The 57,671-nt window shown below is 37.8% G+C and carries 48 protein-coding genes (2 of these 48 only partly in view); 23 read left to right on the forward strand and 25 right to left on the reverse strand.

Going from position 1 to position 57,671, the window contains the following annotated elements; translation table 11 throughout:
* From ACULEU_RS10260 to ACULEU_RS10270, 3 genes are all read right to left on the reverse strand, one after another.
* A protein-coding gene (locus ACULEU_RS10260; RefSeq protein WP_445452494.1) for a sialate O-acetylesterase crosses the window boundary here: on the reverse strand, positions 1 to 404 show its start. 970 nt of this gene lie to the left of the window's left edge; the window shows 404 of its 1,374 coding nt (coding positions 1-404); the start codon lies at positions 402 to 404; its stop codon lies beyond the left edge, outside the window.
* A complete protein-coding gene (locus ACULEU_RS10265) occupies positions 394 to 1,500 on the reverse strand; it encodes a GDSL-type esterase/lipase family protein (protein WP_445452495.1) in 1,107 nt (368 codons plus the stop codon). Before ACULEU_RS10265 ends, ACULEU_RS10260 begins: the two co-directional genes overlap by 11 nt.
* Before the next feature lie 360 nt (positions 1,501 to 1,860).
* Positions 1,861 to 2,043, reverse strand: coding sequence for a hypothetical protein (locus tag ACULEU_RS10270; protein WP_445452496.1), 183 nt, complete (start codon positions 2,041 to 2,043; stop codon positions 1,861 to 1,863).
* 831 nt (positions 2,044 to 2,874) lie between these two features.
* Between ACULEU_RS10270 and ACULEU_RS10275 the strand changes: the two genes are divergently transcribed.
* Entirely contained in the window at positions 2,875 to 3,423 is a 549-nt protein-coding gene (locus ACULEU_RS10275) for a sigma-70 family RNA polymerase sigma factor (RefSeq protein WP_445452497.1), read from the forward strand.
* Positions 3,424 to 3,639: 216 nt separating this feature from the next.
* Here ACULEU_RS10275 and ACULEU_RS10280 read toward each other — a convergent pair whose 3' ends face one another.
* The 7 genes from ACULEU_RS10280 to ACULEU_RS10310 form a co-directional block, all read right to left on the reverse strand.
* Positions 3,640 to 4,065 (reverse strand): DUF3995 domain-containing protein, encoded by a 426-nt coding sequence (locus ACULEU_RS10280; protein ID WP_445452498.1) that lies wholly within the window; start codon positions 4,063 to 4,065, stop codon positions 3,640 to 3,642.
* Positions 4,066 to 4,077: 12 nt separating this feature from the next.
* Positions 4,078 to 4,566: a hypothetical protein gene (locus tag ACULEU_RS10285; protein ID WP_445452499.1), complete on the reverse strand. Its 489-nt coding sequence runs from the start codon at positions 4,564 to 4,566 to the stop codon at positions 4,078 to 4,080.
* 9 nt (positions 4,567 to 4,575) lie between these two features.
* Positions 4,576 to 5,868, reverse strand: coding sequence for a serine hydrolase domain-containing protein (locus tag ACULEU_RS10290; RefSeq protein ID WP_445452500.1), 1,293 nt, complete (start codon positions 5,866 to 5,868; stop codon positions 4,576 to 4,578).
* A gap of 65 nt (positions 5,869 to 5,933) precedes the next feature.
* Positions 5,934 to 6,311 carry a VOC family protein gene (locus tag ACULEU_RS10295; RefSeq protein ID WP_445452501.1) on the reverse strand — a complete coding sequence of 126 codons (378 nt, stop codon included), beginning with the start codon at positions 6,309 to 6,311 and terminating at the stop codon, positions 5,934 to 5,936.
* 7 nt (positions 6,312 to 6,318) lie between these two features.
* Entirely contained in the window at positions 6,319 to 6,840 is a 522-nt protein-coding gene (locus tag ACULEU_RS10300; protein ID WP_445452502.1) for a hypothetical protein, read from the reverse strand.
* A 134-nt stretch (positions 6,841 to 6,974) separates the two neighbouring features.
* Complete coding sequence (locus ACULEU_RS10305) at positions 6,975 to 7,559, reverse strand: Crp/Fnr family transcriptional regulator (protein ID WP_445452503.1); 585 nt, start codon at positions 7,557 to 7,559, stop codon at positions 6,975 to 6,977.
* A 261-nt stretch (positions 7,560 to 7,820) separates the two neighbouring features.
* A complete protein-coding gene (locus ACULEU_RS10310) occupies positions 7,821 to 8,024 on the reverse strand; it encodes a hypothetical protein (protein ID WP_445452504.1) in 204 nt (67 codons plus the stop codon).
* Between the two features lie 338 nt (positions 8,025 to 8,362).
* On the opposite strand from ACULEU_RS10310, the gene ACULEU_RS10315 reads away from it, so the two are divergent.
* Positions 8,363 to 13,807, forward strand: coding sequence for a YDG domain-containing protein (locus ACULEU_RS10315; protein WP_445452505.1), 5,445 nt, complete (start codon positions 8,363 to 8,365; stop codon positions 13,805 to 13,807).
* A 676-nt stretch (positions 13,808 to 14,483) separates the two neighbouring features.
* On the opposite strand, the gene ACULEU_RS10320 is transcribed toward ACULEU_RS10315, so the two are convergent.
* The 5 genes from ACULEU_RS10320 to ACULEU_RS10340 all read right to left on the reverse strand — a co-directional run bounded on the left by ACULEU_RS10320 (position 14,484) and on the right by ACULEU_RS10340 (position 19,028).
* The gene (locus ACULEU_RS10320; RefSeq protein ID WP_445452506.1) at positions 14,484 to 14,837 is read right to left on the reverse strand and encodes a YegP family protein; all 354 of its coding nucleotides are present in this window, start codon (positions 14,835 to 14,837) and stop codon (positions 14,484 to 14,486) included.
* 29 nt (positions 14,838 to 14,866) lie between these two features.
* Positions 14,867 to 15,622 carry a sensor histidine kinase gene (locus ACULEU_RS10325; protein ID WP_445452507.1) on the reverse strand — a complete coding sequence of 252 codons (756 nt, stop codon included), beginning with the start codon at positions 15,620 to 15,622 and terminating at the stop codon, positions 14,867 to 14,869.
* A gap of 151 nt (positions 15,623 to 15,773) precedes the next feature.
* A complete protein-coding gene (locus ACULEU_RS10330; RefSeq protein WP_445452508.1) occupies positions 15,774 to 16,424 on the reverse strand; it encodes a response regulator in 651 nt (216 codons plus the stop codon).
* A 38-nt stretch (positions 16,425 to 16,462) separates the two neighbouring features.
* The gene (locus ACULEU_RS10335; protein ID WP_445452509.1) at positions 16,463 to 18,151 is read right to left on the reverse strand and encodes a sensor histidine kinase; all 1,689 of its coding nucleotides are present in this window, start codon (positions 18,149 to 18,151) and stop codon (positions 16,463 to 16,465) included.
* A gap of 466 nt (positions 18,152 to 18,617) precedes the next feature.
* Positions 18,618 to 19,028: a response regulator gene (locus ACULEU_RS10340; RefSeq protein ID WP_445452510.1), complete on the reverse strand. Its 411-nt coding sequence runs from the start codon at positions 19,026 to 19,028 to the stop codon at positions 18,618 to 18,620.
* A gap of 236 nt (positions 19,029 to 19,264) precedes the next feature.
* Here ACULEU_RS10340 and ACULEU_RS10345 point away from each other — a divergent pair, with 236 nt between their 5' ends.
* Positions 19,265 to 19,759: a DNA-deoxyinosine glycosylase gene (locus ACULEU_RS10345; protein ID WP_445452511.1), complete on the forward strand. Its 495-nt coding sequence runs from the start codon at positions 19,265 to 19,267 to the stop codon at positions 19,757 to 19,759.
* Here ACULEU_RS10345 and ACULEU_RS10350 read toward each other — a convergent pair.
* Positions 19,746 to 22,676 (reverse strand): T9SS type B sorting domain-containing protein, encoded by a 2,931-nt coding sequence (locus tag ACULEU_RS10350; RefSeq protein ID WP_445452512.1) that lies wholly within the window; start codon positions 22,674 to 22,676, stop codon positions 19,746 to 19,748. The two genes, ACULEU_RS10345 and ACULEU_RS10350, sit on opposite strands and share 14 nt — an antisense overlap.
* Before the next feature lie 307 nt (positions 22,677 to 22,983).
* Between ACULEU_RS10350 and ACULEU_RS10355 the strand changes: the two genes are divergently transcribed.
* From ACULEU_RS10355 to ACULEU_RS10370, 4 genes are read left to right on the forward strand one after another with little or no spacing between them, the layout of a single operon-like run.
* Positions 22,984 to 23,463: a hypothetical protein gene (locus ACULEU_RS10355; RefSeq protein ID WP_445452513.1), complete on the forward strand. Its 480-nt coding sequence runs from the start codon at positions 22,984 to 22,986 to the stop codon at positions 23,461 to 23,463.
* A gap of 4 nt (positions 23,464 to 23,467) precedes the next feature.
* A complete protein-coding gene (locus ACULEU_RS10360) occupies positions 23,468 to 33,514 on the forward strand; it encodes a T9SS type B sorting domain-containing protein (RefSeq protein WP_445452514.1) in 10,047 nt (3,348 codons plus the stop codon).
* Between the two features lie 46 nt (positions 33,515 to 33,560).
* The gene (locus ACULEU_RS10365) at positions 33,561 to 34,835 is read left to right on the forward strand and encodes a sterol desaturase family protein (protein ID WP_445452515.1); all 1,275 of its coding nucleotides are present in this window, start codon (positions 33,561 to 33,563) and stop codon (positions 34,833 to 34,835) included.
* Positions 34,825 to 35,511, forward strand: coding sequence for a lysoplasmalogenase (locus ACULEU_RS10370; protein ID WP_445452516.1), 687 nt, complete (start codon positions 34,825 to 34,827; stop codon positions 35,509 to 35,511). Before ACULEU_RS10365 ends, ACULEU_RS10370 begins: the two co-directional genes overlap by 11 nt.
* A gap of 16 nt (positions 35,512 to 35,527) precedes the next feature.
* On the opposite strand, the gene ACULEU_RS10375 is transcribed toward ACULEU_RS10370, so the two are convergent.
* Both ACULEU_RS10375 and ACULEU_RS10380 read right to left on the reverse strand, forming a co-directional pair.
* Positions 35,528 to 35,941 carry a DUF6691 family protein gene (locus ACULEU_RS10375; RefSeq protein ID WP_445452517.1) on the reverse strand — a complete coding sequence of 138 codons (414 nt, stop codon included), beginning with the start codon at positions 35,939 to 35,941 and terminating at the stop codon, positions 35,528 to 35,530.
* Positions 35,942 to 35,944: 3 nt separating this feature from the next.
* On the reverse strand, positions 35,945 to 36,502 hold the full coding sequence (locus ACULEU_RS10380; RefSeq protein WP_445452518.1) for a YeeE/YedE family protein: 558 nt from the start codon (positions 36,500 to 36,502) through the stop codon (positions 35,945 to 35,947).
* Between the two features lie 75 nt (positions 36,503 to 36,577).
* On the opposite strand from ACULEU_RS10380, the gene ACULEU_RS10385 reads away from it, so the two are divergent.
* The 4 genes from ACULEU_RS10385 (at position 36,578) to ACULEU_RS10400 (ending at position 39,315) form a co-directional block, all read left to right on the forward strand.
* The gene (locus ACULEU_RS10385; RefSeq protein WP_445452519.1) at positions 36,578 to 37,060 is read left to right on the forward strand and encodes a DUF4199 domain-containing protein; all 483 of its coding nucleotides are present in this window, start codon (positions 36,578 to 36,580) and stop codon (positions 37,058 to 37,060) included.
* A 41-nt stretch (positions 37,061 to 37,101) separates the two neighbouring features.
* A complete protein-coding gene (locus tag ACULEU_RS10390; protein WP_445452520.1) occupies positions 37,102 to 37,560 on the forward strand; it encodes a 2-dehydro-3-deoxyphosphooctonate aldolase in 459 nt (152 codons plus the stop codon).
* A gap of 65 nt (positions 37,561 to 37,625) precedes the next feature.
* Positions 37,626 to 38,444, forward strand: coding sequence for a 3-deoxy-8-phosphooctulonate synthase (gene kdsA / locus ACULEU_RS10395; protein WP_445452521.1), 819 nt, complete (start codon positions 37,626 to 37,628; stop codon positions 38,442 to 38,444).
* 10 nt (positions 38,445 to 38,454) lie between these two features.
* Entirely contained in the window at positions 38,455 to 39,315 is an 861-nt protein-coding gene (locus ACULEU_RS10400) for a hypothetical protein (protein ID WP_445452522.1), read from the forward strand.
* 54 nt (positions 39,316 to 39,369) lie between these two features.
* On the opposite strand, the gene ACULEU_RS10405 is transcribed toward ACULEU_RS10400, so the two are convergent.
* Entirely contained in the window at positions 39,370 to 39,717 is a 348-nt protein-coding gene (locus ACULEU_RS10405) for a DUF1801 domain-containing protein (RefSeq protein ID WP_445452523.1), read from the reverse strand.
* Complete coding sequence (locus ACULEU_RS10410) at positions 39,718 to 41,088, reverse strand: M28 family peptidase (RefSeq protein ID WP_445452524.1); 1,371 nt, start codon at positions 41,086 to 41,088, stop codon at positions 39,718 to 39,720.
* An 86-nt stretch (positions 41,089 to 41,174) separates the two neighbouring features.
* On the opposite strand from ACULEU_RS10410, the gene ACULEU_RS10415 reads away from it, so the two are divergent.
* Genes ACULEU_RS10415 through ACULEU_RS10440 form a run of 6 tightly spaced genes read left to right on the forward strand, consistent with a single transcriptional unit; the run spans position 41,175 to position 45,085 of the window.
* The gene (locus tag ACULEU_RS10415; protein WP_445452525.1) at positions 41,175 to 41,798 is read left to right on the forward strand and encodes a hypothetical protein; all 624 of its coding nucleotides are present in this window, start codon (positions 41,175 to 41,177) and stop codon (positions 41,796 to 41,798) included.
* Positions 41,799 to 41,800: 2 nt separating this feature from the next.
* Complete coding sequence (locus ACULEU_RS10420) at positions 41,801 to 42,097, forward strand: winged helix-turn-helix domain-containing protein (RefSeq protein WP_445452526.1); 297 nt, start codon at positions 41,801 to 41,803, stop codon at positions 42,095 to 42,097.
* A 53-nt stretch (positions 42,098 to 42,150) separates the two neighbouring features.
* Positions 42,151 to 42,606, forward strand: a complete 456-nt coding sequence (locus ACULEU_RS10425; protein WP_445452527.1) for a Coq4 family protein — start codon at positions 42,151 to 42,153, stop codon at positions 42,604 to 42,606.
* A 3-nt stretch (positions 42,607 to 42,609) separates the two neighbouring features.
* Positions 42,610 to 42,918, forward strand: coding sequence for a hypothetical protein (locus ACULEU_RS10430; RefSeq protein ID WP_445452528.1), 309 nt, complete (start codon positions 42,610 to 42,612; stop codon positions 42,916 to 42,918).
* 25 nt (positions 42,919 to 42,943) lie between these two features.
* A complete protein-coding gene (creD, locus tag ACULEU_RS10435; RefSeq protein WP_445452529.1) occupies positions 42,944 to 44,299 on the forward strand; it encodes a cell envelope integrity protein CreD in 1,356 nt (451 codons plus the stop codon).
* A 21-nt stretch (positions 44,300 to 44,320) separates the two neighbouring features.
* Positions 44,321 to 45,085, forward strand: coding sequence for an oxygenase MpaB family protein (locus ACULEU_RS10440; protein ID WP_445452530.1), 765 nt, complete (start codon positions 44,321 to 44,323; stop codon positions 45,083 to 45,085).
* Positions 45,086 to 45,118: 33 nt separating this feature from the next.
* Here ACULEU_RS10440 and ACULEU_RS10445 read toward each other — a convergent pair whose 3' ends face one another.
* The 4 genes from ACULEU_RS10445 to ACULEU_RS10460 form a co-directional block, all read right to left on the reverse strand.
* A complete protein-coding gene (locus ACULEU_RS10445; RefSeq protein ID WP_445452531.1) occupies positions 45,119 to 46,153 on the reverse strand; it encodes an o-succinylbenzoate synthase in 1,035 nt (344 codons plus the stop codon).
* Position 46,154: 1 nt separating this feature from the next.
* The gene (locus ACULEU_RS10450; RefSeq protein ID WP_445452532.1) at positions 46,155 to 46,832 is read right to left on the reverse strand and encodes a metal-dependent hydrolase; all 678 of its coding nucleotides are present in this window, start codon (positions 46,830 to 46,832) and stop codon (positions 46,155 to 46,157) included.
* A gap of 11 nt (positions 46,833 to 46,843) precedes the next feature.
* Entirely contained in the window at positions 46,844 to 47,767 is a 924-nt protein-coding gene (gene menA, locus ACULEU_RS10455; protein ID WP_445452533.1) for a 1,4-dihydroxy-2-naphthoate octaprenyltransferase, read from the reverse strand.
* 72 nt (positions 47,768 to 47,839) lie between these two features.
* Positions 47,840 to 48,679 (reverse strand): 1,4-dihydroxy-2-naphthoyl-CoA synthase, encoded by an 840-nt coding sequence (locus ACULEU_RS10460; RefSeq protein ID WP_445452534.1) that lies wholly within the window; start codon positions 48,677 to 48,679, stop codon positions 47,840 to 47,842.
* 129 nt (positions 48,680 to 48,808) lie between these two features.
* Between ACULEU_RS10460 and ACULEU_RS10465 the strand changes: the two genes are divergently transcribed.
* Entirely contained in the window at positions 48,809 to 50,053 is a 1,245-nt protein-coding gene (locus ACULEU_RS10465; RefSeq protein WP_445452535.1) for an MFS transporter, read from the forward strand.
* A 142-nt stretch (positions 50,054 to 50,195) separates the two neighbouring features.
* Here the strand turns inward: ACULEU_RS10465 and ACULEU_RS10470 are convergent, their stop codons facing one another.
* Positions 50,196 to 51,254, reverse strand: a complete 1,059-nt coding sequence (locus ACULEU_RS10470; RefSeq protein WP_445452536.1) for an NAD(P)-dependent alcohol dehydrogenase — start codon at positions 51,252 to 51,254, stop codon at positions 50,196 to 50,198.
* 133 nt (positions 51,255 to 51,387) lie between these two features.
* On the opposite strand from ACULEU_RS10470, the gene ACULEU_RS10475 reads away from it, so the two are divergent.
* The 5 genes from ACULEU_RS10475 to ACULEU_RS10495 form a co-directional block, all read left to right on the forward strand.
* The gene (locus ACULEU_RS10475) at positions 51,388 to 52,230 is read left to right on the forward strand and encodes a L,D-transpeptidase (protein ID WP_445452537.1); all 843 of its coding nucleotides are present in this window, start codon (positions 51,388 to 51,390) and stop codon (positions 52,228 to 52,230) included.
* A gap of 185 nt (positions 52,231 to 52,415) precedes the next feature.
* Positions 52,416 to 53,771: a sensor histidine kinase gene (locus tag ACULEU_RS10480; RefSeq protein ID WP_445452538.1), complete on the forward strand. Its 1,356-nt coding sequence runs from the start codon at positions 52,416 to 52,418 to the stop codon at positions 53,769 to 53,771.
* Positions 53,772 to 53,872: 101 nt separating this feature from the next.
* A complete protein-coding gene (lipA, locus tag ACULEU_RS10485) occupies positions 53,873 to 54,742 on the forward strand; it encodes a lipoyl synthase (protein WP_445452539.1) in 870 nt (289 codons plus the stop codon).
* Positions 54,743 to 54,826: 84 nt separating this feature from the next.
* Positions 54,827 to 55,816, forward strand: a complete 990-nt coding sequence (gene gap / locus ACULEU_RS10490) for a type I glyceraldehyde-3-phosphate dehydrogenase (protein WP_445452540.1) — start codon at positions 54,827 to 54,829, stop codon at positions 55,814 to 55,816.
* Positions 55,817 to 55,860: 44 nt separating this feature from the next.
* Positions 55,861 to 57,671 carry the 5' portion of an ATP-binding protein gene (locus ACULEU_RS10495; protein ID WP_445452541.1) on the forward strand. It continues 358 nt past the right edge of the window, so 1,811 of the gene's 2,169 nt are visible here — the first part of the coding sequence; its start codon is at positions 55,861 to 55,863; the stop codon falls past the right edge of the window.

A 57,671-nucleotide genomic window follows, 5' to 3' on the forward strand; every position in this document is an offset into this window, starting at 1 on the left:
GGATGGGTCGCTTTCCTGGCTTCTTCTTCACCATTTAGTATTCCCCAATTGGCATTCATTTCCATATTCGATTGCCCCGAACAGAGCCAAACTTCTCCCAAAGAAACATTTTTGAGCACTAGTTCATTATAGCCTTTTATTGATATGGTATAAGGACCGCCTTCCTTTGCAGTTGGTATGATTACACTCCAATTCGCATTACTATCAGCGACAGTGCTATACTCTTGCTTGTTCCAGCTTGTCGTAATTATAATAGGTTCTTTGGGATTGCCCCAGCCCCATAGTTTGACATCCGAATTGCGTTGCAGCACCATGCCATCTGAAAAGAAACTAGGTAACGTGACATTAGCCATAGCACTATTGGCAATCATTAAAAAAAACAAAAAGAGTATCTTACTTCTCATCTAGCAATTTGGTAAAAAAGGGTTTCAATTGGGATGCCATTATAGTATGATCTTCAATATTGGGATGCCCGGTACATCCATTGGCGTGCATAGCATCATATTCAAACATCACTATTGGTTTGTGAGTTTTGTCATTTTTGAAGGTTTGAATGACCTTTTTTAAACAGTCCACCAAGACCTTATTCCGCTCTCCTGAAACCATCGGACTATTTAACAAAACTATCTGAGTGTTGGGGTAACGTTTAAAAAGGTTTATTACAAAATTAATGTAATTGTTGGTGTATTTTTCTTTGTTGAAGGACAATCTTGGCACTTTTCCATCACCATCAGACATATCGTTTGTTCCCAAACAAATACTAACAATATCCGGCTGATACGATGCATCAAAAGACATTGAAGCATTATTGTTTAAGTACAAATTCTCATATACTTGTGGCATGATAGGTTCTAGAATATTTTCATCATTCCAATTGCGGTACATTCCGATTCCGGATACGGAGCTCAACATGCAATCGACGTTAAGTGCTCTCGAAAGTATTGGGCCATAAGCCATATAAGCATTGTGTTGATCAAAGTACTCCCCTTGATTACAGGGCATTACAGAAGAATCGCTTTGCGCTCCGCAGGTAATGGAATCTCCTATGAATTCGATTTTCTTTTTGGAAGCTATAGTAGTGGGAACGATAGTAACTATTGATGTTCCATCAAAAAAAAGCGTGCCGCTTGCGGCCTCTGTAGCTTTGTAGATCGTTACCTGATGGTCTTTATTTTCAGTAGTTTGAATTGAGAATTTTTGTGCTGAACCTTTTTCAACCCTAAACCTTCCTTTGTATTGTCCATCCACTTCCAAACAAAAATAATTGTGGTGTTCCCAGGTATCCGTGCTTTTTAAAATGTAGTGGGCTTCTGTCCCTTTAAAGGTAAAGGTTACCGAAGATGCCGGAGAAATCAGATGGGCACTGCTTTCCGATATTTTCTCAACTCTACCTTTGAAAATAAAATTAGCAGCTTGAGTGGTGTTCGTTTTATTTTGGCAATTAGAAAATGTAGTGATTGCTATCAATAGAACACAATTAAGCCATGGATTAGATTTCATATTTTTTTTAATTCTATACCTTGTAAAAATATTTTATTTTAAGCAATATGTCTGATAGAATACTGTCAAATGTTGATTAAAAAAAATACTAGTGGAAGAATTTGTTACTTTCGTGCTTTTAACTGTCTATTTACTAAATTTATTTAACATAATTCAAAGTAATTTATCAGTTGCCTTGTAGGTTTGCTTTGCTATGTTACCTTGCACAGGCTCACCGAAGGTAATCTCTATTTATTAAAAACAGCTAAAGATTGGGTACCTGCCTACCGGCAGGCAGACCTGACCGCCAAAGGCAGACCTCCTCTTAATTTCAAATTCTTACTATCAAATACAAAGGAAACCTGTTTACGAATAAAGGAGTTAATCCCTACTTCTCCTGCTGTTAGAGTGTGTTTTTTGGAGAGAGCTAGACCTTGCTTGTAGATACATCCGCAACACTTTTGAAGCGTCAGGAATAGTATAGTTCCCCAACTCAAAACGGGATACGGAATTGCGGTGAAACCTTAAAAGTTGGGCCATTTCGTCCTGGGAAAAACCCAGCAAGCCCTTTATTTCTCACCCTTTCTTCTCTTAGTTTATTATTTAGCACCATATTAATCAAGCTATTACAAGGCGAATACCTACTTACTAAAACGGAAAAATAGACGAAATTTTTGTGTGCATAATTTTCAAAACTAAAAAGTATGCTACAATTTTGTGTGCATGTTTTTCAAAACTGAAAAGTATGCTACAATTTACTGTGCATAATTTTCAAAACGAAAAAGTATGCTACAATTTACTGTGCATGTTTTTCAAAACCGAAAAGTTTGCACAATGAGTTGGATTTTTAGATTTTTAGAATATTAGAACATTGGATTATTGGATTATTGGATTTTGAATTAAGGGATGGCGTTTGTAGTAGCACGGTAGACTAATTTTTACTAGTGTAGAGCGCTATTAACCCTAAAATACAGCGCTAAAACTTGTTCACCTGTAGTGTTTTACTATTTTAGCTACTCCTTACCAAAAACAAATACCACAAAGTTTTATTGGAAGTTACCGCATGAGCCCCACTTAACGATTTAAGTAGGAGTAGGGTTGTATTTACTTGATAAAGTCAATCTTTTGCTTGTTACGTAAACCCAATAAAATAGTATCTTTAAAAGTAAGTATTGATGCTGTAGTTGTTTGTATAATGATGGCAGGTATAGCCAACATACGTGAGAATTAGTCACCTAGCGTGACGTTTAGGAATTGTAGTCTAGAACACACCGAGTACCCGAAGTAGCGCGCACTAATGAATCTAAATAAAAGGAAACAAGACTTATTTACCCGAATCTTGCGTCTTTTTGAGTTTAAAATCGTCATAACTTTACTATTTATAATTACAATCAAATGACAACAGCAGTTACTACAATATGGCTTGAATTTCACAAAGAATTGAGGGCCTTTATTTTAAACAAAACCCGAAATCCTGTCGATACCGATGATATTTTACAAGAAGTCTTTGTGAAAATCATCCACAATATTGATAAAGTCAATCATGCTGAAAATTTGCGGCATTATTTGTATGGAATTGTTAGAAATGCCATCAACGATTATTTTAGAAATAGAAAAACAATCCTTGACACTTCTGAAATAATAGAAAAAATAACCGAAGAAGAAACCCAATCTTTGAATACTACCATTGCGGAATGTTGCATAAAACCTTTTATCACTAAATTACCCAAAAACTACCGAGAAGCGTTGTTGATTACCGAGTTTCAAGATGTTTCCCAAATAGAATTGGCCGAAAAATTACAAATCTCCTATTCTGGCGCAAAATCAAGGGTACAACGCGGAAAAGAAAAATTAAAACAACTGATACAAGATTGCTGTGCTTATGAAAGTGATCGCTACGGAAATCTATTAGACTCCGAAAATAAAAATTTTAGTTGCACCTAATTTTTTGCGTCTTTTCACTCCAGTTGATGTCGTATTTACGCAGATGCTATTGTCTGTAATAATTTAATTCATTCACCATGAAAAAAGGAGTAATCATTGCCGTTGTTGCTTTGTCGACATCACTTGCCATTTATGCAGGTGTAAGTGCTCTAGAAGCTACTGCAAAAGCCGAAACCGAGTGTTGTCCAAAAGACATACAAAAAACGGAAACTAGCCCTAATTGTATTTTAATAGTTGAATTAATACCCCTAGTATCCCAATAAGTAAAGATAGTGGAGTATAAATTTGCGTATCTATTTTACCGAAATTCGTTTCTTTTATGCTTTTGAAGAAACCCACATATTTAAAGTCTCCTACCGCTCTTGCGATAAAAATTGTCGGGATTATCCAACCGGCATAGGCTAGCATCGATGCTGTTCCTTCAAAAACGATGAGTCCGGATTGCATCAGATACAAAAAACCAAATAAAAGAAAAACAAATCCGGCTATGAGGCAATGGCTAATTTTGGGATTTAGCACTTTCTGACCGTTTTCCTTGGTGGGCAATGTTGCCGCAAAACCAAGTTGTCCGCCAAAAGCCCAATAAAAATGAATACCTCCTAGCCCTATTAAAATGAAACTCATTAAAATGGATAGCACCATAATAGCCTGTATTTAGTTTTTTTTAGGTTGCATTATTTTTCTCAAGAGTCTAACCCAAAGACTCCATGCTGTTCTTTTTTTGTCTTTCAAGAAGTGATTTTCAACCTTGTCAAAGGCATCTTCAATATAAGCGTCGTGAATCCAGCGAATGACTAACAACCATTTAAGGGAAGCGATACCCGAAGTGGTCATCACGATAGTATGGGAAATACGGGTAATGTTGGGATCGATTTCTGAAATAATAAATTGGTGGGTTCCATCAAATCCTTTTAGGTCAAACTTGAAAACAATATACTCTTCCGGTTCATAGTGCTGCACATGGTATCTTATAGGACCATGACCGCCTTTGGAACCCACTTGTAAGCCTTTATCTAATTTCATTGGAGACCATTTGTGCGTGGCCAGCATTAAGTCGTTTTCCGATGCCAGTGTTTTAAATAGGGTAACAATTGCTGCTTTTGGTTGATGAATTTCTCGGCTATGACTATTGACTACTTTCATACACTTTCTTTATTGAATGATTTTCGGAAGTTTTCTTTTTTTACGCCATCTTGCTACTCCTATAAGAACAAGTAGAATGACAACTAATCCGATGAGCGCAATTTTCATTGACTTCCCTACCAACATACTAAACAGTAAGGTATCTACTTTTCCTGTTTTTAAAAATACCCAATCACTCGCGATTCTTGTTGCCAAATCGGGATTACCTGTTTCTAAAACTATGATACCATCACCGGTAACCGGATTAATTCTAATGGCAGTGTTTATAGCAGGATTGCTGCTTTTTCCGTCATGACCAAAAATATCCTCGCCATTTTCTATATCGAGGTAAAGCATTGTCCCTAAACCATAAATTGCTTCTCCCATTTCGCTCCAATGTCCTTCTCGAAGTAACTTCAGCGTTTCTGGCTTTATTTGTTGTCTGCCAATGGGTTCTCCGTTCTTTCCTATAAGGAAAATTTGAAAAAATGTTTCTAAATCTGATAATGTCGTGAACAGGGATGTAGCGGCTAATGAAGTGTAATAATGTTGCGGAGCAGTTGTTTTGTCAGCATTGTAAAATCCACATAAACGGCTATGGAGCGAATCGTTTACAATGTAAGTACTACTTTGCATGTTCAATGGCTTGAATACATTGGACGTCATAAATTCGTTAAAGGACTGACCGCTTCTTTCTTCTACAAGCAGTTGCAACAGGGTAAAACCTCCGCCAGAGTATTTCCAAGCAGTGTTTGGTGCTATTCCTACACGCACTTCACCGCTACTGCTTTTATCGGCATCTTTTGCCTTGGTTAGTGAAGCCTCAAGAGTTTGTATACTATTTTTATTTTCAAAACCATTATAGCCAAGTCCATCTGTTAAACCGGCTGTGTGACTTAGCAATCTTCGCACTGTTACGAGGTCGTTATTAAATTCACTCGGTGGTAATTGCCATCTTTTCAGGTATTGATTTACAGGAGTATCTAAATCGATTTTCCCGAGTTCTACCAATTTCATAACTCCTACTGCAGTAATAAATTTTGAAAGGGACGAAACTTGAAAAATCGTATTTCTATCCACAGGTTTATCATGAGAAAAGAAAACTTCTTTTTCTACAACGCCATCTTTCATGATAGCCAAGGCAAAATTACCCGCAAATTCTTTTTTAGTAGTCTGCTGGACGGCTGCAATGAATGACTCGGTGTCTTTGTCCTTCGTAATAGGGTTATGCCACCATCCATTCAAGAGACCATTTATAAAAACAATTGCCCATACAATAGACAAAACAAGGGCTACACAGGTGTATTTGATAAATCGCTTCATAGTAGTATATCTTTATTAAGGAATAGTTTGCTATTTGCCATAACTGGTTATTGGCTAAAAATCGGTTACTTTTTTACTTTTAATTGAAATATATTCCCTTCAGGGTCTTCTCCATCACAAACCCAATAGGGATAAGTATCCCATGACATTATTTCACCAAGCTTTATATTGTTTGATAACAAGTTTTTTCGGTAAGCAGAAAGATCTCCTTCAACTTCAAATACTATTTTGGTATTGTTGTCAAATTTAAATCCCTCTTGATTTTCATCTAAATACGCTGCTCCAATCTTATGCAGGCCTATAGTACAAGTACCAGCATTAAGCAATAGCCAAGTAGTCGGAATTTCTTCTACAACTTCAAGCCCTAACAGGGTAACGTAAAACGCTTTTAGATTGTCAATATTCTGAACAAATAGCAGTATCGAGTCGACTTTTACTTTCATGCTCGTACTATTTTTTAAGTTCCATAAACGTCTCTTTCAAACCGAGATTTTGCAAATATTCCATTAGTTGTTCCGCGTCTTGCCCGCCTTTTTCTGCGTGGTGTAGTAATGTAAATCCGTGAGGCCCTTGTGAGTGTAAAAGATTGGGGTATTCTTTGAGCATTGCTTTAACAATTTCAGTTTTCCCCAGCATGGTCAATACGAAAATATCGGTTCGCGCACCTTGTGCTATTAAAAAGTTGGCCGTCTCTTTTTGTCCCATGTGTGCCGCTGCACCAAGCGCTGTCTCAAAATCTCCTCCTCCCCAATCCCAGGCAGCATTTAGCAACAAAGGAGTGGCTTCTAGCATTTTTTTGACTTTGTCAAAATCCGTGTGCGCATCATTTACAAATTCGTAAACCATTTTAGGATTTAATGCGCCCGATACTTTTTCATTTTTAGCATGCAGAAAGCTGGGTACAAGAGTAATTCCTGAGGCCAAAAACAAACTCTTTTTTAAAAAATCTTTTCTAGTGGTTGGATTGCTCATATCGTATAATTAAATTAGTAACATTTTTTTCAATGGCAGTGAAGTTCAGAAAAACAAACTATTGGTCTGGGTTCGTTCCTTTTAAACCGTTTCGTAAATGTCAATCAAAAAAAACGAAATCCATTTGATGTATATCAAATTCGATTTTTCGGGTTTCGAATTCTGCTTAAGGTTTCAAGTGTAATACCAATGTAAGAGGCTATATACGTTAATGGTACTCGTTGAAGTATATCAGGGCGCATTTTTAGGAGACTCTCATATTTCTGTTGTGCAGTCTCAAATTGTAAAGAAACGATTCGATCCTGCAATTGCAGCATCGTTTTGGTTATCGCAACCCTTCCCAATCGCTCAAAACAATGATGTTGGTCTATAAGTATTTCTGTCGCCTCTCGTGTTATTTCTAAAAAAGTAGTTTGCTCGAGTAGTTCAATAGAGCAATGGCTTAGTTCGTTTTGATAGAAACTGTTTCTGGAACTTAAAAAATCGCCGTCAAAAGCAAACCAATCGGTAATTTCTTTCCCATCTTTATTATAGTAAGCTCTGACACAGCCGCTCACAATAAAATACAATTTATCAGCCAACTGTCCTTCTTTAACAATCAATGCTGCTTTGTCAAGATGTACTAAGTTACTGGCCTTTTTGAAGTCTATTTTACAGTCAGCCGTCAAAGGCGTATACTTTTCGCTAATGATTTCGATGGCAATGTCTACGTCAATCATATTTTTAATACTGTCTAACTTAAATTTTTGAACTCTTTTCAAAAGTTTTTTAAATCCTCTGTGATCAACCAACCATCGTTGCAGAAAATTTGATTTTGATTTGTATCGATTTTGATGAAAATGTAGAGCACTACCTGCACTACATCATTTTATGAAATAATAAAACTCTGGAATCCCGTTAGACCTCTGAAAATCATGTAATCTAAAGTTATAAAATTATTTAAAAAAAGATAAGACAACTAGGTTGTCTTATCTTTTTTTTTAGCAACAAGTAGACTTAGACTTTTCGGCAGTTGCGTTGCATCCGCATCCCGCTTCTCCTTCCGCCTTTTTGTCTTCATCTAATTTGCAACAAGCCTCTTCGTTACTTGTAGGAACACCTCCACAACAACCTGATGTTTCTTCTTTCTTAAGGTCACTTTTGAGATTGTTTTTCTCCAAAATTTCGATTGATTCTGTTTTCATAGTAAAATACGATTTAATGTTTATAAAAGTAAGACTATGATAATGTGATTTGGACGCAAATTGCTGCTTATTCGTAGAAAGACATAAGGAAATAGGGTGAGATTATGATATAAAAAATTTTAAGCATGGTCTTCCCAAAATTCTAGCAATCCGAATCGCCCTATCGATTTGTAAGAAATACTGTGAAACCACCAGTAATTCCATCGATTAAATACACAAAAAAACGACCAAAAGCACAAGTCATTTAGGTTAACAATTAGTTAATATCATTTTGAATTTTTTAGTTTTTTTATCTATATTTTTGTTGCTGTCAATAATCAAATTTAAACATTAATATCATGGTAAAACAGTACGTTAATCTTCCTGAGGTCACTACGACAATGACGCAGGAGATGAAAAAAGGCAGAGGGAATCTGCTTGGCGTTTTAATCCTCTTCTTGATGATGGGATGGAATGCTGGTTGGGGACAATCATTACTCGTTGATGATTTCTCAGGAACACTTGGTACAAATCTAACTGCCAATGGATGGGTAGCACATAGCGGTTCAGGGACTAGCCCTATTACAGTAGCTAGTCCTGGGTTGAGCTACACAGGATATGCAGGATCGGGTATTGGAAATGCCACTTCACCTTCAGGAAATGGTGAAGACATTAACAAATCCTTTACACTAACTAATTCAGGCAGTGTATATTGTGCTTTTATGGTCAGTACAGGTACTACAGTTAACACAACGGACTATTGCCTTCATTTCAGCCAAAGTGCCGGAACAGGGGCCGCTAATTTTTTTGGACGATTCTATATTCAAAAAGACGCTTCCAATAATGTGCGTTTCGGAGTAAGTAAAGGAACTGAAACTGCTGTTAATACAGCTTACTCCTACGCGCTCAACACCACGTATCTTATTGTTTTAAAATATACGTTTAACGCTGGTGCTACTAATGACGGTGTATCGCTTTTTGTGAATCCGGTACCAGGTTCAAGTGAACCTGCTGCTACCTTAAATACTGTTACAACAGGAACAGATGCTACTGGTCTTGCCGCTATTGCTATTAGACAATTCAGTACTGCCACTTTAGCTCGTTTTGACGGAATCCGAGTGGGTACTACTTGGGCTTCGGTAACGCCTGCTGGTATTTCAATTGCTAGTACTGGAACTCCCGCCTCTTTAAGCACTACCTATGGTACTGCATCAGGAACAACAAACTTTAGTGTTTCGGCTTCCGGATTAACAGCTGCTACGGGAATTACAATTACACCACCTGCTGGTTTTGAAGTGGCTACTACTTCTGATTTTTCGACCACTATCGGAACCAATGCTTCTCCTTTAAATGTTGGAGGTACCGGAACGGTTAGCAGTACTACAATTTACCTTCGACTAGCTGCCGGAATCGCTGCCGGAAATTATACGGGTAACATCGTCCTTTCAAGCGATGGAGCTTTAAGTGTTAATGTGGCTACAAATACTACAAACACTGTAAACACTATCGCGCTTACTATTAGCGGATTAAACGTTGTCGAGAAAACTTTTGACAATAATACCACTGCTACGTTGTCAGGAACTCCTGAACTAGTGGGTGTACTAACTATTGACCTTGCTAACGTTATTTTAGGAGGAACGCCAGTGGCTAACTTTGATACGTCAGCGGTTGGAGTAAACAAACCGGTTACAGTTACGGGCTATACTATTAGTGGTGCTGCTGCTCCAAATTATACCTTAACACAACCAAGCTTATTAGGTACTATCATATCTTCGGGTTTGTCCGATCAAACAATTACTTTTAATGCATTAACTCCTGTAACTTATGGAGTGGCACCATTTGCTTTAACAGCGACTTCTGATTCTGGTTTGACGGTTTCTTATAGTAGTTCTGATGAAAGTATAGCTACAATTAGCGGAAGTACCATCACTATTTTAGGTGCAGGAACGGTAACGATTACGGCTTCTCAAGCAGGAAACGCAAGCTTTAACCCTGCAACTTCTGTGAATCAAAGTTTAACGGTTAATCAAAAAGAACTTACGGTTTCAGGAGCAACAGCAAATGATTTAGTATATAATGCTGATACTACAACAACAATTACCGGAGGGTCTTTGGTTGGGGTAATCAATGCTGATGATGTAAGTTTTACTGGAACAGGAAACTTTGAAGATGCGAATGTTGGTGAAGACAAAACAGTAAATGGTAACTTATCATTAACTGGAACCAAAGCTGGAAATTACTTCTTAACTCAGCCTATCTTAACTGCTGATATTACACCAAAAGAGCTTACCATTTCAGGTATCTCTATCGAAAACAAAGAATATGATACTACGGATAGTGCTACTATTTTAGGAGTGGCTACTTTGAACGGATTAGAATTTGCAGATGCCTTTTCTGTAAGTTTAGGGGGAAGCCCAGTAGCTACTTTTGATACTGCTTCTGTAGGAACTAACAAGCCTGTATCCGTTTCAGGATATTCTTTTTCGGGGTCTACCAACTACTTTTTAACGCAGCCAAGCGGTCTTACTGCTGATATTACTTTGAGAACTATCAGTATTGTCGATGTAACTGCTGATAATAAAGAATATGACAGAACTACTGCAGCAACTTTATCAGGAACTCCCGCTTTATCAGGTGTACTTCCTGGTGATGAAGGGAATGTTAGTTTAGCGGGTTCGCCTACTGCCAACTTTTTAACAGCCGCTGCGGGTAACAACAAAACTGTTTCTGTTACAGGATTTAGCCTTTCAGGATCTTCTTTGGCTAATTATACATTGGGCGCTTTGAATTTGACTGCAGACATTGCGAAGAAAGATGTAAGTATTTCTGGTGCTACTGTAGCTGATAAAGGATATGATGGTACAACAACAGCAAGCATGACAGGAACTTTAGACGGTGTGATTACACCAGATGCGGTTACGTTAAATCTTTCAGCAGTTTTTGCTGACGCTCTAGTAGGCACTGACAAAGAAGTTACTTCTACAAGTACTATTACAGGAGCTGATGCTTCAAATTATAACCTACTGCAACCAAGCGGATTGACAGCTTCTATTACTGCTTCTCCATGTGTTGGAGGGACAAGCGGTGTTGTAACTTGGAATTTCGGAACAGCAGCTTCACTAACAGCAGCTCCAGCTAGCAACACTACAACTGGACTTACGATATCTAATGTAAGCAATAACAATAATCTAGGAGGTTCTGCAACTTTGTTGTCTACTACAAGTGCTTCCACTACGTATCCAGGATTTTCTGGTAATGGAAATGCAGGAGCAGCGGCTATTTCAGGTGCTTTAAATACCGCTACTTCAACCTATTTTGAGTTTACCGTAACACCAACCAATGGTAATACTGTCAGCTTAACCGGAATCAGTTTTGGTTCAAGAAGAACAGGAACAGGACCATTGAGTTATGCATTGCGTTCAAGCCTGGATAATTATGCAACTAATATCAATACCGCTGCAGGAGTTTTTGCAAACAATACCAACTGGGCATTACATACTCCTGCTATTACGGCTACTACTGCCTCTTCAGCACCAGTAGTATTCCGTTTATATGGCTATGATGGTACAGCCACAGCTCCTAATACGGTTACATGGAGAATAGATGATTTAAAATTAAATTTAGCAGTAGCTTTAGATTCAGGATTGTCTAATCCAGCCACCATTAATATATGTTCTGGAGATACCGTTTTCTTCATTCCTACTACAAATTTTTCGGGAGCTACCATGACTTGGACTAGAGATTTCGCTCCTGGCATCAGTAATCCAGCCACAACAACACCTCAATCAGGAAACATTAATGAAGTTTTATACAACGCTGTAGAATATCCAGTAGCAGCAGTTTATACTTATAAAATTACTACAGATACTTGTTTTCTTTTTGATTATGTAACGGCTATTGTTAATCCATTACCTGTTGTTACAGCTTCTAATGTAAGTGGCTGTTCAGGAACTCCTATTGCCTTAGTCGGAACACCTGCAGGAGGAGTATTTACAGTTGCAAATCCTTATACAGGACCAGACACAACTTATTCATATATTTATTCAGATTCTAATGGCTGTTCTAACGTAAGTAATCCTGCAACCATAACCAATACAGCGCAGCCACTTTGGTATTTAGATGCTGACGGAGACCAATATTTTACAGGAGCTGCGGTTTCATCATGTACTTCTCCAGGAACTGGTTACACTACTTCTGTTCTAGGAGGAAATGACTGTAATGATGCTAATGATGACATCTACCCAGGAGCCCCAGAGGTTTGTTGGAATGGAATTTTAGAAAACTGTACAGGTGTATTATCTCAAGGTTGTGCGGCGGTTCCAGTGAATATGACCCCTTCTTATAACAACACTACATTGGTATCGTTGGCAACAGCGGTTCCGGCAGTGGCTTATTCTTTTGGTGGTTTCACAAACATTAAATATCGTTTCTCTATCACTAATACTACAACAGGCGTAACAGCTCCGGATATTATCCAGATTTCTCGTTATGTAACGATTCCAGCAATTATTCATACGCATGGCGCTAGTTATACCATTACTGCTTCTGCAGTGATTAACGAGGAAATTGTTCCTTTTGCAGGAAATACGATTACGGTAAATTCTCCAGCAGTTCCAGTGATTACGTTAAGTACTTCAAGCTGTGGTGCTACTTTAACTACTTTAGCTTCTAGCTTAACCGCAAATCCTGGATTGAATGCTACAGGATATACCTTCCGTATTCGTTTGAACGATTCTAACCCATCACCAACTTATGGTTTCTCACCATCAGCGACTCGTTTTGTAGGAGCAAATACCTTTACAGGTTTCCCATTACAATACGGATCAAGCTACAGAGTAGCGGTTCAGTATACGTTTACTGACCCTGTAAGTGGTTTACCGGTAGATTCAGGTTATGGTGCAGAGTGTGTTGTAAATACACCTTCTATTCCGGTAACGAGTATGGCTTCACCTTCTTGTGGTGGCACAGTATCCGCTTTGAATGCTAATATGGCAGCTAGAGCAGCTTCATACGCTACAGGATATAGATTCCGTATCCGTTTGTTCTCAGACAATGGCCCAACGCCAACGTATTATCAGACAGCGGTATTACCAAGTCGTTTCTCATCATTGACAGCGTTCCAAGGTATCACGATTGCTTACAGTACAGAATATGCTATTTCAGTACAGTACAGCGTCTTGAACGGAGCTACAACAGAATGGTCTGCTTTTGGACCTGATTGTAAAGTGACCACACCATTCTTCCCAACAACAAGTTTGGTTCCATCACAATGTGGATTGTTAACACCAACGTCGTTGACGCAACAATTGAACATTACACCGTACCCAGGTTTCCCTAACTACAAAGTGTTGTTAGAAGAAATTGATGGTGAGACAGTAGTTACTTCAGAAGAAAGAGAGATTGTATATTCTAACTTTAAATTGAGTGATTTTGCTATCGCACAATTGGGTAAAAACTACAACATCTCTGTTGCTATCAAATTAAACGGTGTGTTTGGAGACTATTCAACTGCCTGTGATGTCTTTACCGCTGCGGAAAGCAAAGCGTTAATTCAGACTCCATTTACAGCTACGGCGTATCCAAACCCATTTGCGAACAACTTTATGTTGGATGTGAAAACAAGTAGCCAATCATCAGTAAGCGTAAAAGTGTACGATATGGTAGGTAGACTAATTGAACAAAGAGACGTTAGCGTTTCGGAAATGGAATCAACAACCATAGGAAATCAATATCCAAGCGGTGTTTACAACGTAGTGGTCGCACAAGAGGATACTATTCAAACGGTTCGAGTGGTGAAAAGATAAAGCTATCTTTAAATACTAATAAGAAAGACCTTCGATAACTCGAGGGTCTTTTTTTATTGAGGCAACTCCAATACACAACTACAGGAAAAGATTTTAAACCTTTTACCTAACATCAAAAGAGATAGGATTAAACGCTAGGAAAATCATCATGCCTCTTTTAACATATAAAACGAGAAGATAGTATAAACTTATATTTCCATGATTTTTAAAATATGGTAATTCTATAACATTAGTCTAAAATTTTATAAGGCTTTTGTAAAAAGGAATACCCATATTTGTATAAGAAAGACAATGCTGTTTGTCAAGAGAAGAAGCCTAAGCTCACCAAAATATGTTTTTTGGTCCTAACAATCACCATTGAAAATCACAATACAAAAACGCCTTAATTTTTTAATTAAGGCGTTTTTTTTTGATTATCTTTATATTTACTTTATCGCAAAATGTAAACATACTGTACAAAACAGTTGCTTACGATAAGGATTATAACAACTACTTAGTAGAAAACAACAAAAGTCACTAGGTAAGTTATAGAGCAGTCTCAAGTACTCTATAGCCTGAAGAATCAATACAATTAAATGGAACCCTAAATCAAAATAACACTATATCTCTCTGGCACCTTACCTAGAAAACTTTTTGGGGCAATCAAACAAACTTGGTTAAAGTATAGGATAGATTATCATAAACTTGAGGGCGAATACCGCATGGCCAAACGGCTGTGTGTCTTATCTTCAATAGTACTATCAGCGGCATTGTGCCTTACTGAGGCGATTCCCTTATCACAAGCAAAGTCACTGCCATATCTTTGGCTCGTACCAATAACCTGACCGTTAGAAGCCAATAGGTTAAAATATATTTTCCGGTCTTTGCTTACTCTTCGTTCAAAATGAGAGTCGTATTGCGAAAAACGTTTCACCGACTCGATGCCAGCCTCACAGTTGACTTTGCTAGTGTATCCTTCACTCGTCAAGATTACTAGTCCATTTTTAGATTTTAAGTTAAACTGATATTCACCAGTAAGTCTTTTGGTCATTACAAATTTGCCCATCCTGTTTAAAGTATTTATTCGTTAAAATGAATTTTAAAAGTAGTACCCTCGCCTACCACACTGGCAACACTTACTTTGCCTTGGAGTGCTTCTATTTGGTATTTGGTAATGTATAAACCATATCCACTGGAGTTTTCCTGTTGATGGAAGGTTTGGTTCAATCCGAATAGCGCATCACCATGCTTTTTTAAATCAATACCCAAGCCGTTATCCTTGATAGAAAGTACTTTCTTGCCCTGCTCAACAGCAAAGCTGAACTCAATCACAGGAAAACGGTCAGGGTGTGCATATTTGATCGCATTGGTACTGAAATTCAGCAAAATACTTTCAAGATACGCCGGATTGTGTACGACAAAGGCATTATCCGGAACGGTATTGATAAACCGTAGCTTGTCATCTATCGAATAACCATCGATGATGTTCTTTACTTTACGTAGGCATTCGTTCAGGTTTAGGGGCATTTTTGCTATATCCAAGTTATTCTGAACATAGACTATTTGGGACAAATCGGCTATCGTTTTATTCAAATCATTGGATACAGAGCGCAGATGATTCAAATTAATTCTGTTTTCTATAGGATCTCCCTCGGCATCAATAATATCCAACAACATTTTAATATTCCCCGTATAGGTATTGAGGTTGTGTGAAAAGGTATAAAATAAATTGAGCAACATATTATTAAGGTCACTGCTCCTAGCAATCTTGTCTGTTAATTCGACTTCCCAGTCTTTTGGAGAAGCGCTATAGGCTTGTTTATTGTTTAGTAGCATCGTATGGTTTGTATGATTTGACAGTATCATGTTACTGCAAATATAAATTCAACAAAACCAATAGCTTGTAGTACATCACAGAAGATTTTGTAGAATTGTTTCTACATCAACTGTCGGTAAAAAAGGCTAAAAAAAGTGCTACAACGCTAGATCACTTCCCTTCTTCAAAATACAATTGAAACAGTTCGATCAAGGCTGCGAGATTATCAATCTCCAATTTTTCGAATACTCTGTTTTTAAAGGTACTCACGGTAGTTTTCTTGATTTGTAGTAAATCAGATATCTCGAGGTTTCCGTAGCCTTTGATGAGCAGTCGGGCGACTTCAACTTCACGGATGGAAAGTTTTTCTAAAGGATTGATAGGTGTTTTGGAGATATAAGAATCTAAAATACGGTCTTTAATGATTTGTGTAACATATTTTCCTGTCGACATCATGCTTTTAATCGCCTGCTTGATTTCGTCTTCGGAACATCCTTTATTCAAATAGCCCGAAACTCCGGCGTTCAAATACCGCATGGCATAAATACCTTCATCGTAAGCCGTGAAGATTAGGATTTTCAAATCGGGCTGAAGACTCTTAACTTCTGGAATGATATTGATACTGTTACCGTCGGGAAAATTGATATCTAGTATTAGTAAATCAAACTTATTTTCCTTTACTGCGGTAAGCGTTTCTTTGAAGCTTCCTGCTGTTTTTATGGTAGCATTAGAAAACAACTCTTTCACAACTAAAGCGATTCCTTGCCGAACCACACTATGGTCGTCAGCGATTAAAAAAGTATAATTATTCAATAATTTCATGCTTACTAAACTAAATTAAAACGATTGGGGCATTTCGGCTATTCCTGTAGTAATATCAAATTAAAAGTTACCTGCGTCCCTTGTCCTGCTTGACTTTTGACGGCAATTTCACCATCAAACAATTCGATGATTTCTTTACAGATGTTAAGTCCCAAACCAACACCAAGATCATTTACTTTCTCAGACACTGTACCTTGATAGTACGACTCAAAGATATTCTTCAAATCGTTTTCTGCGATTCCTATGCCATTATCAGCAATTGTTACTTTTAGATTGGATTCGTAATCCGATAAAGGTTCATTATGAATTACTACGTCAATATACCCTTTTTCTGTAAACTTATTGGCATTTCCGATAAGATTGTAGAATAATTGATGAATCTTAGCCGTATCGCTATACACTATTTCCTCTTCTTTTAGATTGGAGGTAATCCGCAAGGTATTGCCTTTGGTTTGTACCAATGATTGCATGGAATCTAAAATCTGATGAATTTCGGCTTTTAGATGGATGCTTTTAGATTGTAAGGTAAGCTCGTGTTGTTCGTGTTTGGAATATTCCAAAATCTGATTAGACAACAATAGCAGCGAATTGGTCGTAAATGCTATCGACTTAAAGGTTTCTTGAAGTTCGGGTTCTTTTACTGTCGCGCTAGCCTTTTTACTATACATTGAAATAATGCTCAGAGGCGATCGAATTTCGTGGCTAATCATTCCGGTAATCCTATTTTTAAAATTTAAACTTTGACGGATTTTTTCCTGAGCTAAGGTCAATTGCTTTTCATATTCGAAGGCAATTCGAGTGAAATTGAATAATATTACAGAAACCACAAACATCAATAGGATAAGAATAATTACCGAATAACTTCGAACGGCTTTGTTTGTTTTATATTGATTTTCCAACTGATGCTGCCCATTAGGTAATATGTTGGCATTGCCTTGAGCGTATTTGCTCGTTACATTTTGACTTAGGCCCAATAATTGATTGTTGAGCTGCATCAGTCGCAAGTCGTTGCTCCTCAAGGTTGAAAAAGACTTCTTTAGTTGTGCAAACTCTTTAGCATAATAATCGTTTGTAATAGCAACTGCATGGGCCAATTGCTCGTCAATATTACCAGTAGTAACTTTGTCTTTATACTGCATCGTAACCACTGTATTGACATATTCTTTTTGAATATTAGTTCGGTTAGCAATGGCATCACCCAATCGGGAGAAAAGCCCTTTACGGGAAGCACTATCTACCTTAACATAGGAGTCGGTTTTGACATCGTCTAAAAACTTTTTGGTTTCAAATTCTTTGAACTGAAAGCTGTTGGAAAAGTTACTGTGCTTCACCTGACTTTCTATTAAAGAATCTATAGATGCTTTGACAGCAGTGATATCAGCTAGTAGTTTTTGCTTCTTTTGAAGTAAATTCGTTTTAGAATCTTCCTCATTTTCATTAGCATTTGGAAGGCTGTCTAGTAAGCCTCTGACATCGTTCAAGGCAGTCGCATAATTTTGTAACGCTGCTTCGTCTTTATCAGTAATGTAAGTATTGAAATAACCTTGTGCTCTAACCATAGAACTATTGACCCGATTGACTTTACCGGCTGTTACCATTTTGTCAAAAGCTTCAGCAAGCTTTGTTTCGTTATACCAAGTGACAATAGCAATAAGTTGCAGTAGTATTATAGCAGCTAGCAACGTGTAGTGCACTACTTTTCTATGCTCAAATCTTAGTTTTTTCAAATAAAAAGAAATTTGATAAGCTTTTTTTCTGTTAAATCTATTGTTCTTATTGAATGCTTTGTTCGTCTAAGTACTACACCCAATTATCACAAACATCCCCCAGAATTTATAGAAGCTTAGGTTATACATAAAATGACCAACTCCTTTTTGAAACAGATGTCCACGAGTATATAACACTCCTTGTCAACATCTTCACTTAGTGAATTAACAGAACTAACATTGCGGCATTAAAATGTTACAAGAGATTTGGGGTAATTTCTTTTAATTGCATTCCGTGATTTCTAAAAGAGTTTTTAAAAACACTTCCCGTATTTACTACTCCATTTGGGTAGAAATACTTAGCAAATGTAGCATTCTTGCAATACAATCAGCGTAGTACAAAGCAATTCTTTCTGTAGAATAAATTCTACATGACGTAACCAATTGGTATTAAATTAAATTGAAAGCAAATTGTTTTTACTGACCCTTAAATTTTGGTATTATTTTTAACATGAAGACTTTCCAAAATAATACCCGGAAGATCATTAATTTCTACTAATGACGTGGGCTTTTTTAGAAACGTAACCATCGGGTGATCAAGATACTTACTTTGCTCTAAAAAATTGATTTGTGTAGAGATTATAAATTGATGCATATTAGGTGCTAAACCACTTTCTAAAATTTTCTTCAAAACCTCCGTTCCTGTCAATATAGGCATGTACATATCGATTAGTAATAAATCCGGAATGTTTTTTTTAATCATAATTTCCTTTACAACCTCAATACCCGAATCAAAGCATTGCAATACTTCAAAACTTTCATTTTGATTGAATAAAAATTTAAGGATTTCTCTGTCGTCCTCATCGTCATCAGCAATAAAAATTGTAAAGGGCTTCATGTAGTTTCTGTTTATTTGGAGACTATAAAATTCCGAAAAAGAGTTATTGAAAATGTTATATAAATTTTGGTAGTATTTACAAGATTATGGACTCTTTTCAATTATAAAACATTATAAAACATAACGCTAATACAAAATATAGTACCTCCGAAATTTTACCTACACTTTTGGAACGGAAGGAAGTAAATCGACTTTGGGAATTCACTAGCACAAAAGAAATCAGTAATTTTACAGCTATGAAAATCGAATCATTTCCAGCTTTATCCAATCCGAAAGCTACAGTGCTTTTATTGGGAACTATGCCTGGTGCAATGTCGCTGGCATTGAAGGAATATTATGGTCATCCTCGGAATCACTTTTGGAAGTTACTAGCTACGATATTAGAAAAAACACCTTCTGATAGCTATGCCATAAAAAAAGAATTGCTGTTGGAAAATCAGATTGCCGTTTGGGATGTTTTGCAGCATTGTGAACGTCAAGGAAGTTTAGACAGTGCCATTATAAATGAAGTGCCCAACGATTTTACAACTTTTTTAAAACAACATCCAAATATAAAGTTAATAGCATTTAATGGTCAAAAAGCGGCACTTTTTTTTAAAAAACATGTCAAAGTACAGCAGTCTTATGAATTTTTGACATTATCTTCAACAAGTCCGGCCAACGCCAGTAAGAGCTTCGAGCAAAAACTAAAGGAATGGAAGAAAATCAGAAACTACCTTAACGCATCATAGAGAAATGGGCTTTAAAAGTTTGCCATACCAGTTCGCCTTTTTCGTTAAAATCTTTAAATTCTACTAAAAACCAATAATCTGTTGATGGCATCATTTTACCGTTGTAAGTACCGTCCCATCCAGGACTTTGCGGACTTAATTGTTTGATCATTTTACCGTATCGATCAAAAATGCTAATCTTAGCATTGGGCTTGGTATCAAAATAATAAATATTCCAAAAATCGTTAAATCCATCACCATTTGGTGTGAAATAACTAGGATAGCCTAATACCATAACTGGTTTGGTTACATCGGTACAATTATTCACATCGGTAATTGACACCGAATGGATTCCCGGCTCCAATTCGGTAAAAACATTAGAGGCCTGAAAAGGACTACCGTCTACACTAAAAAGATAAGGACCCGTGCCACCACTAACCAAAATCGTAAGGGTATTGTTTTCTACAAAAGTATTAGTCACATAGGTCATGAAATCTTCCACTGTTACCGCAGTGCTTATGGTTGCTACAGCAGCTGGCGAAATACATCCTGTTGCAAGGTTCGTAACCAACACCGAATAATTTCCAGCCAAAGTGGTAGTGTACTGATTGGTTATAACATTGGGAACAACCGGAGTTCCATTTAAAAACCATTGACAACTATACTGTGTATCGCTCAAACCAGTATCCAATACTGCTGGCCTGAAAACAACTCCACGAGGGTCTTCACATACTGTCTGATTAACCACTACTGGCTCTGGCAAAGGAAGCAATGTTACAAAAGTACTTACTGGTAGCGGTGTACACCCTAAAGTATGCGGTATAGCATATACTATTTCGTGAGTTCCTGCAATGCTAGCACTTGGAGTGATAGACCCTGTATTACTATTAACGGTAACTCCAGCAGGAGCTGAATAAATTCCACCTACATAGGCCGCAGTCCCTGTCAAGAGAACAGCTTCAGGGGTTGTAATTGATAAACAATAAGGGTCAGCATAACTTATTGTGGCAGTGGGTAATTCTGTTATAGATACGTTTGTACTAACGGTAAAGGATGAGCAGCCACCAAGAGCCGGAATAGTGTAATCAACCGTATAATTACCGGGTGTAGACAACGAAGGCACTACCTCTCCAGTGGCGGTATTAAGTTGTAAACCTGATGGATTAGAGCTATAGAAACCCGTACCAATGATTCCTGTTCCTGTCAAGTTAACAACTTGCGGAGTTGTCAATGAATTACAAAATGGAGTAGCATAACTTATTGAAGCCGTGGCAGCCTCAATTATAGTAACAGTAGTTGTATCGTCAATAGAAATACAAGCAGCGCCTTGCGGAACACTGTAAGTAATCGTATAATTACCTCCTGAACTTAAATTCGGTCTTATAGCTCCTGTTGTAGCATCGATAGACAATCCAGGAGGAGTTGCTGTGTATACACCTCCCGTAAAGAGTCCGACACCCGTTAAATTAACCGATTGTGGGAAGTTTATCAAATTACAAAACGAGGGTGTACTATAAGTAATTGTGGCTTGTGGTGCTAAAGAAATGGCTACTGAAGTAGTTACAGGAGGGACAGTACAACCATTAGAAGTAGGAATAGTGTAAGTCACAATATAAGAACCAGGTACGCTGGTACTTGGCGTAAATTCTGCATTCAGTGGATTAAAGCTTAATCCGGGAACATCAACACTGTAAGTTCCTCCTGTATAATTATCAGTTCCGGTAAGTGTTATCGCTTCTAAAGAAGTATTCGAAGTACAAAAATTAAGAGCGCTGTAGGCTATGTTGGCTGTTGGTGCACTATAAACTGTAATGGTTTTAGTGGCAGTAGTGGTACATCCAAAAGCGTTAAATGTGGTAAATTTAACGGTGTATGTTCCCGTCCCAGGAAATGAGTGTGTTGGGTTATGATCTGTCGAAGTTGTTCCGTCTCCAAAATCCCATAAATAACCATCTAACAAAGTTGGATTACTTAATACAGTGGTATCTTGAAAAACAGCATTGTTAAAACAAGTATTAGTCATCGTAAAATCGGCCGTGGGATTTTCTAATTGCAACACTGTAGAAATAACCACAGTACATCCAGTAACCGATGTTAGTGTACACGAATAATTTGTACCCGCTGCCGGACTGGTTACTGTAATCGATCTTGTTGTGGCGCCATTACTCCACAAATAGCTACTAAATCCAATAGGAGCTACAAGTTCAGCGGCAAAGGAGCTTGAGCAAAACGTTGCCCCAATTTGCAAGGGAGAACAATAAGCATCAACATACGCATAACCGAAATGAGCCCCAGGAGAACAATCTCCTGTTTCAAATTCTATAACTATTGTCTGACCCATATAAGCACTCAAATCTAACCCAACAGTAGTCCAATCGCGATACACCACATCTCCATTGGAATTCGGACAAGATTGAAATCCAGCCAATCCGGGAGCAGCAACAACTGTGTAGACACCACAAGTAGGATCAATAAGATTTCCGCTTGAATCTAAAACACGGACCTGAAAACGGGGTTGCTCTGTGGGATCATGACCAGGATCTTGGAGTACTACAGCATATTTGTATATAAACAATGAGGAAGATGGTGTAACTACTACACTGTAGGCAAGAGTTTCAGCCTGAGCTCCCACTTGATCGTTCCCTACTCTTGCAGAGTAAAGTCCACCAGGAGCTACAACTGTAACAGTATTACAAGTATTGGGATCCGTTGCTGTACCACTCATTATGGTATGTCGCCCTGTAACAATTCCGGATGGAGAAGTAAATATCGGACAACAGTTTCCAACTTGCCCGCGCCAGCCAGCCAGTGTCCCTGATTCAAAATCGGAATTCGGACAAGAACTTTGAGAATAAATCTTTGTGGAGAATATTACTAATAGAATGAGTAAAACAATAGGTAAATATTTCCTGAAATCTAAGATAGTAGTTTGTCCCATAAATTATTAATTAAAGAAAGCTACCTATTTTATTATAGGGGATGTAAATCTATAAAAAAATCTTACAAGAAAAATTTAGTAGGATAAAATTATCAGAAAGTTTTTTAGTAACGAAATAAAATTACTTTGTATAAAAAAACCTAAGTCCCTACTTAAATTAATTTACAATATCATATTTGTTAAAATACTATTTTAAAATAATTTTTTTATCAATATTGCTGAATATAATTCAAAATAATTAGCATTTTATTTGGCCATTACAATCAATTAGTTACATTTGATTTCCTCTTTTTTAAAACACCTAAGCGTGAATCAAAAGTTACTTTTTCAACCAACAAAGCATAAAAAAATACTGTACCTATTGTTGGGGTTCTTATTTATTTCAGCACAAACAGCTTTAGCAACAACCTATTACATCAATGATATAAGTACTAAAGGCGATATCTACACAACTACTATTGGCGTTGATTCTAATGATGGCATTACTGCTTCTAGTCCGAAAATAAGTATAACAGAAGTTTATAAAATTGCTTCTGATGGTGATACCATTATAATTGATTCTGGAAATTATAAAGAACTTACTTCCGATGGAAAACTGTTATTTGAAAACAACAAAAAGATTGTTTTTATTATTGCTGGTTCTTCGGATAAGGTTTTTTCAAAAATTCCGTTGCCAACTCATTTAAAAGTGAATCCTACAGAAATTTACATCGACCAAGATAAACCTACCGATCGAGAGAGCTACTTGAAAAAAATCCGTCTAAATCAAAATAGAAAATCCGAATAAAAGAATGAAGAATTGGATTACTATAGCGTGCTTTCTTCTAGTAGGTGTCTGCTTCTCAAATTTAGCTTATGCACAACCGTCCAATGACAGTTGCGGAACCGCAATTTCAATTGCAGTCGGAAACGGAAGCTGTAATTCTATTTTATACACTAATGTTGCGGCTACATCAGTGGGTGATCCAACAGCGCCAGCATGCTGGAATCTCTCAAGTTTAAGTCATAGCGTTTGGTTTTCATTTGTAGCAACAACAGCTGATATTGAGATTTCAACTAACTTCGGCGGCACTCTGATTGACACGCAGTTGGCAGTTTATAGTGGGAGTTGTGGAAGTTTAAGCCAGATTGGATGTGTCGAAAACATTAATACAGCCGGAGGTTTGTTGCATACCAATACTATCTTACATGGTTTAACGATTGGAAACACCTATTATCTGCTTGTTGACGGTAATGGTAATACAAGTGGTACATTTGGAATATGCGCACAAGAATCACTACCTATAGGTCCACCATTACCAACTCAGGATTGCACTGGAGCCCAAACCTTATGTAACATTGGAAACATAAGTGTTCCAGATGGGCCTGGTGGTACTGGATCGACGACCGAAGCACCTAGCTGTTTTGGCGCACCTGGAGAACGTTCTTCAAATTGGTATAGCTTTACAGCGGCCACATCTGGTGTTTTGACTTTTGCTATTACTCCAACGGCTGTTATCGATTATGATTTTGCGGTATACAATACAACCTCATCTTGTCTCGGAACAGAAATAGCATGTAACTGGAGTCCAGCCACAGGTGCCGCAGGAACTACAGGTTTAGGTTGTGCCGGGGTACAATGTGAACCCACAATAAATGTGGTTGCGGGAGAAACCTACACCATCTTGGTAGATCGCTTTACTGCAACTTCATCTGCTGGTTTTTCAATGAACTTTGCCGGAACTACTGCAACATTCGCAAGTCCAAATCCGTCTTTTACTGCCACAACAGCTTGCATCGGAACCGCTACTCAATTTACCAATACTACGAATGGAAACTTCACCTATAACTGGACTTTTGGCGATGGTTTTACTTCCAATCTAGAAAACCCATCTCATACCTATGCCTCTTCAGGATCTTATAGTGTTACCCTACTCGTAACAGCAGTTCCGGGAGGTTGCCAAAATGCTATTACCCAAACAGTAGTAGTTAATCCGATTCCTACTGTAGATGCTGGCTTGGGAGGTTCTTTATGCGGAACCAATTGTATAACTCTAAGTGGCTCAACCAATGCTACTGGCTCCATTGGTCCTGTTTCATTTACAAATGCTACAGATTATGCTATACCAGACGACGATCCTGCCGGAGTTTCCTCTTTTATTAGTGTTTCCGGAATTTCCCCGACAGTAATAAATACTACCTCAATTACTTCTGTTTGTTTGAATATCAATCATACTTTTGATGCAGATTTAGATATTTTTTTAGAATGCCCCGATGGCACAAGAATCCGATTATCTGGAGATAATGGCGGAATTGATGCTAATTATACCAATACCTGTTTTACCCCAACCGCTACAGCGTCAATTACAACGGGAACTGCTCCTTTTACTGGAGATTTTTTACCGGAGCAAGCTTTTACGCTATTAAATGGATGTACAACAAATGGAACGTGGACGCTTTTCGTAAGAGACGACGCAAGTCTTGATACCGGTGACTTACTTGATTGGACGATAACCTTTAACAACAATCTACCATCCTATAGTTGGTCGCCAACAATTGGCATGGCGAATGCAAATACATTGTCGCCTACAGTTTGTCCAACAGCAACGACTACATATACATTAACGGCAAACAGTGGTATTGGTTGTACCGCTACTGATACCGTTACTGTCAATTATTCACCTACACTTTCACCTATCATAAGCTGTGGATTATTGACTCCGAGTTCGGTAGAGTTCAATTGGCTTGCTGTACCAGGAGCTACTTCCTATATTGTTACTTATCAAATCAATAGTAGTCCAATAGTCAATGCAGGAAATATTGGAAACTTATTAACGTGCTCCGTAAACGGATTGTTACCTAGGGATAATGTAACTGTAATCATAACTCCTGTTGGTGGCGTTGGAACATGCTTTGCATCTGCTTCATTAACCTGTACAGCAAGTGCCTGTCTAGCGCCTGCTATCCCAACAATAACCACAACTGCACCTACTTGTGCCGCTGATGGCTTTTCAACGATTACGAATTTTAATCCTGCTAACACTTACACGTTTTTACCGACAGGTCCAATAACCGGTGTTGGTGGAAGCATATCAGGAGCGGTAATTGGAACTAATTACACTGTAACGGCTTCTAGTGGAGGCTGTACTTCTGCGGCTTCAACAACGTTTACCAATTTGATTCGATTGACTACTCCAGTTATTCCAACACTATCCACAACAGCACCAACTTGTCTAGCCGATGGGTTTTCAACCATAACAAATTACAATCCTGCTAACACTTACACGTTTTTACCGACAGGTCCAATAACCGGTGTTGCTGGAAGCATATCAGGAGCGGTAATTGGAACTAATTATACTGTAACGGCTTCTAATGGAGGCTGTACTTCTGCTGCTTCAACGGCATTTACCAATTTGATTCAATTGACAACACCAGCTATTCCAACAATAACCACAACTGCACCTACTTGTGCCGCTGATGGATTTACAACCATAACAAATTACAATCCTGCAAACACCTATACCTTTTCACCTAGTGGTCCAACAGCTGCTGTTGGCGGAAGCATTTCAGGAGCCGTAATCGGAACTAATTATACCGTTACTGCAACTAACGGAGGCTGTACTTCTGCGGCTTCAACAGCGTTTACCAATTTGATTCGATTGACTACTCCGACTATTCCAACAATAACAACCACAGCACCAACTTGTGTAGCGGACGGATTTTCATCTATTACCAATTATAATCCTGCCAATACGTATACCTTTTCTCCAACCGGACCAACAACCGGTGTTGGTGGAAGCATATCAGGTGCAGTCATTGGAACAAGTTATACCGTAACAGCAACTAATGGCGGTTGTACTTCTGCAGCATCAACAGCTTTTACCAATTTGATTCGATTAACTACTCCGGCTATTCCAACGATATCCACAACAGCGCCAACTTGTCTAGCCGATGGATTTGAAACAATAACAAATTATAATACGGCTTATACATATACCTTTTCGCCTGCTGGCCCAACTGCAGGTGTTGGCGGAAGTATTTCAGGAGCAGTCATTGGAACTAGTTATACGGTAACAGCAACTAATGGCGGTTGTACTTCTGTAGCTTCAACAGCGTTTACAAATTTAGTTCAATTGACAACACCAGCTATTCCAACAATAACCACAACTGCACCTACTTGTGCCGCTGATGGCTTTTCAACGATTACGAATTATAATCCCGCTAACACTTACACGTTTTTACCGACAGGTCCAATAACAGGTATTGGAGGAAGCATATCAGGAGCGATAATTGGAACTAGTTATACGGTAACAGCAACTAATGGCGGTTGTACTTCTGTAGCTTCAACAGCGTTTACAAATTTAGTTCAATTGACAACACCAGCTATTCCAACAATAACCACAACTGCACCTACTTGTGCCGCTGATGGCTTTTCAACGATTACGAATTATAATCCCGCTAACACTTACACGTTTTTACCGACAGGTCCAATAACAGGTATTGGCGGAAGCATATTAGGAGCGATAATCGGAACTAGTTATACTATAACAGCTACCAATGGTGGTTGTACTTCTGCAGCATCAACAGCTTTTACCAATTTGATTCGATTAACTACTCCGGCTATTCCAACGATATCCACAACAGCGCCAACTTGTCTAGCCGATGGATTTGAAACAATAACAAATTATAATACGGCTTATACGTATACCTTTTCGCCTGCTGGCCCAACTGCAGGTGTTGGCGGAAGTATTTCAGGAGCGATAATCGGAACTAGTTATACTGTAACAGCAACTAATGGCGGTTGTACTTCTGCAGCATCAACAGCTTTTACCAATTTGATTCGATTAACTACTCCGGCTATTCCAACATTATCCACAACAGCGCCAACTTGCCTAGCCGATGGGTTTTCAATAATCACAAATTATAATCCTGCAAACACCTATACGTTTTCACCTAGTGGCCCAACTGCTGGTGTTGGCGGAAGCATATCAGGTGCAGTCATTGGAACAAGTTATACCGTAACAGCAACTAATGGTGGTTGTACTTCTACAGCTTCTACGACGTTTATCAATTTAATTCAATTGACTACTCCGTCCATTCCAACGATATCCACAACAGCGCCTACTTGTATCGCTGATGGATTTACAATCATCACAAATTATAACCCTGCTATTACGTATACGTTCTCACTATCTGGACCAACGGTTGGTATTGGAGGAAGCATATCAGGAGCGGTAATTGGAACTAGTTATACGGTAACTGCAACTAATGGCGGTTGTACTTCTGCAGCATCAACAGCGTTTACTAATTTAGTTCGATTAACTACTCCGGCTATTCCAACACTATCCACAACAGCGCCTACTTGTATCGCTGATGGATTTACAATCATCACAAATTATAACCCTGGTATTACGTATACGTTCTCACTATCTGGACCAACGGTTGGTTTTGGAGGAAGCATATCAGGAGCGGTAATTGGAACTAGTTATACGGTAACTGCAACTAATGGCGGTTGTACTTCTTTGGCTTCAGCGGCTTTTACCAATTTGGTTCGATTGAATATTCCAGCTATTCCAACAATAACCACAACTGCACCTACTTGTGCCGCTGATGGATTTACAATCATCACAAATTATAACCCTGCTATTACGTATACGTTCTCACTATCTGGACCAACGGTTGGTATTGGAGGAAGCATATCAGGAGCGGTAATTGGAACTAGTTATACGGTAACAGCAGCTAATGGCGGTTGTACTTCTGTAGCTTCAACAGCGTTTACTAATTTAGTTCAATTGACTACTCCAACTATTCCAACACTAACCACCACAGCACCAACTTGTTTAGCGGATGGATTTTCAACAATCACAAATTATAGTGCTGTCAATACCTATACGTTCTCACTATCTGGACCAACGGTTGGTATTGGAGGAAGCATATCAGGAGCGGTAATTGGAACTAGTTATACTGTAACAGCAACTAATGGCGGTTGTACTTCTGTAGCTTCAACAGCGTTTACTAATTTAGTTCAATTGACTACTCCAACTATTCCAACACTAGCCACCACAGCACCAACTTGTTTAGCGGATGGATTTTCAACCATCACAAATTATAATCCTGTTAATACGTATACTTTTTCACCTAGTGGACCAACTGCTAGTGCTGGCGGAAGTATTTCAGGAGCGGTAATCGGAACTAGTTATACTGCAACGGCTACCAATGGAGGCTGTACTTCTACAGCTTCTACGACGTTTATCAATTTAATTCAATTGACTACTCCGTCTGTTCCAACGATATCCACAACAGCGCCTACTTGTATCGCTGATGGATTTACAATCATCACAAATTATAACCCTGCTATTACGTATACGTTCTCACTATCTGGACCAACGGTTGGTATTGGAGGAAGCATATCAGGAGCGGTAATTGGAACTAGTTATACGGTAACAGCAGCTAATGGCGGTTGTACTTCTGTAGCTTCAACAGCGTTTACTAATTTAGTTCAATTGACTACTCCAACTATTCCAACACTAGCCACCACAGCACCAACTTGTTTAGCGGATGGATTTTCAACCATCACAAATTATAATCCTGTTAATACGTATACTTTTTCACCTAGTGGACCAACTGCTAGTGCTGGCGGAAGTATTTCAGGAGCGGTAATCGGAACTAGTTATACTGCAACGGCTACCAATGGAGGCTGTACTTCTACAGCTTCTACGACGTTTATCAATTTAATTCAATTGACTACTCCGTCTGTTCCAACGATATCCACAACAGCGCCTACTTGTATCGCTGATGGATTTACAATCATCACAAATTATAACCCTGCTATTACGTATACGTTCTCACTATCTGGACCAACGGTTGGTATTGGAGGAAGCATATCAGGAGCGGTAATTGGAACTAGTTATACGGTAACAGCAGCTAATGGCGGTTGTACTTCTGTAGCTTCAACAGCGTTTACTAATTTAGTTCAATTGACTACTCCAACTATTCCAACACTAACCACCACAGCACCAACTTGTTTAGCGGATGGATTTTCAACAATCACAAATTATAGTGCTGTCAATACCTATACGTTCTCACTATCTGGACCAACGGTTGGTATTGGAGGAAGCATATCAGGAGCGGTAATTGGAACTAGTTATACTGTAACAGCAACTAATGGCGGTTGTACTTCTGCAGCATCAACAGCTTTTACCAATTTGATTCGATTAACTACTCCGGCTATTCCAACATTATCCACAACAGCGCCAACTTGCCTAGCCGATGGGTTTTCAACGATAATAAATTATAATCCTGTTAATACGTATACTTTTTCACCTAGTGGACCAACTGCTGGTGTTGGCGGAAGCGTTACAGGAGCGGTAATTGGAACTAGTTATACGGTAACTGCAACTAATGGCGGTTGTACTTCTGCTAATTCCCTTTCTTTTGTGAATGCGCCGCTTTTATTCAATATCAATTCGGCAACACCACAGCCACTTCTCTTTTGTGATGACAATAACGATGGATTTGGAACATTTGACTTAACGCAAATAATCTCTTCAATTACATTGGGAAATCCTTATTTAGTAAGTTTTCATGAGACACCAACGGATGCTGCGATTGGAGGAACAGCTATTCCAAATGCACGTAGTTACGACAACATAAATCCTAATTCGCAAACAATTTACATTAGGGTAGTCTCCAATTTATATGCCTGCTTTACGGTGATTCCAATGCAATTAATAGTAAATCCATCGCCTATTGCTACGGAACCAAATGACTATTCTCTTTGTGATACCAATGGTGATTCTATTGAAAACTTCAATTTAACCACTGTCGAATTGGAAGTATATGGTTCCATTACACCAGCCACACATACGATTTCGTATTACATTAGCTTGGGCGATGCACAATCAGAAACAGCTGCTATCACCAATGTAACGTCATTTCCTTCAAGCGGCCAAACCATTTGGATTCGGGTTGAAAATAATGCAACTGGTTGCTTTGACATTGTGACTTTAGCATTAATCGTAAATCTTATTCCGTTAGCAACACAGCCAAATTATCCACAATATAGTTTGTGTGATGCCACAATGCCGCTAGGTTTCGAGGAATTTGATTTGGGCTCTAAAATAAACGGAATAAAATTAAGCCAAAATGGAGTGAACGTAACTTTTCATTTCAATCAGACAGATGCTACAGTTGACCTCAATCCGTTACCGTTACTTTACACCAATATAGCTCCTTTTGTACAAACCCTTTGGATACGAATTGAAAATGCAGCTACGGGATGCTTCACATTATCAACCATGGATATTAGGGTCGAACCATTACCAAGTCCGATTCCGCCTGCTCAAGCGTATTCTATTTGCGATACAAATCAAGACGGATTTAGTACTTTTAACTTAAATAGTTTGACCAATGCTATGCTGCAAGGTGCCAATTATACCATCAGTTACCATGAAACTTACGATGATGCGCAGTTAGGCAATAATCCGTTGGTTAGTCCGTATGATAACATTATTCCTTTTACACAATTCCTTTACGTTTTAGCGGTCGATCCTATAAACGGTTGTCAAACTATAATTCCGATCGAGTTACAAGTAAAACCTCAGCCTATAACTCCGTTTAACATTCCTGATATAACACTTTGCGATGAAGACAGCAATACGCAAGACCTGACAACGTCATTTGACTTGACTTTAAATGAATTACTTGTTTTGGGGATTCAACCATCGGCAGCATCTAACTATAACGTAACTTATCATATTTCACAAACGGATGCCAATACAGATAATGCTCCTATACTTCAACCAACAAATTACATTGGAACGCATCTGGAGATTATTTGGGTACGCATTGAAGACAGTGTGACTGGATGTTTCAGTATTGGGTCTTTTGAATTACGTATTAATGCACCTCTACTCCTTTCGACTCCAACACCACTTAATGTATGTGATGCCGATGCAAATCCGAATAATCAATTTACTGTTTTTGATTTAACCGTAAAAAACAATGAGATTACCGGAGGACAAGCTAACATGCAAGTGACCTATTTTCCGGATTATCCTGTTACGGCATCTAGTATTCCAATTTCAAATCCATCCGCTTATCCTAATTATATTCTGGCGGTACAAACTTTGGGAGTTATGGTGACCTCGCCTGACGGTTGCAGAAGTTACACTTCTATGGACATTCGCGTCTTGCCAATTCCGGTTCCGAATAGTACCGCCATTACGCCATTACCACCACAGTGCGATGTAAACAATACCGGTGACATGCTTGAGATTTTTGATTTAACAGCAAATGCTTCTATCATCATCAATAGAGATCCATCACTGACTTTACATTATTATCCTTCCTATAACGATGCATTGGCAGATACAGCCGAAATTCTAACGCCAGCAACAGCACTTGTGGGACAAAATGTTTGGATAAGGGTGGAAAATAACAGCGTGGATTATCTTGGGAACAACTGCTTTGTATTATTGGAACAACCTCTTACCGTATATCCTTTGCCGAGTATTGTTCAACCAATGTCATTTCAAGTATGTGATGATGATACTGATGGAAGTGTGATGATAGATTTAACGACAACAAACATTTCTTTGCTTGCTAGTGGTCAATCGGTTAATGATTTTTCGATTACTTATTATACTAGCGCTCTCAATGCTCAACTGGGGACAAACCCTATTACAAATCCTACTCAATTTATTAACCTAACTAATCCACAGATTATCTATGTTAGAATTGTAAATACCAACACTGGTTGTATAAATTATAATGGACAATTTACTCTTTTCATTAACCCTCAACCTACAGTTACTATTCCCTCAACTTATGGAATTTGTGATACAGATGGGACAAATGACGGCTATTTTACACTAGACTTAAGTTCGTATGTCTCTGGAATTATTGGCAGTCAAACCAATGTTTCTGTTACTTTTTATGATAGCCAGTCGGATGCTTTGACTAGAAATAATCCAATAATAAATTTGATAAATTATCAAGCGTATACCCATGCTCTTTGGATTCGTGTGGACGATTTAACAACCGGTTGTTACAAATTAGCATCATTTAATATCATAGTCGAACTTTTGGCAGAACCAAACATTACGGCTCCAAGTGATATCATTTGTGTCGAATATGGAACAAACATTTTACTTAGCGGACTCACATTAGATAGTGGCATTACCAATCCAAATTATACGTTAGAATGGTTTGAAGCCAGCAACCCCACTACTGTTTTAGGTACAGGTTTCACCTACACCATTACTACAGTAGCATCAGGAAATTATACGGTTGTAGCTACTAGTACGAGTCCATTGGCATGTCCATCTAATGCATCCAATGTTTATACGGTTACACAATCCGGACCGCCTCAATTTGCCTCACCACCTTATGCTGTGAGTAATTATTTTGCTGAAAATCAAACTGTAACTGTAAATACGGTTGGCTTTGGTGTTTATGAATACAGTTTAGATGATGGTCCTTTTCAGAGCAGTTCTATTTTTGAACATGTTTCAGTCGGAAGTCATACTGTTACTGTAAGAGATGCTACAGGTCGAACTAGTTGTGGCGAACTGTCTTTGAATGGCATTCAGACCATCGATTATCCGCATTATTTCACTCCGAATGGCGATGGTTTTAACGATACCTGGAATGTTAGAGGTTTGAATCAGGCGAATGCCCGACTTTACATCTTTGACCGATACGGAAAACTTTTGAAACAAATCAGCGTAAACGGTGATGGCTGGGATGGTACGCTTAATGGTCATCCATTACCCTCGACAGATTATTGGTTTACAATTGAATATCTGGAACAATCCCAATGGAAAGAATTCCGGGCGCACTTCACTCTGAAAAGATAAAAAATCCATAACGAAATTTGCTATATTTGAAAACAAATCCTTTGTTATGGAAGAATACGGGAAAATATTACTGATAGCCATGCCTTTTTTTCTGCTGCTGATTGTCATTGAAAGAACTTATGGCTATTTTAAAGGCATCAATCACACTCCGATGATGGATAGTGTTTCGAGTATCAGCTCAGGCATGACCAATGCCGTGAAAGACGCCTTGGGTTTGAGTATTGCGATTATTTCATATGAATGGATGGTTTCGCATTGGGCGCTTTTTCACATAGAAGCTTCGGTTTTAACCTATATCATCGCTTTTTTTGTTATCGATTTCTATGGGTATTGGGGACACCGATGGGCTCATCAAATTAATTTCTTTTGGAACAAACACGCGATTCACCATAGCAGCGAAGAATTTAATTTGGCTTGTGCTTTAAGGCAACCAATTTCAAGTTTTGTCAATTTGTTTACGTTTCTTTTACTTCCTGCGGCATTAGTTGGAGTTCCGGCACGAGTGATTGCAGTATTATTACCGCTGCATTTATTTTTACAGTTTTGGTATCACACCCGATTTATTGGCAAATTGGGATTGCTCGAAAAATTTATGGTTACTCCTTCTCATCACAGAGTCCATCACGCTATCAATCCGGAATACATGGATAAAAACCATGGACAGATTTTCATATTTTGGGATAAATGGTTTGGGACATTTCAGGAAGAGCTGGACTCGGTTCCTCCTGTATTTGGCATCACCAGACCGGCTAGAACATGGAATCCTATCCGAATCAACTTTCAGCATTTGTGGCTTTTGATTCAAGATGCTTATCGAGCTGAAAACTGGAAAGACAAATGTACTATTTGGTTTCAACCTACAGGTTGGCGTCCCAAAGATTTTGATGAAAAATACCCAATTGCTAAAATTGACAATGTCTATCGTTTTGACAAATACGGTCAACAGCATTCGGCACTTTTAAAATATTGGTCGGTAGTGCAATTGTTTGTCACTCTTGGATTGATTAGTTATCTATTTGGAAACATTGCTTTGATTGGCTTACCTAACATTTTCTTGTATGGAGCCTTTATATTTCTGACGGTTTACAGCTACACCGAACTGATGGATACCCGAAAATTCTCTGTCTTTTGGGAAGGGTTACGATTGCTCTTTTCAATGAGCATTCTCTATTACTATGACGATTGGTTTGGTATGAATACTTATTTTCCTTATGCCAATTGGCTGCTTGTTTCCTATTTTACGCTATCGTTACTGATGAGCACTTATTTTGTTGTAGTCGAATTTAAAAATACCCCAAATTCCCTTTCTTATGATAAATAGCCAACGACTGCTTCAAGGATTTATTGCTTTTGGAGTGTTGTATTTGTTGTTACTGCTGTTCGGTAACGATGTCCTAACTTGGTATTTGAAACCACTTTTAGTTCCCTTTTTATTCTATGCCGTAGTCAAAAGCGAACGTTTTGTTACTAAAAAATGGCTAGTGTCTGCGCTATTCTTTTCGTGGATTGGTGACTGTATTTTGATGTTTGCGGACCAGAGCGAATTGTATTTCATCTTTGGATTGACTGCCTTTCTTGTAGCGCACATATTGTTTATTATACTTTTTACCAAACAAAAGGCAAAAATTGTCAGCTTTAATAAGCCCTTGTTTTGGTTAGGTTTCGTTGTCGCTACCTTCTATTTAATCGGAATGCTTTCACTTTTACTCCCTACATTGGGTGATTTAAAGCTTCCGGTTGCCGCTTATGCCTTAATCATTACTGTTATGCTCAAAACCGCTTTAAAAGGAACTCTTGATTGGGAACCAAAGTCGAAGTATCAGGTATTTTTGGGTGCTGTATTCTTTGTTGTTTCAGATAGTATTTTGGCGATTAACAAGTTCCATACTTCTATTCCATTAGCATCATTTTGGATAATGCTCACTTATTTGATAGCGCAATTTTGTATAACCGATGGTATACTGAAGCTGAACCAAAAAAATAGCATTTCGGATTGAAATGCTATTTTATGTGTTAATGCGGCAACTTATCTTTTAAAAGTCCGTATAAAAACGTTCCGAAAACCGCTCCAATCAAGATTAGCCCAACGCTCAAAAATCCGGCACCTAACATGATGAATATCGGTCCGGGACAAGCGCCTACCATTGCCCAGCCTAAACCAAACAAGACTCCACCAATCCAATAACGGGCACTTCCTTTTTCCTTATCGGCAATAAGGATCAGATTTCCATCGATGTCTTTTAATCGCTTTCTTTTGATAATTTGTATGCCAATGACGCCAACTGCAATAGCGGTCATGATGATGCCATACATATGAAACGATTGAAATTGGAACATTTCATAAATTCGGTACCACGAAACAGCTTCAGCCTTGGTTAATACAATTCCGAAAACAAAACCTACAAGTATGTATTTTAAATAGTTCATAGCTTAGAATAATAAAGGTAAAATTAGATGCGCCATAATCAAACCACCAATAAAAAAGCCAATAACAGCTTTCAATGATGGCAATTGCAAATTACTCATTCCGGCAATGGCATGTCCCGAAGTACAACCTCCGGCATAACGCGAACCAAAACCTATGAGTAAACCGCCTACTAATAAAATGAGTATCATTTTTGGAGATTCAAATATTTGGTTTCCGAATATAGTATCGGGTAATAATTTTCCGTTGGGAGCATCGATTCCCATAACAGCTAATTGTTCAATAGTTTTAGGATTAATATCCACATTGGAAGCATCGCTCATAAAATGAACCGCAACATAACCTCCAATCATGGCGCCGAAAACTACGGCTAGATTCCAGCGTTGCGATTTCCAATCCCAATCAAAAAAAGGAACGCTTCGACCAACGCCTGTCATAGAACAAAGGGATCGCAAATTAGACGACATTCCGAATACCTTCCCGAAATAATTCAGCACCAGCATGACTAATGCGATTAGAAAACCAGCCACCGACCAATGCCAAGTGTGTGTTATAAATTCCATACTATCATTTTTTACAAAAATAGCAATATAAAATTATCGAAATGAAGTATTTTTGAATGCAAATTAACATCCAAAATGAAAAATTTTTCGATTGAAATAAAATGGGCGCTACGTTTTACCCTATTGACATTAGCTTGGGCCATAGGAGAAAAGGCTATTGGGCTCCATGATGAACATATTCAAAACTATGCGTTGTATACCAATCTATTTGTAATACCGGCATTTTTGTTTTTTTATCTGGCTATAAAAGAGAAGAAAAAATATGTTTTTAACAACAGTATGAATTGGATGCAAGGATTTGTAAGTGGTATGATCATGACCTTCATTATTGCCCTGTTAAATCCTTTTGCACAGTACATCATCTACAAAAGTATCACACCTGATTTCTTTGAAAATATTATTGCTTATAAAATACAAAACAAGTACATGACACTTGAAAATGCTAAAATTTATTTCAATCTAAAAACGTACTTATTAGAAAGTTCTTTCACGGCAATTTCAAAAGGTTTGATTACAGGAGCACTGGTTTCGTTGCTACTTCGAAACAAAAAACAATAATATAGCACGATTATTGCTACACCAATAAAAAGTCTGAAATCATGAAAAACCTAATCCAATTTATTCCTTTTATTACGCTGTTTACGGTATTTACATCGTGTGTGAGCACCAAATCTACTTTAAAAAATGTAGACGACAATGCTCCAATTCCGAAGCTTTCCAAAGACAATACCTTTGTCCTAACAGAATACAGCAAAGACTTAAAATATGGATATGATGCCGATTATCCAGTTAATGTATTCTATATCAATACCAAAGACGAAAATTTAAATGCGCAACGGTATCTTAATGCTTTGGCAGGACCAAAAGGCGAAAAGATAAGCTATACTAAAATCGAAAGCTGTTGTCCTTTTCCAACCAAAAGAATCGAAATGGGTGCCGGATTTCTAGATGTTTACGAACTAAAATGGGAAGGACAAGAAAAACCCATCCGTTTGTATGTAAACATTTATGAACGAGGCTATTTACTTGTTCCCATGGGTCTTTCGATAAAAAAATAACTTAACAAATTGTTGTCAAAAAGCGGTCAAAAAGTCTTACCTTTGCAGCCTTAAAACACACACTTATGAATATTACTGCTATTCCACAAATCAAAAATACTGATAGTGGAAACTTCTTTGTTCTAGCGGGACCATGTGCCATTGAAGGAGAAGAAATGGCAATGAAAATTGCCGAAAAACTGGTTACCATTACCGACAAATTACAAATACCTTACGTTTTCAAAGGCTCTTTTAAAAAAGCAAATCGCTCCCGAATTGATAGCTTCAGTGGCATCGGAGATGAAAAAGCATTGAAAATCCTCCGAAAAGTTTCCGAAACCTTTCACATTCCAACCGTTACGGATATTCACACTAATGAAGACGCCGATAAAGCAGCTCAATATGTAGATGTTCTTCAGATTCCGGCCTTTTTGGTACGCCAAACCGATTTGGTTGTAGCTGCAGCAAACACCGGAAGAACCGTCAATTTGAAAAAAGGGCAATTTATGAGTCCGGAAAGCATGAAACACGCAGTTCAAAAAGTATTGGATTGCCATAACGAAAATGTCATGGTTACTGATCGAGGAACAATGTTTGGCTATCAAGACATGATAGTGGATTTTCGTGGTATTCCAACAATGCAAAATTACGCTACCACTGTTTTAGATGTTACGCATTCGTTACAACAACCTAATCAAACTACCGGCGTAACCGGTGGAAGACCCGATATGATTGAAACCATTGCCAAAGCCGGAATTGTAGTAGGTGTTGATGGTATTTTTATTGAGACTCATTTCGATCCCGCCAATGCCAAAAGTGACGGTGCCAATATGTTGCATTTAGACTATTTTGAAGGTTTAATGACCCGTTTGGTGGCTATCAGAAAAACCATAAACCAATTTTAATATTTACGTTTTGAAAAACTTTTTTATACTATCGTTACTTGCTTTTTCTATGGTAACGCCAACTATTTTTGCTCAGGATAAACCTGTAAACCCAGTCAAATACACCGCTCATAACAAAGGGAAAATGTATATTTTTTGGGGTGGAAACCGTGAAAGTTATTCCAGTTCCGATATTCATTTTAAAGGTCCAGATTATGATTTTACCTTGTACGATGTTCAAGCACATGATAAAGCAAAAGGATGGCATTTAGATTATGCCAATCCCGCGCGAATGACCATACCGCAAACCAATTTGAGAATTGGTTATTTCATTAACGACCACTACAACATTTCGATTGGATTTGACCACATGAAATATGTAATGACTCAAGATCAAATTGCTCGAATTGGAGGCGTTGTTGGCAATTCTTATCCAGATTATGCTGGTGTATATTTACCATCTGGAAACAATACCATTGACTTAACTGATGGTAGTTTTCTTAAATTTGAACATACGGATGGCTTGAATTATGTCAATACTGAGTTTAGTAGAGTTGATGATATTTCAAAACTTTTTAAAATAAGAAATACCGATAAATTTCAAATTAATATTACTGAAGGTGTTGGTGGTGGTTTTTTATATCCAAAAACAAATTCTACGTTACTTGGTAAAGAAAGACATGATGATTTTCACATTTCCGGATTTGGCGTTTCTGCTAAAGTTGGATTGAACTTTACGTTTTTCAAACACTTTTTTATTCAAACCGAGTTAAAAGGTGGTTACATCAATATGAATGACATCCGAACTACCAATGACCCATCAGACTCGGCCTCACAACACTTTATGTTTTTGCAAAGAATCATCGCTTTTGGTGGCATTTTTATGATTTAAAAAGTTATACTTAAAATACAAAGTCCCGATACTAGTTTAGTATCGGGACTTTTTTTAATACATTTTTTTGGCTTCTTGTATTACTGATGACAAGATCTTATTATCAATACTTTCCAAAGAAAAATAACGCAATGATTTATAAGTATTTCTATTTTCACCATTCAAAAATTCGAGATTATTCTGCAACTGAAAGCCTTTACTAAAGGCCGCATCTACATACTTTCCTTTATGACTGGCATTTAAAAAGCAGAAAGGTTTCTTTTTATAATAATAGAAAGGAATTTTCCACTTGAATTCTAAAGTAGCATCGGGTATCTCCGTTTCAATCACAGCCATAATGTGCAAAAGCATTGAGCGATAGACTTCTGGTTGATTCAGAATGTAATGGTCCTGAGGTTTCATTTAATCGATGCCGTATTGGTCAAATAAGTAAATCAAGGACGCCATCGAAGCTGCTCCAAGCTCCAATTCACGTTTATTTACAGCGTCAAACGTATCGTTTGCCGCATGATGATAATCAAAATAGCGTTGTGAATCCGGACTTAATCCCGCTTTGACAATCTTTGTAGAGGTTAAATGACCAGTATCCGAACCGGTTCCACCTAATGTGAAATTGTGAATCAAATAAGGTTCAAATAAATATTTCCAGCCCAGAATCTTTTGAAAATTAGCGGCATCACATTGAAAAGCAAAACCTCTTGGTGAAAATCCTCCACAATCGCTTTCCAATGAAAAAATATGGTTTTCCTTATTTATTTTGGATAATTCCTCATACTTTTTTCCGCCCCTGCCTCCAAACTCTTCGTTCATAAACAAGACCGCTCTGATCGTATTTTTAGGTTTATAGTTAAGTTTTTTAAACAATTCCAAAACTTCCATGCTTTGAACCACTCCGGCACCATCATCATGAGAACCATCCGCCAAGTCCCAGGAATCAAGATGTCCGCCAACAATCAGTATTTTTTCAGGATGTTCCGAACCTGTGATTTCACCAATCACATTATACGAAAGCACCTCGCTTAAAGTTTGGCACGAAAGCTTCATGTAAAATTTAAGATTGCTGTTTTCTTTTAGCTTTTTACTCAATAATTCGGCGCCATTCGTACTAATAGCAGCAGTCGGAATGTACTTTTCTTTCGGTAAATCTCCATAACTCTGCATTCCGGTATGAGGGAAATCATCGAGTCTCAAGGTCATCGAACGTACGATCGTACCAACAGCTCCCATTTTAGCTGCTTTTTCAGCGCCGTAAAATCGTTGATCCACACAATGACCGTACGATTTGAACGTATTAATGTTTTCAGGTTCCATAGGGCGATTGTAAAAAACAATTTTACCCTTCACCTTTTCAGCATCCAATGCTTCAAGTTCTTTAATGCTTTGTACCTCAATAATTTCGGCTGTTAAACCACTTTTTGACGTGGCAATAGATCCACCCAAAGCACAAATAGGAAGATTGGTTTTGGTTTTGTTATCGATAATATAAGCGGTTTCCTTTTCGCCTCTTACCCAATTGGGCACCATTACTTCCTGAAGATATATACGATCTAAGCCTAAATTTTCTAGTTGTTGTTTGGTAAACTGTACTCCTTTTTCAGCACCAACAGAACCTGACATTCTGGAACCAATCGAATTCGACAGATACGCTAACCAAGAATAACAACTTGATTTAGTCAAGGAATACTTGTAAATATCCGCAATCATTTTTTGGTCATTGCTTTGCGAATAGGCCATTGAGGTAACAAGAAAGGCGATTAAGGCAGTTTTTTTCATCAGAAATATTTTTCTCAAAAATAATTGAAAAAACATTTGGTTGAGAAAATATTATTCATTTACTTTGTTTTTCAAAGTACTTTAAAATGAAAAACGAAAAATACCTTAAAGACATTTCAGAAATCAAGAACATCATGGATAAATCCTCGCGATTTATTTCGTTGAGTGGATTATCCGGAATCTTAGCCGGAATTTATGCCTTAATTGGTGCCTGGCTCGCCTACAACACCATATATTTTGATACTACTACTCTAGGAGAATATGACGATTTAGTGATTACGCAGCCCATGATTGAAAGATTGTTTATAGTAGCTTTTGCTGTTTTGTTTTTATCGGTGATAACAGCCGTGATCATGAGTGCTAATAAAGCAAAAAAGAGTAATGATACCCTTTGGAATGCTTCCTCTAAAAGACTTTTGATTAATTTTTTAATTCCGTTAGCTTCGGGAGGATTTTTTATTCTATTTTTAATCGAAAAGGACATATTGGGTTTAGTGGCACCTTTGACCTTATTGTTTTACGGATTAGCCTGTGTCAATGCCAGTAAATATACCCTTGGTGATGTTCGCTATTTAGGGATTACTATGATTATATTAGGATTGCTTTCCACTTGGTTTTTAGGTTACGGTTTGTTATTTTGGGCCTTGGGATTTGGGGTTTGTCATATTGTTTATGGTAGCATGATGTATTTTAAATACGATAGAAATTAATTTTGAAGAGTATCATCCAAAATATCAACAAAGCTTTTGATCACAGGATTCGTCTTGGGATCATGTCGGTATTGATGGTCAATGAAAGTGCCGATTTTAATACGCTCAAAGAAATCCTTGGTGTTACAGATGGTAATTTGGCTAGTCACGCGAAAGCCTTGGAAACCGAAGAATATATTAGGATTGAAAAACAATTCATCGGAAAAAAGCCCAATACCAGTTACATCGCCACAACAAACGGAAAAAAAGCCTTCAGAGAACATATTGAGGCGCTGGAAAAATTAATACAAAAAAGTTAACCCTATTTTTTTATCAACTTACTTTGAAATACAAAGTACTTTTAAAACAAGCTATGAGAGCACTACTTATCGAAAAGTTATACGAATGGACCAAGAAACCTTACCAGAAATACTTCAAGAAAAACAAACCTTGGAATCTTACGCCCAAAGAGTTAATTCTATATCCTCAGGAATCCTTGGGATTTCACATGGGTTGCTTTTTGCTGAAATACAATTTTGAGATGCAACCCAAACTCGAAGATCATGATGTCATTCATGTTTTGACGAACACAGGTATCTCTGTCCCTGAAGAAATAGCGATGCAGTATTTTTTATTGGGAAACGGGAAGAAAAGTTTATATATGGCTTTTGTGCTTGTAATTGGAACCTGCTTCTACCCTACTCAACTCCAATTCTTTTACAACTTCTACAAAAGAGGAAGAAGCGCCCATCAATTTCACCATTTGGATTTTGAGAATATGCTTTACCAACCAATATCAGAAATACAATTCACCTTTAATATCAAATAAATCATGCTAACACCAACACAAACCTCATCAAGCTCCGGAAAATTTTCAACCTATTTCGCACTCACCTGTTTCGGAATCGGAACCTTATTACTACTCATTCATTTGGCATTTCCTCATGATGTTCAAATACTCATTTTGGGGTTTCTCTATGTCGTAATTGCCCTTATTTCGAACTTAATCGTATTGCTGAGTTTATGTTATCAATGGCATATAAAACCTCATGATAGAAAAATTATTGTCATTCGCATCTTAATTCTGTTATCCAATATTCCTATCGCTTTGCTGTATCTCAAAATCGTATTTCATAAATAAACCATTTTAAAAAAAAATTAAAATCATGGAAAATCAAGAAAATCAAGTTCCAGAAGTTAAAAACTTTCTTCAATCCAATACTGCCAAAATGATTATGGTTGGATTTCTAACATTGGTATTACTAATTCCGCTATTCTTTGTGCAGGACTTAATCCGGGAACGTTCCCAAAGAAAAACCCAAATGGTTAATGAAGTCACCAATTTATGGGGACGTGATGTGCAGTTTTACGGTCCGATGCTCCGAATTCCGTACACAAGTTACGAAGCCTATAATGTAACCAATTCTAAAACCGGAGTAACCACTATTGAGCGAAGAGCAGTCAACAATTACGCCTATTTCTTTCCGAATGAATTGAAAAATACGTCCAACATTCGAAAAAATGACAATCTGAAACGTGGCATTTTCAATCATGTGGTTTTCACGGCTGACATGAACTTTAAAGGAAACTTTACAAGTCCGAATTTCACTAAACTGGGCATTGCCGAAGAAAATATTCAGTGGGAAAAAGCTGCCGTGATTGTCAAAACGACCAATCTGAAAAGCATCAAAAGTGAGTTGAAAATCCAGCTGAATAAAGACACCTTCTCGTTCGAGTCACAAAACAGCGACAAAAGCGAATATAGTGTGTTGGCAACCAACACCTTCGATTATAAAGCCTTGATGAATTCTGATAAAATCGATTTTAACTTTGCCATATCCTACAACGGCAGCAACAGTGTCAAATTCATTCCCATTGGAAAAGTAACGACAGTGAGTATAGATTCTGATTGGGAATCTCCAAGTTTTGAAGGAACTTTTGCGGCATCTGACACTACCAAAACCATCAACAAAAAAGGATTTCATGCCGATTGGAAGATATTGGACATCAACCGCACGTTTTCGCAGCAATACGCGAATGTTTTACCTGATTTGAATGATTACCTCTTTGGAGTGAAATTAATCCAAACAGTGGACGAATATCAGCAAAATGAGCGTGCTTCTAAGTATGGCTTCTTAGTCATTGGGTTAACGTTCCTGATTTTCTTCCTGATTCAATCGATAAGCAAAATCAATATCCACATCTTTCAGTATTCGATGATAGGTTTGGCGCTGATTATGTTCTATACCCTTTTGATTTCAATTACTGAACACAGTACCTTTAGTTTTGCCTACACTATTGCCGGAGCTTCGGTAATAACCATGATCACGCTCTACTCGATTTCGATTTTAAAGAATAAAAAATTCCCAATGTTTATCGGTATCGCTTTGAGTGTATTGTATTCGTTCATTTATGTAATTATCCAAATGGAAGATTATGCCTTGCTTGTAGGCAGTATCGGCTTGTTCTTGATTTTGGGAGCAGTGATGTATTTCTCAAGAAAGATAGATTGGAGTAAATAAGCCTATAAATAAACGGTTGTTATGGAATTATTTGTAAAAAAAGATTCGGTGGTCAGAGAAATTTGGGGTAAAAGCGATACCGTGCTATTCATTTTTGCTGGTGCTTCTGCCGAATTTGCACTGAACAAGGCTGTTGATTGGCTCTATTTTACCGGAAAATTACCTGCGGATCCTTTGGGCAGATTGTTTTCTACGGTCAAGTATGCCCGACTGATTGTATTTTCGTCGATGGATAATGCTCATGCTTCCATCGATACACTGCGAAAAATACACGGTTCCGTTGAGGAAAGTCGGGGCGCATCCATTCCCGATTGGGCGTATCGTGATGTCTTGTTCATGTTGATTCATTACTCTATTGCTTCGTATGAACTTTTAGAAAGAAAACTAAGCATAACAGAAAAAGAGGAAGTCTTCGATGTCTTTTATCGCGTCGGAAAAAGAATGGGTTTAAAAGATTTACCGCTTACTTACACCGAATGGTTACTTGCTCGCGAAGTTCATTTGACCGAAAACCTTCAGGCAAGTAAATACACTTTTGATCTTTTCAAGCAATACAAAAAGCATTTGGGCATGCTGCGTTATGAAGTGTTGGTGGAAGCTCAAAAATTAGTAGTGCCCAAAACGGTCAAAAAGTTATTGTATCTGAACGATTTCTCTTTGCTTAGTCTAGCAGTACCTATTTATAAAATCAGTAGGCATATCCGGATGGATTGGTTTCTCAAATATATGCTTTTGCCAGCAGCGTATAAAACGCAAATAAAGGAAATTGATATTCATCCTAAATAATCAAAAAAGCCTGTTCAAAGGAACAGGCTTTTTTTATAAACTAAAATGCCACTGCTTATTTTTATCATACCAAAGTTGACCTTCGGAAACCGTCAGCGGACAATCAAAATTGTTCGTGTATAATCCTCCGGTTCCTAAACCTTGTGGCATCAAATTATTTTGTAAAAAAGTAAATTGTGCAATGGCGTTTAAACCCACATTACTTTCTAAGGCCGAAGTTATCCACCAACCTATATGGTTTTTTTCTGCCAACGAAATCCATTCGGAAGTGCCTCGAAATCCACCTACAAAACTAGGCTTCAAAACAATAAATTGCGGCTTGATTTTTAGAAGCAAATTTTCCTTTTCTTTTTTAGAAAAGACACCAATAAGCTCTTCATCTAAAGCTATAGGAATATTCGTGTTTTTACACAAGACTGACATCGTGTCAGTATGGTTTTTTTTAATTGGTTGCTCTATACTATGTAATTTAAAACCAGTTATTTGATTAATTTTATATAAAGCTTCATTTTCATCAAAAGCGCCATTGGCATCAACCCTGATTTCTATTGTTTTTTCGTCAAAATTACTTCGAATAAAACGCAACAAATCCATTTCTTTGTCAAAATCTATGGCTCCTATTTTCAATTTTAAACAGGTAAAACCCTGCTTGATTTTGTCTTCAATTTGGGCTTTCATAAAGGATTTTTCACCCATCCAAATGAGTCCGTTTATCGAAATGCTTTGGAGGTTATTTGTAAAATCTGAAGGAAATAAAACAAAAGGATTTTCACTTTTCAAGGAAAGAAAAGCCATTTCGATTCCGAATTGAATTGAGGGGAATTCAAGTAATGCTTCCCAAAGTTGCGCTTCACCAAGACGGATGTTTTGACAAACCCACTGCAATTTCTCTTCATAATCCGGTCGATCATCTGCACTCAATCCGCGAAGAATACCACACTCGCCTATGCCCTTTTTACCATCTTTTTCTAAAACAATAAACCAGGTTTCTTTATCGGTTAAAATGCCACGTGAAGTGCCTGAAGCTTGTTTAAAATGAAGAATATATTTGAAGTAAGTAGCTTTCATTTTAAAGCGAAATACTTTCCCCTATATCTAAAAGCATTAAATCTTTCCCGGCATCGAAGAATCGCTTTTTAGCATCATTGTGATCTATTACTATAAACCCAAAAGTATCAAAATGACAGCCTAGAATCTTATCACAATCTACAAAATCTGCAGCCATAATAGCATCTTCAACATCCATCGTAAAGCAGTTTCCTATTGGAAAAACCGCCAAATCAAGCTTGGTTCTCATAGGAATAAGCTTCATATCCATTGTTAGCCCTGTATCGCCCGAAATGTAGATGTTTTTGTGCTCACCTTCAATAACAAAACCTCCTGGATTTCCGCCGTATGTTCCATCAGAAAAAGAACTCGAATGTACTGCGGCAACATATTTTACTTTTCCAAAATCAAATTGCCAGCTTCCACCAATGTTCATGGGATGATGTTGCAACCCTTTGTTGCCAAAATACATAGCAATTTCCCAGTTTGAGATGATTACCGAGTTGTTGTTTTTAGCAATAGTTTCCACATCCAAAACATGGTCAAAATGAGCATGAGTAATGAGGATATAATCAGCTTTTAGAGTAGCAATATCAATATGTGCTGCTTTTTCATTTCCCGAAATAAAAGGATCTACCAAAAGGTGTTTCCCGCTGACTTCAATACCGAGGCAAGAATGTCCGTAAAAAGTAATTTTCATAAAAGAATATTTTAAATATAATTAACCAATAAATCAGAAACGAAAAATATCAAGCTCAACGCCAATAAGATAGCTAAGAAAAAAGTACTTAGTGCTAATTTTTTTAATTCGGGATCCAATAGTTTTGGATTTCTGTTTCTGCGAACATTCATTAAATGCGATGTCAATGGAAAATAGGCCGCTAAAAACAAATATTGGTCAAAATGAAATCCGTTCAAAAAAGCAAAAATAACCACCAAAATCATAGCAGAAAGAATCAAAAAGTAATGATACTGCTTTGCCCATGCACCACCTTTCTGAACTACAACCGTATTTTTTCCTGCTTTTCTATCGCTTTCCTCGTCACGCATATTGTTGAGATTCAACACACCGACACTCAAAAAACCTATTGCTGTTGCAGGCAATAATAACAACCAGTCAATTTGTTTTGAAAACATAAAATACACTCCGAAAGTACTTACCAAACCAAAGAAAATAAAAACGAAGACATCACCATAACCGCGATATCCATAAGCTCCTTGCCCAACCGTATACCGAATTGCCGAAGCAACGGCCAAAATACCTAAAAAGAAAAATATAAAGGAGTACAATAAATAACTTTCCTTAAAAGCATAGTAAATCAATAAACTAGCAAAACACAAAGTAATTATCGACGTAAGTATCATCGCATTCTTCATAGCAAAAGGCGTTATAGTGCCTTTTTGAATAGAACGTTTTGGCCCGACCCTATCCTCATTGTCAGTTCCTTTGATACCGTCACCATAATCATTGGCAAAATTGGACAATATCTGCAAGCCCAAAGTTGTCAATAACGCATAAAGAACGATGTTCCAGTTGAACATGGCTTGTGACATTGCATAAAAACTCCCAACAATAATTCCGGATACCGAAAGCGGTAATGTACGAACTCGTGCTGCTTCAACCCAGTGTTTCATTTTTTTAAACTTTAGGCTTTAAGCTTTAAACTATAGGCTTACTGCCTTTTGCTTAATGCTTATTGCAATTAATTATGGCAACCATTTTTTATCAAAATTTGGCTTCCTTTTTTCTAAAAACGCGTCTCTTCCTTCTTTGGCCTCATCAGTCATATAAGCCAATCTTGTAGCTTCACCAGCAAAGACCTGTTGTCCCACCATGCCATCATCCGTTAAATTCATGGCGAATTTCAGCATTTTTATCGATGTTGGTGACTTAGCCAAGATTTCTTGAGCCCATTCATAGGCTGTATTTTCAAGTTCTTCGTGCGGTATGACTGCATTTACCATACCCATGTCAAAAGCTTCCTGAGCCGAATAATTTCGACCTAAAAAGAAAATTTCGCGGGCTTTTTTCTGCCCCACCATTTTGGCCAAATATGCAGACCCGTAGCCACCATCAAAACTAGTAACATCGGCATCAGTCTGCTTGAAAATAGCGTGTTCTTTACTGGCCAATGTCAGATCACAAACTACATGCAGGCTGTGTCCACCTCCTACCGCCCAGCCCGGAACCACGCAGATAACCGCTTTTGGCATAAACCGAATTAACCGTTGCACATCCAAAATATTCAAACGATGATAACCATCGTCACCTACATAACCCTGATGCCCACGTGCTTTTTGATCACCACCGGAACAAAACGACCAAATACCATCTTTTGTGCTGGGCCCTTCTGCGGAAAGCAATACAACTCCAATAGAGGTGTCTTCCTGAGCATCATGAAATGCCTGTAATAATTCAGCTGTAGTTTTAGGCCGAAAGGCATTACGCACCTCTGGGCGATTGAAGGCTATTCGCGCAACACCATCGCACTTTTTATAGGTGATGTCTTCAAAATCCTTGACGGTCTTCCAATTAATTGAACTCATGTAAATGCTAAAAGTTGGTTAGATTCTATTTTAGCGTAAAAATAAAGTTTTTTTGCTGTTAACCGCAAAAACAAATGGTAATAGTTTTTTTGTTTTTATTTCTATATTTAGCACACCGAAACCAATTTTATGAAAAATTTTACCGCTAAAGAAAAACTTCAAATCTTATTCAGCTTCCCAGTTATCATTGCTTCTTTGGGCTATTTTGTAGATATTTATGATTTATTGCTTTTCGGAATTGTTAGAATTCAAAGTTTAAATGACTTAGGTTTAGATGCTGACAAAGTGGGTACTATGATTATCAATTGTCAAATGATTGGTATGGTTTTGGGCGGTATTTTATGGGGAATCTACGGCGATAAAAAAGGAAGACTTTCGGTTTTGTTTGGTTCGATTTTAGTCTACTCTTTAGCCAACATTGCTTGCGGATTTCTACCTCAAATCAATATTGCCGACAAAGCAACAACCTATGCTCTACTTCGATTTATAGCCGGAGTTGGTTTGGCTGGAGAATTAGGTGCCGGAATAACGTTGGTCTCGGAAACACTACCCAAAGAGTTACGTGCCATCGGATGTTCTATCATCGCCGGTTTTGGGGTTTTAGGAGCTGTTGTAGCACAGTTTACTGTAGAATTGGCCGGCAGTTGGACAACCGCTTACATTATTGGCGGAATATTGGGATTAGCGTTATTGGTACTCCGAATCAGCGTTGCCGAAAGTGGCATGTTTACCTCCGTAAAAGAAAACTCGGCAATAAAACGGGGCAACTTTTTCGCTTTCTTCACTTCTACAAGACTTTTTATCAAATACCTTAAATGCATTTTAATTGGCATTCCCATTTGGTATTGTATTGGTATTTTAGTCTTTATGGCCAACCAGTTTGCTCCCGAAATGGGCATCAAATCCATCGACCCAGGAAAAGCCATTATGTGGGCTTATATTGCGACTTCAGTTGGTGATTTTTCGAGCGGCTTTATCTCACATGCTTTTCGTTCCCGAAAGAAGACCATTTTAGCCATGCTCCTTTTTACTTTAATTGGTGTTGTTTTACTTCTTTTTAGCGGCAATAAAACCGAAAATATGTACTATTTCTATTGCGCTTGGATTGGTCTGGGATGTGGATTTTGGGCTATGTTTGTTACGGTATCCGCTGAGCAGTTTGGTACCAATTTGAGAAGTACCGCTACAACAAGCGTTCCGAATATGGTTCGCGGAACAGTTCCGATTATGCTTATTGGTTTTGATTATTTAAAACTATCCCAAACGGTCATTATGGCTGCAGCGATAGTTGGTTTAATTGCTTTTGGCTTGGGAATCTATGCAACACTGACCATCAGTGAAACCCATGACACCGATTTGGATTATGTAGAGTAAGTTTTAAATTCGTCGGGTTTTGTTCGACATTGTGCCGCTTAAAAGGGTGTTTTCCCGAAGAAGTACAGAACATGACTGCATCAAAATATTAAATATAAAAAGAGGCAGCTTAAAGCTGCCTCTTTTTATTATCAAATACTTCTTATTGCTTCAGCGAAGCCATATCAATTACAAATCGATACCGAACATCGCTTTTCTGCATTCTTTCATACGCTTCGTTGATATCCTGCATTTTGATTAATTCAATTTCGGAGACGATATTGTGTTTACCACAAAAATCAAGCATTTCCTGAGTTTCGGCAATACCACCAATTAAGGACGCAGCTACCGATTTTCTGCCCATAATCATCGGAACAGTATTCAAAATCGGATCCAATCCGCCTAAATACCCCACAATTACGATAGTACCACTAATTCCCAAAGTGGCTATATACGGATTAACATCGTGGACATAAGGTATGGTATCAATAATAACATCAAATTTTCCGGCAACCGAGTTCATTTGATTTTCATCCGTAGAAATAACAACCGCATCCGCTCCTAACTCTAAAGCATCTTTTTCTTTGCCTGGTGTTCTGGAAAACAAGGTAACTTCTGCACCCAATCCTTTAGCCAATTTGATAGCCATGTGACCTAATCCGCCCAAGCCTACTACGGCAACTTTACTTCCTTTACCTACATTCCAATGGCGCAAAGGCGACCAAGTTGTAATTCCGGCACACAATAACGGTGCTGTTGCGGCTAAGTCTAAATTCGCCGGCACTTTTAAAACGAAATCTTCATCGACTACAATTTTTTCAGAATATCCGCCGTGGGTAAATCCGCCTAAATGTTTGTCTTGTCCACCATAGGTTCCCACCCATCCGTTTAAGCAATATTGTTCTAAATCTTGTTCACAACTCTTGCAAGTGCGGCACGAATCTACTAAACAGCCAACTGCAGCAAAATCTCCGACTTTCAATTTGGTTGTTGCACTACCTACTTTGGTTACTTTACCTACTATTTCGTGACCCGGAACTACCGGATACGTTGTAAATCCCCAGTCATTTCTGGCCGTATGTAAATCAGAGTGGCAAACACCACAATACATAATTTCGATTTCAATATCTTTTGCCAAAACTTCACGGCGTTCAATATTCATTTCTTTCAGTGGTGCATCTGTTGCCTGTGCACCGTAAGCTTTTACGTTAGTTGTTGTCATTGTTGTTTTTGTTTTATTTTATCAGACCTTAAAATTAGGCATTTCCTATGTGCAAACGGCATAAACATTTGCTAAAATTATGTAACGCTTTTCCATTCGGTAATAAGGAATTTTACACTTTAATCTCAACCCTATGAAAAAGTACATTCTTATTATCAGCTTATGTTTGTTTGTCGCTTCCTGCAAAGAAGAAAAAACAGTCCTTACCAAAAGCAAAAAAGCCATCCCAACGCGAGTGAAGCCTAAATCTGTCAGCTATACTTTTGAAAAAACGAAAGAATGGTTGACCACCACACAGGACAGCAGCAAAATCCGTTTGGTCTTAGCGGCTAACAGAACCGACAAAGCGAATATTGTCAAAATGGATTCTATTATCGTTCCCAATGACTTAAACGTAGACTTGGCGTATTACTTACCGTTTCCCTTCAAAGTAGCAGCCCTGAATGCGGTTAGCAAAATAATCTTCTTTTCGTATGCTACTCAAACTTTCGCTGCTTACGAATACGGAGATTTGATTAGAACAGGACCAACCAATATGGGTCGAAAAGCCGACAAAACGCCGACCGGATTATTTTTTACCAACTGGAAAGCCGAAAAAACCACCAGTACATTTAACGATGAGTGGGATTTAAAATGGAACTTCAATGTTGAAAACAAATTAGGTGTTGGTTGGCATCAATACGAATTACCGGGTTATCCTGCTTCCCATTCTTGTCTCCGTCTTTCGGAAAGAGATGCCAAATATCTTTACGATTGGGCTGACCAATGGGTTTTATTAAACGACCAAACCGTCAAACTTAAAGGAACTCCAGTGCTTGTTTTTGGCAGTTATGACTTTGACGCTCCAAAACCATGGTATCAATTGGTTACAGATGCGAAAGCACTTAATTTCACCGTTGCAGACATTGAAAAAGTAACTAAACAATTTCTGTCAAAAATAATAGAAGAACAGACGAAAAGAAATACTTCTGAATAAATCTGAACCTGTTATTAAAAATGATTTGTTCGTATTCTGTTAGGGTTTATGCTACTATGACAGGCCTTTTTTCGAACAAAGTCCGAACGAGTACAAAACAAACCTACTAGCTGGGTAAAGCATCGTTTCTTAAAATCATACTTCAATTGAAAACAAAAGAGTATCTTTAGACAATTGTGATTCAGATGAATAAAAAAACAGCCAAAAATACTACTACTCAAATACCTCCAAAAGGAATAGTACACGATAGTGCAGCGTTGCTCGTAGCCAATAAAAATCTGGCATTACAAATTGAAAATAATGAAAAACGGGCTGCCGAATTAGTGATTGCCAATACCGAGCTGGCCTTTCAGAACACTGAAAAAGAAAATCGTGCTGCCGAATTGGCTATCGCAATTACCGAACTTGCTTTTCAAAATTCTGAAAAAGAAGACCGGGCAGCTGAATTGATTGTTGCCAATACGGAGTTAATCTATCAAAATGCGGAAAAGGAAAAACGTGCTGCGGAACTCGTAATTGCCAATACAGAACTTGCCTTTCAAAACATCGAAAAAGAAAACCGCGCTGCCGAATTGGTCATTGCTAACACCGAACTTTTATATCAGAATACTGAAAAGGAAAAGCGAGCCGCAGAACTAGTGATTGCTAATACAGAGCTGGCCTTTCAAAACAAGGAAAAAGAAAACCGTGCTGCCGAATTGGTCATTGCCAACACCGAACTTGCCTTTCAAAACAGTGAAAAAGAAAACCGTGCTGCCGAATTGGTAATCGCTAACACGGAACTTATTTATCAAAATAAAGAAAAAGAAAGCCGTGCTGCCGAATTGCTCCTTGCCAATAAAGAGCTTGAATCTTTTGCGTTTATCTCAAGTCATGATTTGCAGGAGCCTTTAAGAAAAATACAAACTTTTACCAGCCGTATCTTAGCCGACGAATCTGAAAGCCTGACAGAAAAAGGCAAATATTCTTTTGACCGCATCCAACATTCAGCATTGCGCATGCAAACCCTTATTCAAGATCTACTGGTGTATTCGCGCACTACAGCTAGTGAACGAACGTTTGAAAAAAGCGATCTGAATATCATAATTAAGGAAGTGATGGAAACCTTAAAGGAGGAGTTGTTAGAAAAAAAGGCTGTCGTTGAATTGCTCGATTTGGGAGAAGTGACCATCATTCCCTTCCAATTTCGGCAGTTGTTGCAAAATCTTATAACCAATTCTTTGAAGTTCAAAAAACCGGAAGAATCTCCACGCATCACAATAAAAGGCAATCACATCAAGTATGATGAATCCATGACATTCCTCCAAATTCAAGGGGATCACTATCACATTGAATTTAGTGATTATGGTATTGGATTTGAATCCGATTATAAAGAAAGGATTTTTGAACTTTTCCAACGACTGCACACAAGGGAAGAGTTTGAAGGCACAGGCATTGGACTCACTATAGTTAAAAAGATTGTGAACAACCACAACGGTGTTATTTCAGCTAAAGCACAACCGGGAAAAGGGGCACAATTTGACATCTACATTCCAATGTAAACAATTGCCATTCGGTTTCTCTATCTGCTAATAAGAAAACTGGATTCCAAAGCTACCATCTTCGATATACATTCTTTATCTTTGCAATGAAAATTTCAATTATGGAATCTGTTATTGACACAAATTTGCCAGTAGGAAAGCCAAAATGGCTCAAAGTAAAACTCCCTATCGGGCAAAAATATACCGAACTTCGTGGCCTTGTAGATAAATACAAGCTCAACACCATTTGCACCTCTGGAAGTTGCCCTAATATGGGTGAATGTTGGGGAGAAGGGACTGCCACTTTTATGATTTTAGGAAATATCTGCACGCGTTCCTGTGGGTTTTGTGGCGTAAAAACCGGAAGACCCGAAACGGTGGATTGGGATGAACCCGAAAAAGTAGCGCGTTCTATCAAAATCATGAACATTAAACACGCTGTAATTACAAGTGTCGACCGAGATGATTTGAAGGACATGGGTTCTATCATTTGGCTCGAAACCGTTCAGGCAATCCGCAGAATGAATCCCACCACAACTTTAGAAACTTTGATTCCGGATTTTCAAGGTGTAGAAAGAATAATTGACCGAATTGTAGAAGCCAATCCGGAAGTGGTATCTCACAATGTAGAAACCGTTCGACGTTTGACACGTGAAGTGCGAATACAAGCAAAGTATGACCGTAGTTTAGCTGTTTTGAAATACTTAAAAGCGCAAGGTATCAAAAGAACCAAATCGGGTATCATGTTAGGTCTTGGCGAAACTGAAGAAGAAGTTATTCAGACTATGCGAGATCTTCGCGACAATGACGTTGATATTGTAACGATTGGTCAATACTTGCAACCCAGCAAAAAACATTTACCGGTAAAAGAATACATTACTCCGGAACAATTCGAAAAATACGAGAAGTTAGGCAAAGCAATGGGTTTCCGTCATGTAGAAAGTGGTGCTTTGGTGCGTTCTTCTTATCATGCTGAAAAACACATATTGTAAAAAGGTTATAAGGGTTATTACGTTTATTAGGGTTATTATATTCTTTTAAACCACATAAACCTTATAAACATCATCCACTCATAAATGAAAACTCAAATTGCCATTAACGGTTTTGGACGTATCGGAAGAAATCTTTTTCGATTACTGCTGCATCATCCTATGATAGAAGTTGTTGCTATAAATGATATAGCCGACACTAAAACGATGGCACATTTGATAAAATACGACAGTATTCATGGTGTTTTGCCTTTTGCCGTTTCCTATGATGACCAATCGATTATTATTGATGGAAAACCCTATTTGTTTTATCACGAAAAAGAAATCAGCAATCTGAAATGGAACGCTGTTGATTTCGTAATCGAAAGTACCGGAAAGTACAAAACCTTCGAAGATATCTATAAACACATTGAAGCCGGAGCTCAAAAAGTGATACTTTCAGCACCTTCAGAAGTGCCCGAAATAAAAACGGTTGTTCTTGGTGTTAACGAAAGCATATTGGACGGAAGCGAAAAAATAGTTTCTAATGCCAGCTGTACCACCAATAATGCCGCACCGATGATTAAAATAATCAACGAACTTTGTGGCATTGAACAAGCTTACATTACTACAGTACACTCTTATACCACAGATCAAAGCCTTCACGACCAACCTCACAAGGATTTGCGTCGTGCCCGAGGAGCCAGCCAATCGATTGTTCCGACAACTACAGGCGCAGCCAAAGCACTGACAAAGATCTTTCCGGAAATGGAAGGAAAAATTGGCGGAAGCGGCATTCGTGTTCCTGTTCCCGACGGTTCCTTAACCGATATTACGTGTTACGTTAAAAAAGAAGTTTCTATTGCGGAAATAAATACTGCTTTTCAAGAGGCTGCTGCCACTAATTTTAAGGGAATTCTGGATTATACCGAAGATCCTATAGTTTCTGTTGATATTATTGGCAATAGACATTCTTGTCTTTTTGATGCCCAACTTACCTCTGTGATTGGGAAAATGGTTAAAGTTGTCGGGTGGTATGATAATGAAATTGGATATTCGTCCCGAATTATTGACCTAATTCTTTTGTTAAGAAAATAATTTAACTATTTTTAACGTACTTAATTTTTTATTTGACACGTTAAATGAAATGGATTTGGATATTCCTATGTATGCCTATTGTCCTTTTTGGACAAAGAAGATCAACAAAAAAAGTTGACAGCACAGCCTATTTCATCCAGTTAGCACAATTTAATAAAAAAACCGACAATTATAAATCGTCGTTAGCATTCTCACAAAAAGCGTATAATTATGCCATGTCTAAAAATGACATAAAAGGTCAGGGTAATGCCTTATTCTCATTAGGAACGACCTATTTTGAATTGAAGAAAATGAATGATGCTATAGAAACCTTTAGCAAATGTGCTGATGCCTTCAGTCAATTAGCACCCTCTACCGATTATGCTTTATGTTATTATTATATTGGACTTTCTTACATGAATTTGGAAGAGTTTTCCAAAGCTGAAATTAATTTTGATAAAGCACAATCCATTTATAACCTACTCAAAATCGATACGTCGCAATTTTTGAATCTGCAAAAAGGCATTTTATACAAGAATAATGGCAAAACCGAATTGGCTACCAAGCTCTTTAATGTCATCATATCTAAAGACGATTCCAAAGATATTTTCAAAACTAAGGCTGAAGCGTTATACCAATTAGGAACTATCGAGGAAAATCTAAATCATAATAACTTAGCCGTTAACTACCTTAATCGTGCTTTAACCTTGAGTTCCAAAGACCAAAATCTAGATCAGAAATCAAAAATTTTATTAGAGTTAAGCATTACGTATGAAAAGCTATTGGATTTGAAAAAATCGTATAACTTTCTGAAAGCGCATTTGGAGCTGAAGGATAGCATTTCGCATCTCAACAATAAAAAATTGGATGTCAATGATTATGTCGACTTCAAGGAAAGCGAGCGTTTGAAAGAAATTGATCAGATGACTAAAGAGAACGTAGCACAGCAAAAGACCAACAAATTTGCCAAACTAATCAGTATTCTGGCTATTGCATTAATTACGATTTTATCTTTACTGAGTTTGTCTTTATATAAAAACAACATCATCAGAACACAATCGAATAACACCTTAAAGGAGAAAAATTTCGAATTGCAGATTGCCAAAGATAACGCCGAAAAAGCGTCAAAAGCGCGAGCCGAATTCTTGTCTACCGTGAGTCACGAGCTTCGGACACCGCTGAATGCCATCAACGGAATTACCCATTTACTGATAGAAGACAATCCGAAGGAAAACCAATTACACTATCTGAATTCGTTGAAATTCTCGGGCAATTATCTGTTGACCTTTATCAATGAAATTCTCGAAATCAACCGCATCGAATCGAATAACATCGAAATTGAATACATCGATTTTAACATCAAGCAGCTTTTATTGGATATTAAAAACTCCATGACCGAAATCGCTGCCAATAATAACAACCAATTTTTGTTGGAAATTGATGACAATGTTCCCGAAATGCTATTGGGCGATCCGACTAAATTATCTCAGATATTCATAAATCTGATCAATAATGCTCTGAAATTCACCAAAAACGGTGAAGTGAAAGTAATTGCGAAAGTGGTGGAAACCGGTGACGATTTTACCCGAATCAATTTTGCAGTAAGCGATACGGGAATCGGAATTCCCGAAGACAAGCAGGAAACTATTTTTGAAAGCTTTTCTCAAGGTTCGATTGAAATCAACAGAAAATACGGCGGCACTGGTTTAGGTCTTACGATTGTTAAGAAAATCGTAGATTTATTAGGTGGTGAAATCAATCTAAATAGCGAAGTTGGCGCTGGAACTACTTTTGACTTCGAATTGAATCTTTTCAACGGCACCAAAGAAATCGTTTTTGAAAAAGAGCAGTTATATTCGGATGAGGTTTTAAAAGA

The organism is Flavobacterium sp. 25HG05S-40 (assembly GCF_052654735.1).

Excerpts from the sequence above, each read along its gene's own strand:
- ACULEU_RS10360 (WP_445452514.1), top strand. The coding sequence starts at position 23,468 with ATGAAGAATTGGATTACTATAGCGTGCTTTCTTCTAGTAGGTGTCTGC.
- ACULEU_RS10425 (WP_445452527.1), top strand. The coding sequence starts at position 42,151 with ATGAGAGCACTACTTATCGAAAAGTTATACGAATGGACCAAGAAACCT.
- ACULEU_RS10340 (WP_445452510.1), bottom strand. The coding sequence starts at position 19,028 with ATGAAGCCCTTTACAATTTTTATTGCTGATGACGATGAGGACGACAGA.
- ACULEU_RS10470 (WP_445452536.1), bottom strand. The coding sequence starts at position 51,254 with ATGACAACAACTAACGTAAAAGCTTACGGTGCACAGGCAACAGATGCA.
- ACULEU_RS10475 (WP_445452537.1), top strand. The coding sequence starts at position 51,388 with ATGAAAAAGTACATTCTTATTATCAGCTTATGTTTGTTTGTCGCTTCC.
- ACULEU_RS10280 (WP_445452498.1), bottom strand. The coding sequence starts at position 4,065 with ATGGTGCTATCCATTTTAATGAGTTTCATTTTAATAGGGCTAGGAGGT.
- gap (WP_445452540.1), top strand. The coding sequence starts at position 54,827 with ATGAAAACTCAAATTGCCATTAACGGTTTTGGACGTATCGGAAGAAAT.
- ACULEU_RS10445 (WP_445452531.1), bottom strand. The coding sequence starts at position 46,153 with ATGAAAGCTACTTACTTCAAATATATTCTTCATTTTAAACAAGCTTCA.
- ACULEU_RS10385 (WP_445452519.1), top strand. The coding sequence starts at position 36,578 with ATGAAAAATTTTTCGATTGAAATAAAATGGGCGCTACGTTTTACCCTA.
- ACULEU_RS10465 (WP_445452535.1), top strand. The coding sequence starts at position 48,809 with ATGAAAAATTTTACCGCTAAAGAAAAACTTCAAATCTTATTCAGCTTC.
- ACULEU_RS10415 (WP_445452525.1), top strand. The coding sequence starts at position 41,175 with ATGAAAAACGAAAAATACCTTAAAGACATTTCAGAAATCAAGAACATC.
- ACULEU_RS10440 (WP_445452530.1), top strand. The coding sequence starts at position 44,321 with ATGGAATTATTTGTAAAAAAAGATTCGGTGGTCAGAGAAATTTGGGGT.
- ACULEU_RS10350 (WP_445452512.1), bottom strand. The coding sequence starts at position 22,676 with ATGGGACAAACTACTATCTTAGATTTCAGGAAATATTTACCTATTGTT.
- ACULEU_RS10365 (WP_445452515.1), top strand. The coding sequence starts at position 33,561 with ATGGAAGAATACGGGAAAATATTACTGATAGCCATGCCTTTTTTTCTG.
- ACULEU_RS10325 (WP_445452507.1), bottom strand. The coding sequence starts at position 15,622 with ATGCTACTAAACAATAAACAAGCCTATAGCGCTTCTCCAAAAGACTGG.
- ACULEU_RS10370 (WP_445452516.1), top strand. The coding sequence starts at position 34,825 with ATGATAAATAGCCAACGACTGCTTCAAGGATTTATTGCTTTTGGAGTG.
- ACULEU_RS10405 (WP_445452523.1), bottom strand. The coding sequence starts at position 39,717 with ATGAAACCTCAGGACCATTACATTCTGAATCAACCAGAAGTCTATCGC.
- ACULEU_RS10305 (WP_445452503.1), bottom strand. The coding sequence starts at position 7,559 with ATGATTGACGTAGACATTGCCATCGAAATCATTAGCGAAAAGTATACG.
- ACULEU_RS10480 (WP_445452538.1), top strand. The coding sequence starts at position 52,416 with ATGAATAAAAAAACAGCCAAAAATACTACTACTCAAATACCTCCAAAA.
- ACULEU_RS10290 (WP_445452500.1), bottom strand. The coding sequence starts at position 5,868 with ATGAAGCGATTTATCAAATACACCTGTGTAGCCCTTGTTTTGTCTATT.
- ACULEU_RS10315 (WP_445452505.1), top strand. The coding sequence starts at position 8,363 with ATGGTAAAACAGTACGTTAATCTTCCTGAGGTCACTACGACAATGACG.
- ACULEU_RS10310 (WP_445452504.1), bottom strand. The coding sequence starts at position 8,024 with ATGAAAACAGAATCAATCGAAATTTTGGAGAAAAACAATCTCAAAAGT.
- creD (WP_445452529.1), top strand. The coding sequence starts at position 42,944 with ATGGAAAATCAAGAAAATCAAGTTCCAGAAGTTAAAAACTTTCTTCAA.
- ACULEU_RS10430 (WP_445452528.1), top strand. The coding sequence starts at position 42,610 with ATGCTAACACCAACACAAACCTCATCAAGCTCCGGAAAATTTTCAACC.
- ACULEU_RS10275 (WP_445452497.1), top strand. The coding sequence starts at position 2,875 with ATGACAACAGCAGTTACTACAATATGGCTTGAATTTCACAAAGAATTG.
- ACULEU_RS10460 (WP_445452534.1), bottom strand. The coding sequence starts at position 48,679 with ATGAGTTCAATTAATTGGAAGACCGTCAAGGATTTTGAAGACATCACC.
- ACULEU_RS10380 (WP_445452518.1), bottom strand. The coding sequence starts at position 36,502 with ATGGAATTTATAACACACACTTGGCATTGGTCGGTGGCTGGTTTTCTA.
- lipA (WP_445452539.1), top strand. The coding sequence starts at position 53,873 with ATGGAATCTGTTATTGACACAAATTTGCCAGTAGGAAAGCCAAAATGG.
- ACULEU_RS10450 (WP_445452532.1), bottom strand. The coding sequence starts at position 46,832 with ATGAAAATTACTTTTTACGGACATTCTTGCCTCGGTATTGAAGTCAGC.
- kdsA (WP_445452521.1), top strand. The coding sequence starts at position 37,626 with ATGAATATTACTGCTATTCCACAAATCAAAAATACTGATAGTGGAAAC.
- ACULEU_RS10265 (WP_445452495.1), bottom strand. The coding sequence starts at position 1,500 with ATGAAATCTAATCCATGGCTTAATTGTGTTCTATTGATAGCAATCACT.
- ACULEU_RS10375 (WP_445452517.1), bottom strand. The coding sequence starts at position 35,941 with ATGAACTATTTAAAATACATACTTGTAGGTTTTGTTTTCGGAATTGTA.
- ACULEU_RS10330 (WP_445452508.1), bottom strand. The coding sequence starts at position 16,424 with ATGAAATTATTGAATAATTATACTTTTTTAATCGCTGACGACCATAGT.
- menA (WP_445452533.1), bottom strand. The coding sequence starts at position 47,767 with ATGAAACACTGGGTTGAAGCAGCACGAGTTCGTACATTACCGCTTTCG.
- ACULEU_RS10410 (WP_445452524.1), bottom strand. The coding sequence starts at position 41,088 with ATGAAAAAAACTGCCTTAATCGCCTTTCTTGTTACCTCAATGGCCTAT.
- ACULEU_RS10390 (WP_445452520.1), top strand. The coding sequence starts at position 37,102 with ATGAAAAACCTAATCCAATTTATTCCTTTTATTACGCTGTTTACGGTA.
- ACULEU_RS10345 (WP_445452511.1), top strand. The coding sequence starts at position 19,265 with ATGAAAATCGAATCATTTCCAGCTTTATCCAATCCGAAAGCTACAGTG.
- ACULEU_RS10295 (WP_445452501.1), bottom strand. The coding sequence starts at position 6,311 with ATGAAAGTAAAAGTCGACTCGATACTGCTATTTGTTCAGAATATTGAC.
- ACULEU_RS10320 (WP_445452506.1), bottom strand. The coding sequence starts at position 14,837 with ATGACCAAAAGACTTACTGGTGAATATCAGTTTAACTTAAAATCTAAA.
- ACULEU_RS10300 (WP_445452502.1), bottom strand. The coding sequence starts at position 6,840 with ATGAGCAATCCAACCACTAGAAAAGATTTTTTAAAAAAGAGTTTGTTT.
- ACULEU_RS10285 (WP_445452499.1), bottom strand. The coding sequence starts at position 4,566 with ATGAAAGTAGTCAATAGTCATAGCCGAGAAATTCATCAACCAAAAGCA.